Below are 57671 nucleotides of genomic sequence, written 5' to 3' on the forward strand. Positions count from 1 at the left end.
TGTGAGTTCCTGGTGGGCCAGGACGGCACGATCTCGTTCCTGGAGGTCAACACCCGGCTCCAGGTGGAGCACCCGGTCACCGAGGAGGTCTCGGGTATCGATCTGGTGCGGGAGATGTTCCGGATCGCCGACGGTGAGGCGCTGGGCTATGACGACCCGGTGCTGCGCGGTCATTCGGTGGAGTTCCGGATCAACGGTGAGGATCCGGGGCGGGGTTTCCTGCCCGCGCCGGGCACGGTGACGCGTTTCGACGCGCCGACGGGTCCGGGGGTGCGGCTGGACGCGGGCGTGGAGTCCGGCAGTGTGATCGGTCCGGCGTGGGATTCGCTGCTGGCCAAGCTGATCGTGACCGGTGCGACGCGTGAGCAGGCGTTGCAGCGTGCGGCGCGGGCGCTGGGCGAGTTCACGGTGGAGGGGATGGCGACCGCGATCCCCTTCCACCGGGCGGTCGTCGCCGATCCGGCGTTCGCGCCGACGGACGGGAGTGCGTTCACGGTGCACACGCGGTGGATCGAGACGGAGTTCGACAACACGATCCCGCCGTTCGTGGGCGCGGTCGTGGACGAGGACGACGCCCCGGGCCGGGAGACCGTGGTGGTGGAGGTCGGCGGGAAGCGCCTGGAGGTGTCGCTGCCGGCGTCGCTGGGGATGACGCTGGCGCGGACGGCGGCTGCGGGGGGTGCCAAGCCCAAGCGGCGGACGGCGGCGAAGGCGGGTGCGGCGGTCTCGGGGGACGCGCTGCCCTCGCCGATGCAGGGCACGATCGTGAAGGTCGCGGTCGAGGAGGGCCAGCAGGTCACCGCGGGTGACCTGATCGTGGTCCTGGAGGCCATGAAGATGGAACAGCCTCTGAACGCCCACCGGTCGGGCACCGTCATCGGTCTCAAGGCCGAAGTCGGCACCTCCGTCTCCTCCGGCGCCGTCATCTGCGAAATCAAGGACTGACACCGCAGCACGCACGAAGGCGGTACGGCAGCGGCCGTACGTACGAAACGCCGGTGGGGCCGGTCACGACGACCGGCCCCACCGGCGTTCGCGCGCCGATCAACGCGCGCGGCTCCGTACCGTCAACGCGTCACCGTCAACACAGCCCCGTCAACACGGCACCGCGTCGGCGCGGCAGCTTCCAACGTGTCACCCGTCGACGCGTCACCGTCAGCGCAGGGACACCGGTTTCGGGCTGCGCAGCGCCAGGACCAGGGCGACGGACAGGGCGGTGAAGACCGCGGCGGCGGTGAAGGCGGCGGTGGCGCCGTGGATGAACGGCTCGCTGTGCGCGTGGCGCGAGACGGTGCCGAACACCGTGACCAGGATGGACAGTCCGAGGCTGCCGCCGACCTGCTGCATCGTCTGGAGCAGCCCGGACGCGGAGCCCGCCTCCTTCGGCTCGACGCCGGAGAGGATGAAGGTGTTGAGCGGCATCATCGTGAAGCCGACGCCGACACCGATCAGGATCAGCGGGCCGAGGATGCCGCCCGCGTACCCGTCGGACGCGTTGAGCGTGGAGAGCCAGATCGTACCGCCGACGTTGAACAGACCACCGGTGGCGGCGACGCGCTTGGCGCCGAAGCGGGCGAGAGCGCGCGGGGCGAGGCGGGCGGCGACGAACAGCGGTCCGGCCAGCGGCAGGAAGGCGAAGCCGGTCCGCAGCGGGCTGTAGTGCAGATACGTCTGGAGGTACTGGGTCGAGAAGTAGAACACGCCGAACATCCCGGCGGGGACGAGCAGCATGATCCCGTACGCCAGCGCGCGGTTGCGGTCGAGGAAGAGCCGCAGCACGACCAGCGGGCGCTCGACGCGGGTCTCGTTGATCAGGAACGACACGAGCAGGGCGGCGGCGATGACGAAGCTGGTCAGGGCGCGGGAGTCGGTCCAGTGGCTCTCGCCGACGCGGATGAAGGCGTAGACCAGGGAGGCCATGCCGAGCGTGCCGGTCAGGGCGCCCGCGATGTCGAACCGGCCGCCGGGGTGCCGCTCGGTCTCCTTGATGTAGCGCGGGGCGAGCAGCACGATGGCCAGGCCCACGGGGACGTTGACGAAGAAGACCCAGCGCCAGGAGCCCCAGTCGGTGAGCATGCCGCCGACGGTGAGGCCGATCGCGGAACCGGCGCCGGAGATCGCGGAGAAGACGCTCAGCGCGCGGTTGCGTTCCGAGCCCTCGGAGAACGAGGTGGCGATCAGCGCCAGGGTGCTGGGCGCGGCCAGCGCGGCGGCGGCGCCTTGCAGGCCGCGGGCGATGAGCAGAGTGGTGGAGTCGTTGGCGACGCCGCCGGCGACGGAGGCGAGGGTGAAGGCGCCGACGCCCCACATCAGCGCCCTGCGGCGGCCGATCAGGTCGCCTATCCGGCTGCCGAGCAGCAGCAGGCCGCCGAAGGCGAGCGTGTAGACGTTCAGCACCCAGGACATGCCGGTGGGCGAGAAGCCGAGATGGGTGCCGATGCCCGGCAGCGCGACATTCACCACGGTGGCGTCGAGCAGCAGCATGAGCTGCGTGCCGACGATGGCCACGAGGGCGATGAACGGGCGCCCACGGGCGGGGGACGGAGTGCGGGATGCGGTGGAGAGCGCGCGCACTGCGGGTGTGGACATGCTGAGTAAGCCTCCAGCGGAGAGCAATAAACGGAGGGTTCCTCCGTTAACTATACGGAGACAGCCTCCGGTTCTACAATCGCTTTTGGGCGGGCTTTGACCAACGATGGGTTCCGGCGAGCCGCGGGCACGGGTGGCGTGGGCGTGGTCAGCCATGGACGTGGGCCCGCCGCGGGTACGGGCGAGCCGTGAGGACCGGCACTTCAGGAGGCATGACGCCATGCGGGCAGACGCGCAGCGCAATTACGACCGGCTGCTGGAAGAGGCCGCCCATGCCTTCTTCGTGCACGGCACCGACGTCGCCCTGGAGGACATCGCGCGGCAGGCCGGGGTGGGCATCGGCACGCTGTACCGCCACTTCCCCGACCGCTACACCCTGATGAACACCGTCTTCGAGCGGGAGCTGGTGAAGCTCAACGCGCGCGCGCAAGAACTGCTGGAGGAGCCGGACCCGGTCGACGCGCTCACCAAGTGGCTCTACGCGGTCGCCGTGCACTCCACCGCGTACCGCGGCCTCGCCAAGGCCATCATGTCCGCGCCGGACGCGAAGATGCCCGCGTGCAAGGCGCTGCTGCGCTCGTCGGGCGAGGCGCTGCTGCGGCGCGCGCAGGACGCGGGCGAGATCAGGTCGGACGCCACCATGTCCGACCTGCTCAAGCTGATCAACGCGATCGTGCTGACCGCGGAGAACAACCGGGAGGACAAGGGGCTGTTCGCCCGCCTGATGACGCTGACGCTGGACGGCCTGCGGACCCGGCAGGACACCGGCCGCGGGGCCGTGGAGGACACCGGCCGCGGAGCCGTGAGGGAGACGGCCGCGGAGCCGGTCTAGGAAGCTCGGGCAGCAGAGATCTCCAGTGGCGGAGGTCTCCAGTCGCGCCGATCTCCAGTGGCGGAGACTCCGGTAGCGGGGAGCTCCGGTGAGTGGAGAGCTCTCTGGTGAGCGGGGAGCTCCGGTGAGTGGAGAGCTCTCTGGTGAGCGGGGAGCTCCGGTGGGCGGGGAGCCCTAGCGACGGCGGACGTCCGCCAGCCGCGGGGTGGGCTCGGTGCCACCACCGCCGGCCAGCGGCTGGCCGCCACCGGGCAGCGGCTGGGCGCTGCGCAGGGGCTGGGGCCGCCGGGGTCCTGGCAGGGGCTGGTCGTGGCGCGGACGTCCGGCGGCGATGGCGTCCGCGCCGGTCAGCGGCGCCACGGTGATCTGCACGCCGCGGTCGGCGAGCGCCTGGAGTTCTGTACCGGCCCGCTCGTCGCCGCCGGGCGGCTCGTCGGTGACCAGGTGGGTGATGAGGTCGGTGGGCACGGTCTGGAACATCGTGTCGGTGCCGAGCTTGGTGTGGTCGGCGAGGACGACGACCTCGGCGGCGGACTGCACCAGCGCCCGGTCCACGCTCGCGGAGAGCATGTTGGACGTGGACAGGCCGCGTTCGGCGGTCAGGCCCGCGCCGGACAGGAAGGCGCGGGAGACCCGCAGCCCTTGGAGGGACTGCTCGGCGCCGCTGCCCACCAGGCCGTAGTTCGACCCGCGCAGCGTGCCGCCGGTCATCACCACCTCGACCCGGTTGGCGTGCGCCAACGCCTGTGCGACCAGCAGGGAGTTGGTGACCACGGTCAGTCCCGGCACCCGCGCGAGCCGACGGGCCAGCTCCTGCGTGGTGGTCCCCGCGCCGACGACGATGGCCTCGCCCTCGTCCACGAGATCGGCGGCGAGTTCGGCGATGGCCGACTTCTCCGCGGTCGCTAGATGGGATTTCTGCGGGAAACCGGACTCCCTGGTGAAGCCACCGGGCAGGACCGCACCGCCGTGCCGGCGGTCCAGCAGTCCTTCGGCCTCCAACGCCCGCACGTCGCGGCGCACGGTCACTTCTGAGGTCTGGACGACACGGGCGAGTTCACGGAGCGAGACCGCCCCGTTCGCCCGCACCATTTCGAGGATCAATTGGCGACGTTCTGCAGCGAACACGAAACCGACAGTAACGCCAACGTCCGTCGGCTTTCAGCACTTTGCACCAGATGCCGGAAGTCATGCACAAAAGAGACCGGCAAGTGCTATACGCCGACCATGCGTTCGCAAACGGCGCCTTTCCGGATGACGCGAGGGGCCGTCAGCCCAGATCCGCCTCGGCCGCCTTGCGGGTGTGCAACTGCCGTGCCACCTCGGCCACCGAGCCGGACAGCGACGGGTACACGGTGAAGGCGTTGGCGATCTGCTCGACCGTCAGATTGTTGTCGACGGCGATCGAGATGGGGTGGATCAGCTCGCTGGCCTTGGGCGCGACCACCACTCCCCCGACCACGATGCCCGTGCCGGGACGGCAGAACAGCTTCACGAAGCCGTCCCTGATGCCCTGCATCTTGGCCCGCGGATTGCGCAGCAGCGGCAGCTTGACGACATTGGCCACGATCCGCTTGTTGTCCACGTCGGCCTGCGTGTAGCCGACGGTGGCGATCTCCGGGTCGGTGAAGACGTTCGAGGAGACCGTCTTGAGGTTGAGCGGGGCCACCGCGTCGCCGAGGAAGTGGTACATCGCGATCCGGCCCTGCATGGCCGCGACCGACGCGAGCGCGAAGATCCCGGTCACGTCACCGGCCGCGTACACGCCGGGCGCGCTCGTCCGCGACACCTTGTCGGTCCAGATGTGACCGGAGTCGGTCAGCTTCACGCCCGACTCCTCCAGGCCCATGCCCGAGGTGTTCGGGATCGCGCCGACCGCCATCAGGCAGTGCGTGCCCGTGATCACCCGGCCGTCGGCCAGCGCGACCTCGACCCGGTCGCCGATCCGCTTGACGGACTGGGCGCGGGAGCGGGCCATCACGTTCATGCCGCGGCGCCGGAAGACGTCCTCCAGTACGGCGGCGGCGTCCGGGTCCTCGCCGGGCAGCACCCGGTCGCGGGACGACACGAGCGTCACCGTGGAGCCGAGCGCCTGGTACGCGCCCGCGAACTCCGCGCCGGTCACACCGGAGCCGACCACGATCAGTTCCTCGGGCAGCTCGTCCAGGTCGTAGACCTGCGTCCAGTTGAGGATCCGCTCGCCGTCGGGCAGCGCGTCCTCCAGTTCGCGCGGGCGCGCGCCGGTCGCCACGAGCACCGCGTCGGCGGTCAGCCGCTCGGTCGTGCCGTCCGCGGCCTCGACCACCACGCAGCGGCTGCCGTCGGCGGCGGTCTGACAGCCGTCGAGCCGTCCCCGCCCGCGCATCACCCGGGCGCCGGCCCGTGTCACGGACGCGGTGATGTCGTGCGACTGCGCGAGCGCCAGGCGCTTCACGCGTCGGTTGACCTTGCCCAGGTCCACCCCGACGACGCGCGCCGCGCGCTCCAGCGGCGGGGTGTCGTCGGCGACGATGATGCCGAGCTCCTCGTACGACGAATCGAACGTCGTCATCACCTCGGCGGTGGCGATGAGGGTCTTGGACGGTACGCAGTCGGTCAGCACCGACGCCCCGCCCAGGCCGTCGCAGTCCACGACGGTCACCTCCGCGCCGAGCTGCGCCGCCACCAGGGCAGCTTCGTAGCCGCCGGGTCCGCCTCCGATGATCACGATCCTTGTCACGTACCCCATTGTCCCGCACGCGCCAAGTGTTCTCCGCCAGGGGGCACGCTTGTCCGATCCGGGCGCCGCCGCCCGCCGTCCGGACACCCCGAAACGGCGTGCGGCCGTCCGCCGCGCGTGCTCCCGTACTCTCGTGGTCATGTCGCTCTACGCCGCCTACGCCAGCAACCTCGACGCGCGGCTGATGACCCGCCGCGCCCCGCACTCCCCCCTGCGCGGCACCGGCTGGCTCGACGGCTGGCGGCTCACCTTCGGCGGCGAACAGATGGGGTGGGAGGGCGCGCTCGCCACGCTCGTGGAGGACCAGGACAGCCAGGTCTTCGTCGGGCTGTACGACATCGCGCCCGTCGACGAGGAGTCGCTCGACCGCTGGGAGGGTGTGCCGCTCGGTCTCTACCGGCGGGCCACCGTCCGCGTCCACACGCTCGACGGGGAGGTCGCGTCCTGGCTCTACGTGCTCAACGACTACGAGGGCGGGCTGCCCTCCGCGCGCTACCTCGGTGAGCTGGCCGACGCCGCCGAGTCCGCCGGTGCCCCTCATGACTACGTCATGTCCCTCCGCAAGAGGCCCTGCTAGCGCCTGCGGCGCCTTGGCCTTTTCCGCCTGTGCCTTTTTGCCCGCCCGCCCACCCGTGCGGGTGTTTTCTTCGTCTGCGGGTGCCGCTTGTGCCTGGTCGGTGCCGGTCCGGGGTACCTCCTCGAAATGCGGCTGCCTGGTGCCTGTGTATCCGGCACCGTTCCTGTCACCGCATTTCTGCGGGGGCACCCCGGCCCGTCCCCTCCCGGTACGTCGGCGTCCGCCCGCCGGTGGGGGTGCCGGGGTGGGTGTCCAAGACCGTGAGGGCGCCCCGAGCGTCCTCCGCCCAGGGGGCTGGGGGGTGGCACCCTCACACGGTCCGAGGGTGGACGGGTGTCCAAGACCGTGAGGGCGCCCCGAGCGTCCTCCGCCCAAGGGGCTTGGGGGTGGCACCCTCACACGATCCGAGGGTGGACGGGTGTCCAAGACCGTGAGGGCGCCCCGAGCGTCCTCCGCCCAAGGGGCTGGGGGCCCCTCGGACGGCCCGCGGGCAGACGGGTGCCAAAGACAGATGGCCTCCGCCGATCCCCACGGTGGAGGAACAGCCGGGCCCCCTCACCGGTCATTGACACCTCCCCCAGCCACAGCGAACAGGCAAACGCCGACGTACCCGAGCCCACCCCAGCGGGTCGACAGCGGCACAGGGCCCGCACCCCACCAGCCCCTCCCCGGCAACCCCACCGGACCGTCGGACGCCGACGTATCCGAGCCCACCCACCCCCTCCCACCCACCCCGGCGGGTCGACAGCGGCACAGGAGCCGCACCCCACCCCCCTCCCGGCCACCCCCCTGGCCAGGCGGACGCCGACGTACCCGAGCCCACCCCCCTCTCCCCACCCACCCCCACCGGACCGTCGGACGCCGACGTACCGGAAGGGGACGGGCCGGGGTGCCCCCGCAGAAATGCGGTGACAAGAAGGGTGCCGGATGCACGGGACCAGGTAGCCGCATTTCGAGGAGGTACCCCGGACCGGCACCGACCCACGCACAAGCGGCACCCGCAGACGAAGAAAACACCCGCACGGGTGGGCGGGCGGGCAAAAACCGGCTCCTGTCGGAGGAGCCGCACTTCGTAAGCTCAGGGCACCGTCTACGCGCGTAGGCCGAGACAGGTTACCCTCATGCGCGTGAACGCTTCTGTGAATGCCGACCCCTACGCCGCGGCCGACGCCGCCGCCGCCCGCCTGCGCGAGCTGACCGGCGCCGAGACCCACGACGTCGCCCTGGTGATGGGCTCGGGCTGGGTGCCCGCGGCCGACGAGCTGGGCGTGGCGGACTGTGAGCTGTCGATCACCGACCTGCCGGGCTTCCCGGCCCCGGCGGTGGAGGGCCACTCGGGCAAACTCCGCTCCGTGCGGATCGGCGGAGTGCGCGCCCTGGTCTTCCTGGGCCGTACGCACCTGTACGAGGGCCGGGGCGTCTCCAGCGTCGTGCACGGAGTGCGCACGGCGGTGGCGGCCGGCTGCAAGACGGTGGTGCTCACCAACGGCTGCGGCGGCCTGCGCCCCGGTTACCTGCCGGGCCAGCCGGTACTGATCAGCGACCACATCAACATGACGGCGACCTCGCCGATAGTGGGCGCGAATTTCGTCGACCTCACCGACCTGTACTCGCCGCGGCTGCGGACGCTGTGCCGCGAGGTCGACCCGACCCTGGAGGAGGGCGTCTACGTCCAGCTTCCCGGGCCGCACTACGAGACCCCGGCGGAGATCGGGATGGTGCGGGCGATCGGCGGCGACCTGGTCGGGATGTCGACCACGCTTGAGGCCATCGCGGCCCGCGAGGCCGGCGCCGAGGTGCTGGGCATCTCGCTGGTCACGAACCTGGCCGCGGGCATGACCGGCGCGCCGCTCAACCACGAGGAAGTGCTGGAGGCGGGCCGCGAGTCCGCGACCCGGATGGGTTCGCTGCTCGGGCGCGTCCTCGGACGTCTGTAGGCACGTGGAGCCCGCGGGCGCGTAAAGCCGGGTGGACGGGCGGGGTAGTACGTAAAACTGACCCTGCCGGTGAAAACCGGCCCTGCCGCCCCGCGCGGCGGCATCGGCTGGAGGGGCGGGCCCTGGCGGCCCGGACCCACGTGGAACGGAGAGCGGCATGGCGGGCGGAAACGGCGGGCGTGAGCTGGTGGAGCGCGCGCGCCAGTGGCTGGCGGAGGACCCGGACCCGGACACCCGCGAGGAGCTGGCGGGCGTCCTGGAGGCCGCGCAGGCGGGCCCGGACGACCCGCGCGGCGCGCAGGCGCTCGCGGATCTGGCGGACCGTTTCAGCGGCACGCTCCAGTTCGGCACCGCGGGCCTGCGCGGCGAGCTGGGCGCCGGGCCGATGCGGATGAACCGCGCAGTGGTGATCAGGGCCGCCGCGGGCCTGGCCGCGTATCTCGGGGAGCGCACCGAGGACGGCCTGGTCGTGGTCGGCTACGACGCCCGGCACAAGTCGTACGACTTCGCGCGCGACACCGTGGCCGTGATGGTGGGTGCCGGGCTGCGCGCCGCGCTGCTGCCCTCGCCGCTGCCGACGCCCGTACTGGCTTACACCATCAGGCACTTGGGCGCCGCGGCCGGGGTGATGGTGACCGCCAGCCACAATCCGCCGCAGGACAACGGCTACAAGGTCTATCTGGGCGACGGCTCGCAGATCGTGCCCCCGGCCGACGCGGAGATCGCCGAACGGATCGCCGCGGTGGGCGCGTTGGCCGATGTGCCGCTGGCGGCGGGCGGTTGGCGGGTGCTCGGCCCCGACGTGGTGGAGGCGTATCTGACCCGCGCGGCGGGCGTGGTCGCCGAGGGCGGCGCGCGCGATGTGTCGGTGGTCTACACGCCGATGCACGGAGTGGGCCTGCGGACGCTGATGGCGGCCTTCTCCCGCGCCGGTTTCCCCGCGCCGACGCCCGTGTCCGAACAGGCCGAGCCCGACCCGGACTTCCCCACCGTGGCCTTCCCGAACCCGGAGGAGCCGGGGGCGATGGACCTGGCCTTCAAGTGCGCCCAGTCCGTCGGCCCCGACGTCGTCATCGCCAACGACCCGGACGCCGACCGCTGCGCCGTCGCCGTACCCGACCGCGACTCCCCCGCGGGCTGGCGGACGCTGCGCGGCGACGAGTTGGGCGCGCTGCTCGCGGTGCACCTGGTGCGTACGGGCGCGGCGGTGGCCGGGCGCGACACGTTCGCGGCGAGCATCGTCTCGTCGTCGCTGCTGTCGAGGATCGCGGCGGGCGCGGGCCTGGCGTACCGGGACACGCTGACCGGCTTCAAGTGGATCGCCCGCGTCGAGGGCCTGCGGTACGGGTACGAGGAGGCGCTGGGCTACTGCGTCGACCCGGAGGGCGTACGCGACAAGGACGGCATCACGGCGGCGCTGCTGATCGCCGAACTGGCCGCGACCCTCAAGCAGCACTCGCGCACGCTCACCGACCTGCTGGACGACATCGCGCTCGACCACGGTCTGCACGCCACCGACCAGCTCTCGGCGCGGGTCGCCGACCTCTCGCTGATCGCGGACGCCATGGCCCGGCTGCGCGATCGGCCGCCGGCCGCGCTCGCGGGCCTGGCGGTGACGTCGGCGGACGATCTGGCCGAGGGCAGCGAGCAGTTGCCGCCGACGGACGGGCTGCGCTACCACCTGGCGGGCGCCGGGACCGTCGAGTCGGCGCGGGTGGTCGTCCGGCCGAGCGGTACCGAGCCGAAGCTGAAGTGCTACCTGGAGGTCGTGGTGCCGGTCGCCTCGGCCGCCGATCTGGGCGCGGCGCGGCGTACGGCCGACGAGGTGATGGCCGCGCTGAAGGCGGATGTGGCGTCGGCGGCGGGTATTTGACGGTGCGTCACATCGCTTGCGGGTCGGGCCCGTTCAGTCGCGGGTCAGATAGCTGAAGCCGGTGTCCGGGCCCACGCAGGTCTGGAGGGTGAGGTCGCCCCAGTAGAGGCCGTTGTCGGGGCCGCCCCTGCCGGGGTTGATGTAGGTGGCGTAGACGTGGAAGGCCAGCGTGCCCTTCGGGGTGTCCAGGGTGACGCGGGTGCCGACCGGCAGCGGGGCGAGCTTGTCGTAGCCGCAGTAGTCGTGGCCGACGATGACGGAGGTCCGCATCTCGTAGCCGTCGGAGAGCGCCGGATCGGGTCCCGCGAACAGCACGGCCGCCCCGCACGCGTCGATGGTGGACTGGTCGCCGCGCACGACGGGCCGTGACCAGTCGCCGATCCGCAACACCGTGGTGCCGGGCGGGTATTGACGCTCGGCGGCGGCCTTCTTCGGCGCGGCGGGTGCGCCACGGGACGGGTTCGGCCCCGGCCGGGCCGCCGCCGTGGCGGGCGGCGGCGCGCTCGTAAGTGAGGGGGCGGCGGATGCCCCGGCTCCCTTCGTGCCCTTGGCGGCCTTGGCCTTCCCGGTCGGCGGCGGGAAGGCCGGTGGGGTGCTCGCGGCCGGATCGGCGTACGGATGCGGCCGGTTGGCGTCCCCGGCCGGTGACGCGGCGGACGGGTCGGGCGCGGTGGGCGCGGTGGACCCGGCGGGCGCGGACGGCCGCTGTACGGGGACGCGCGTACGGTCCGCGGCGGCCGGTGGGGGGTGCGCCGCCGGGTGGGCGCACGAGGTCAGGGCCGCGGCCAGCGCGGTGGCCACGGACACGGCCAGCAGCGCGGGTGCGTACGGGCGGCGCCGGGGGCTGCGCGGAGGTCGCACGGGCCGCCGCCGCTCAGCCGAACCGGCCGTTGACGTAGTCCGACGTGCGTGGGTCCTGTGGGCGGTTGAACATGTCGTCGGTCGGGCCGTGCTCCACGATGACGCCGGGCGTGCCCTGTTCGGCGAGGAAGAAGGCGCAGGAGTCCGAGACACGGGCAGCCTGCTGCATGTTGTGGGTGACGATGACGATGGTCACGTCGTCGGACAGCTCCCCGATGGTCTGCTCGATGCGCCGCGTGGAGGTCGGGTCGAGCGCGGAGCACGGCTCGTCCATCAGCAGCACGCGCGGCCGTACCGCCAATGACCGTGCGATGCACAGGCGTTGCTGCTGCCCGCCGGAGAGCGCGCCGCCGGGCTGCCGCAGCCGGTCGCGTACTTCCTTCCACAGACCGGCCTTGGTCAGGCACTCCTCGACCAGGTCGTCGCGCTCGCCGCGCCCGGCCTTGACGCCGTTCATCTTCAGTCCGGCCAGCACGTTGTCGTAGATCGACATCGCGGGGAACGGGTTCGGCTTCTGGAACACCATGCCGATCTCGCGGCGGGCGTGGGTGATCCGGCGGCCCCGGTCGTAGATGTCCTCGCCGTCGAGCAGGACCTGCCCGGCGAGCGAGGCGGTGCCGATCAGTTCGTGCATGCGGTTGAGGATGCGCAGGAAGGTGGACTTGCCGCAGCCGGAGGGGCCGATCAGCGCGGTGACGCGCTGCGCGGGCATGGTGAGCGACACCCGGTCGAGCACCTTGTGGTCGCCGAACCAGGCCGACACCTCACGGGCGTCGAGGGTCGCGGAACGGGAGGCGGAGCGGGGGCCGCCGCCGGTCGGCGGGTCGCCGGGGACGGGCGGCAGTACGACGGTCTCGTCAGTCGCTGACATCGTGTTCCTCATATGCGTCGGGTATGCGTCGGGGCGGTTCGTGGCGGGCTCGGTCCGAAAGCGGCTCAAGCGGTCAGGTCCCAGGTGGTCCCGTACCAGGCGGTCCGGTCCCGAGAGGTCCGGCCCCCAGCACGCCGGTCCCAAGTACGCCGTTCTCACAGCAGGTTGGGCAGCAGGCGGGTGGCCTCACCGGACAGGGCGACCACGACGGCGGCGAGCACCGGGACCGCGCAGATCCACGTCTGCCAGCGCCCCCAGCGCCGGTAGGTCCAGGTGACGGCGACGGCGACGAGCAGCAGCCCCTGCGTCCACAGCAGGATCGGCAGCCAGGCGGCCGGGTCACCGGCCAGCGGCTGCTCGGCCGCCGAGATGCCGCCGCCCGCCGCCGGGCCCGGCTGGACGTCGCTGACCAGTTCCGCGTCCACCCGCAGCACACCGTGCGGGGTGTAGAGGCCGCCGGTCGCGGTCATCAGGATCAGCCGGCCCTGTCCGGTGCCGGGCAGCGCCGGCGCCGGGTCGCCCGCGTGCCGCACCCCGGTCACCTGGTAGCGCTGCTGGCCCTGGCCCGTCGTGACGGTGATCGGGTCCCCGGCCTTCAGCTCGTCGATGTGGTTGAACGGGCTGCCGTACCCCCACTGACGGCCCATCACGATGCTGGTGCCCGGCTGGCCCGGCAGCGGGGTGTCCCTGCGGTGCCCCGGACCCGACCTGAGCACACCGGACGTCGTGCCCTGGAAGACGACCTCCTTGAGGCCGATCGCCTTGATGTGCAGCACCGCGACCGGCGAACCCAGCGGCACGGGCTCACCCTTGTCGTCCAGGCGGCCCACCGGGGCCGTGCCCTTGGCGAGTTGGGCGCGCAGATCGGCGTAGCCGGTCTGCTGGGCGCGGGCGTGCTCGACGTGGCCGAGCAGCGTGAGATTGACGACGAATCCGAGCAGCAGCGCGGCCAGCAGGGTCAGCGCCGCGCCCGGAATGACCAACCAGGCGGACGGCCGCTGTTCGGCCGCCCGCCCTTTCTGCGGCTCGGCCGGTTCCGGCGGCGGCCCGGCGGCCTCGCGGGACGGTGACAGTACGGCCACGGGTGGCGCTCCTTCGCGTGCGTGCGTTTCGCTGACGTGCTCGGACGGGGGGGGCGGCGCCGCAATCTCGTACGGGGCCCCGACAGCTGTCGTACGGACCGGTCGTAGCGGTCGGTCGTAACGGCCGGTCATACGGCGGTAGTACGGCCGGTCGCCGGGCGGCGGACGGTCGGAACCGCCCGCCGCCCGGCGTACCGCGTACCGCGTACCGCGTACGGTCAGTCGCGCGGCGTGGGACCGAAGGTGAGCAACTTGCCGTCCCTGCGCACCCGGTACGCGGCATAGCCGCCACCGGTCACCATCAGGAACGCCAGCACGCTCAGCGGGACGACGCCGGTGGCTCCGGTGGCCGCCAGCGGGCCGTTGTTGCCGCCGGAGCCGCCCGACGTCCCCGACGAACCGCCGCTGGACAGACCGCCGTTGGACGTGCCGCCGTCGGTCGACGTGCCTCCGCCGTCCGCGCCGCCGGTGTCGGTGGGCGTGTCCGTGGGGGTGTCGGTCGGGGTGTCCGTGGGCTCGTCGGTCGGCGTGCCGGTCGGATCGTCGGTCGGCGAGGTGCCCGCGCCCGCCTTGAACGCGAACGTCTGCTTGATGCCGCTGGTCGCGCCGGTCAGCACCAGGGAGTGGCTGCCGTCGGCGAGGTCGGCGGGCAGCGTCACCGCGTAGTTGGTGATCTTGCCGCTGTTGTCGGCGGTCGCGTCGTCGGCGGCCGGGGACCCGTCCAGCGCGAAGGTGATCTTCTCGCCGTTCCCGCCCGTGGGGCCCGGCAGGAACCCCTCTGCGGTGACCTTGATCTTCTGGCCCTTGGTGAGGGCCGGCGTGTCGTGCAGTTCGGTCCCGGAGTCGTCGAGCACGGTCAGGTCGGGCTCGGCCACCACGGGATACGACACCCCGTTCTGGCTGGCGGCGAACGTGAGCGGGTCGCTGGGCGTGAACTCCGCCGAGAGCGTGATGACGCCGGGGTTGCCGATCCCTGGAATGCTCGCCGTCGCCACGCCGTTGACCAGCGGAATCATGTTCCCGCCGGTGACGGGCACGGCGCCCTGCTTGAAGGTCACCGTGCCTTCGGCGGTGTCCGGCGTGACGGTGGCCTTGAGGGTGATCTTCTTGTCCGCCACGGCCCGGCCCGCCGGGTCGACGGTGAGAACGACGGAGGTCGACGTCGGCGGGGTGACAGTCTTCACCGCCCAGTCGGAGCCGGTGATCTCGATGAACGTGGTGAAGGTCGGCAGGTCCGCGGCGGACTGGTCGGCGGACTTGCAGACCACGTCGATCGGATACGTGCCGTCGGCGAGGTCCACGCTTGAGGCGTCGAACGCGGAGCTGATCGACCGGAGGATCGTGCCGTTGCCCCCCGAGGCAGGGAGCTGCGCGGTGATGGGAGCGGTCGAGAACGGGGCGCCGTTGGTCAAGTGGGTCGCCAGGAGCGACTCCGCGCCGTCGAGGACGATGTACACGCCCACGGCGTCCTGGTAGTTCGTGGGGCATGCCTGGTCGACCGAGACCGACGTGAAGGCCGGGGAGTCGTCGACGGTGCCGGCGGCGGGCGACAGCGTCACGTTCCCGGCCAGATCCGCGTTCGCGGTCCCCGCGGTGGTGAGGACCAGGGCCCCGGTGCCCAGGACCAGTGCGAGCACGCTCAGCAGCGCCGCGTGCATTCTTCGTTTCATGTCTCCTCGTCCCCTCGGGGATATGCGTCGGTCGTACGAGTCGTGCGAGTCGTGCGAGTCGTGCGGTGGTCACGTGGGGGTGGTGCGGTGGCGGTGCCGGTACTGCGGTGGTCACGTGCGGGTGGTGCGGTGGCGGTGCCGGTACTGCGGTGGTCACGTGCGGGTGGTGCGGTGGCGGTGCCGGTACTGCGGTGATGCGGTGCTGAGGTGGTGCGGCGGTGCCGTTTCCGCCGTGTCACGGGGGCGGCCGGGCATCTGGACGATGCCCGGCCGGTGGTACGTCTGTGCTGGTCAGCGCTGTTTCGCGGTCACTTCGTGGTGAAGGTGAAGGAGACCTGGACGAAGCTGCACAGACCGGTGAGGGTCAGGGTGTGGGAGCCGCGGGCGATCAGCTTCGGCACCGTCAGGTCGTAGCCGGTGACCGAGCCCCGCGCGTCGGTCGCCACCGGGGCGAAGAGCGCGAGGGCGTTGGACACGAACGGCAGCACCTGCTCCTGGCTCTGCGGCAGGAAGCCCTGCGCGGAGACCTTGATGTGCTGTCCGGGGGTCAACTGCGGGCTGTCCCCGAGGGCGTTGCCGTCCGCGTCGGTCACCGTGACGGACGGCGCGTTGACGAACGAGTAGCTGAGGACCGAGTAGTCCTGCGCGTAGGCGAGTTGGTCGGCGGGGATGAAGACCGCGATGTAACTGCGGACGTTCGGCGCGGTGTTGGCCGGCGGCTGGAAGGCGGCCACGCCGTTCACGACCGGTACCGGGGTGTCGTACACGGTGACGCCGTTGTCCGCCTCGAACTGGACGGCTCCGGGCACGCCGCCCGCGACCTTCGCGGTGAGCGTGAAGGGCTTGCCGACCTGGACGTGGTTGGCCGGGTCGGCGCTGAGCCTGACGCTGGTGGCGACCGGGGCGGCGTGGCCGGAGACCTGCCAGGTGTCACCGGTCACGTCGATGAAGCCGGTGAACGTCGGGTGCTCGGGGAAGTTCGCCCGGTCGGCGTTCGCGCAGGTCACGTGGATCGGGTAGGTGCCGTCCGCCACCGGGACACTGGCGACGTCGAAGGCGGTGGCGATCGACCGCACGATGGTGCCGTTGCCCGACGTCTCCGGGACCTGCGCCGTGACCGGGGCCTTGGTGTACGGGGCGCCGCTGGTCAGGTGGGAGGCGAGGAGCGACTCCCGGCCGTCCGGCACCACGAGCGACACCGTGAGGGCGTCCTGGTAGTTCGCCGGGCACGCCTTGCCGACCGACACCCGCGCGAACGGCGAGTCGTCGTCGATGCCGGTGCCGCGGGCGGTGAGGGTGACCGTGCCCGACGTCGCCGTCGGGGTACCGGTGGTGGCGCCGGCGGTGCCCGCCCCCGCGAGCAGCGCGCCCGTGCCCATGGCCAGTGCGAGCGCGCCGACCAGAACGCCGCGCAGTCTTCGTCTCGTCATAGTCTTCTCTCCCCCTGAAGGAGTCCGGTGTGTACGTGGCACCGCGTCGCGGTGCCGGGAGCGGCCGGGCGCCCCCGAGGGACACCCGGCCCGGCGGACGGTGGTCCGCCGCTGTGACGGGTCAGACGAGGTCGCGGCTGACCAGGGTGGTCGCGTTGCCGCAGTTGGCGTCGGTGCCGAAGCCGTACTTGTTGATCACCGTGGTGGTGGAGTCGTACTTGGCGGTGCACACCTTGGAGGCGCTGCCGACGAAGGTGTTCTTGATGAGCGTCTCGCCGGTCACCCGGCTGTCCGGGATGACGTTGTAGACCTCACGCGTGACCGGGAACGCGGTGTTGAGGTTCCCGCTCGCGTTCAGCGGCGCGGTGGAGTTGACGGTCTTGAGCACCGCGCCGTTGCGACGGTCGGTCACGCCCGGCAGGGAGCGGCCCTGCGCGATGTGCTGGGCGATCGAGAACGGCATGAGGTCGTTCGGGCCCTGGAGGGCGCTGCCGTTGTGCTCCTGGACGGCGGCGCCGTTCGCGGCGGTGTCCTTGACGCAGGACGGCAGGGTGGTGGCGTTGAAGCCCAGCGTCGAGGCCCAGAACTTGCGGGTGCCGGAACCGGCCTGCGGCACCAGCGGGTGGACGGTGACGCCGCCGATGGTCGGGTACGTGCCGGCCGGCAGCGGGTTGCCCGCCGTGTCCAGGCAGTTGTAGACCCGGGTCAGGTCGGAGGTGGCCTTCTGGGCGTTCGTCAGGGACGAACCGCCGGCCAGGTACGTGAAGTTGGCGGGCAGGTTGGTGGTGGTCGCCGTCGCCGCCGTCACCGCGTCCACGGCGAACGGGATGAAGGTGAACTGGCCCGTGGCGTTGGGGGTGGAGGAGGACCGGGCGAAGTCGATGCAGTGGCTGCCGGCCGCGATGTCGGCGCGCAGCGCGTTGACACCGGCGCCCGAGCCGTCGGGGCGGGTGACCGACGCACAGGTGGTGTCCCGCGTCGAGATCGTGGAGGAACCGGTGGCGTCGTAGGACGCGATCAGGTTGCCGTCCGAGGAACCGGTCGGGTTCGGGTCGGCGATCTTGTTGCCCAGGCCGTTGAGCACGTCCTGCGTGGTGTCGGAGCCGACCGCGACGAGCGTGCGGTGGACACCGGCCGCCGGGTCGGCCTGAGCCGTACCGGCCACGATGGTGACACCGAGGGTCGCTGTACCGACCACGATCGCCGCCCGCTTGGCGAATTTCACGTTCACTGTATTTCCTCCGAGTTGATGCGGATGGAATTTCGAGACGTGTGACACGCAAGGAGAATTGATAATTCCCCCCAAAAGACCTGACCTGTCGGTCCGGCCATGAATGATCCTGCCGATCTCTTCAAGAAGTGGCAACCAAAATTACCGCCCCGCAAAAGTGAACAACGGGTATTCCAAATTCTCTTTTATTTTCCTTCCAAGGGGCGCCCAAGTACCCGTCACACCGGTTTCCTGCCGCGGACGACGCCCGCGCGCATCAGCAGGGGTCCGGCCAGGGAGCCCGCGATGCCCGCGATGAGGACGATCAGCAGCACCCAGCGGATGGCGCCGAGAATCGCCTGGGGGGTGGTGCCGCCGGTCTGCGCGACGTTGCTGACGGGGGGCGAGGCGGCGGGTCCGCCGGTGGAGCCCTTGGTGGTACCGGCGGCGGGGGCCGACTGCGACGGGGACGCCGGCGGTGCGCCGCCCGGACCCGATCCCCCGCCGGTCGCCCCGTGGTCGGCGCCGCCGCCCGTACCACCGCCGGCCGTTCCCGTACCGCCGGAGCCGGAGCCGGAACCGCCGCTTGAGGACGTGTCACCCGGTCCCGTGGCCGGGGGCATACCGGCGAGCAGCGCGGACGCGGCCGTGAGGGCCTGTTCGCGCAGGGTGGCGGTCAGGGGTGCGTAGCCGAGCGGCAACAGGCCGAAGCCGATGCCCTGTTGCTGGCCGGAGCCCGCCGCGTACCGGATCAGCGCGGCGTAGGTCTTGCGGTCGGCGGCGTCCAGCGAGGTGGAGGCGGCGGCGTAGGTGACGGTGGTGAGCGGGTAGGCGCCCGGCGTCTTCAGGGAGGGGTCCGCGTCCAGGACGCCCGGGGCCTTGCCCGCCTTCATCCCGTTCACCGCCCTGGTCATCGAGTCGACCGTCGGGGCGACGAACTGGCCGTCGGCGTTGAGGAGTTCGGCGGTGCCGAGCCGGTAGCGGGCGGCGCTGGCCGCGTCCGTCAGGCCCATGATGAAGTTCGAGCCCGCGGGCTGCGTCTCGGCCTTCGTCAGCGCCGGGGGCGTGGACGTGGGGTTGAAGCCGGTGATGCCGCCGTTGTTGGCCTTGCGGACCGTCCTGGCGTCGTCGCTCAGACCGCTGCCGTACGGGTTCACGCCGACGGCCGTCAGCCGGATGTCGGGGAAGCGGCTGTCGGGCGCCCACACCGTCGGGTCCGGCTTGTCGAAGCCGGACGGCGGGGTGCTGACCGGTGCCAGCTCCAGGAAATACGGATTGATGACCGTACCCCACGGATCGGGTTTTCCGGAAAGGAAGCTGCGCGCGTCGGGGTCGGAGAGCAGCCATTTCCACAGCTGTCCTGCCGAATCGCTCGCGCCCTGCGGAACCCCGATACCGAATCCGCAGGAACTGCCCACGGGGTAGGGCACACCGGAGTTGAGCCGCGCGAATTCGGGGTCGCGCTCGATACCGAACGGGTTCTTCGCGGGAAGTCTGCCGCGCGGGAAGTCGTTGCCCGGCAGGTCGCACTGGTAGGACTCGGTGAGCATCTTCGCCACGAGCCGCGCGTTCAGCCGTATCCGGGGCACCTGTTGGGACGATCCGGCCACCTGGACGCTGTAGCCGATGACGAGTCCGGAGACCGCCACGGGTGCGTGGACGACCGGTGCCACGTCCGGCTGGGGCAGCACCGGGTTCTCGATGAAGGCGAGTCCGGCCGAGCCTGTGCCGGGGCTGGTGACCTGCGTACGGGAGAAGTCCTCGAGCTGCGGAACGTATCCGTAGGTGACCTTCTGCGAGGTGCACAGGGTCGGCGCCCAGGAGCTCATCGCCTCGAAGATCATCTCGGAGCCGATCGTGGGCTGTTCGTCCTGGCCGATCGGGCAGGGCGAGTCGGTCGGGGCGAAGTCGAGGCGGAACACGATGCGTTGGGCCCAGTTCCCCGCGGACAGCGGGGAGCTGATCAGTCCGTTGGGCGGCGGCGCTTCGGAGCCGTCGGGTTCGTGGGTGCCGCGGGGCACGACCACGAGCCAGCACGGCTCGGGCGCCTGACCGGTCCTCGCCACCGTGCCGCACCCCAGGATCGGCGAGGTGTCCGCGTCCTCCGCCTGGAAGATCGTCTGGCCGCTGCCGTCGACGCCGGTCGTGGCGAGGTCCTGCTCGTTGGTCGCGTACTGCGTGAAGAACTGGTTGACGTCGGTCGAGCTGGCGCCCTTCACCGTGGTGAAGGGCACGGTGTGCTGTGTCGGCTCCAGCGGGTCCAGATTGCCCACGCTCCGCCCGACGTTGAGCACGCCCGTGTTCGGCGGCGGGTTCCCGTACTCGCACTGTTCCGGGGTGGGGCCGGTCGCCGCGTCACCCCAGCACTGCATGAGCTGGAGGTAGTTGCCCGCGTTGTTGGGCGAGCTCTTCACCCCGCCCGCCCATGAGACCTTCAGTCCCTGCGTCCGCAGATCCCTCGTCTGCTCGACCGTCACCTTCAGGTGGGAGAAGTCGTCGTAGGGACCCTTGGTGCCGGGCTTGGTGACGGCGGAGCCGGTGTCCGTGCCGGTGTCCGCGTGGGCCTGTCCGCCGCCCGCCGACGGCGGCAGCAGGGTCAGGCCGACGGCGGCGAGCATCGAGGTGAGGAGCGCGCCGAGGCGGACCGACAGGACGCGGCCTCGGGCGGTTCCGGGGTGGTTACGCGCGGCCATCACGCCTCCCGTTCCTGGTCAGCCGCCTGGCGAGGGTGGGCGGGGCGAGGACGACCAGCAGCAGCGCCAGGGCGGAGAGCCCCATGAGCCAGGTCCGCATGCCCCAGAAGGTCTCGTTGCCGACGCCGACGCTGGAGGCGACGATGTCCTGGTTGCCGCCGGTGCCGCCGGAGTCGCCCGCGGGCAGTCCGGTGTCGGGGTCGACGCTCTGGCCGGTGCCGCCCGTGGCGGTCGTACCGCCGGTGGCGGCGCCGCCCGTACCGGCCGTGGTGCCGCCGGACGTGGTGCCCGTACCGCCGCTCGCGCCCGCCGTGGTGCCGGACGAGCCGCCGCCCGTGCCGCCGGAACCGCCCTTGCTCCCACCGGAGTTGCCGCCGTTGGAACCGCCGCCGGAGGCGGCGTTGGCCTGCGGCTTGACCGAGGTGGGCTGCTTGGACGCGCCGCCCGTGCCGTCGGAGCACTGCTGCGTGCCCTGCCGGTCGCACGCCTTGGGGAACGGCGCGTTCTTGGCCAGGGTGTTGGTGCCGTCGCTGGAGAAGGTCGGATTGTGGCAGCCCGCGAGATTGATGGTCTGGGCCTGCACACCGGGGACGCGTTTGAGCTGGTCGAATCCGGCCTGCACGAGGTTCTTCGGCAGCGGCGAGAAGCCCAACGGCTGGGCCTGCGACTGGCCTTGGCACAGGAAGTAGTAGCCGAACGCGCCGAGCGTTCTGCCCTTGTCCTCGGTCAGCGGCGAGTCCAGCGAGGTCGGCAGGATCATGTAGCTGTAGCTGGACAGCGGATACGTCCGCGCGTCCTGGTACGCGTAGACCTTGTCGAGGATCTGCGTCAGATACTGCGAGGAGTTCTCGTCCTGGTTGATCTGCGCCTGGGTCAGCGCCACGGCGACGTTGGAGGCGGTGGGCTCGGTGTAGTAGCCCTTGGCGTTGAGCACCTTGGCGACCGGGAAGCCGGTGGTCACCGCGTAGGAGTACTCGACGTAGGTGATGGCGCCCTCGGCGTAGTTCTGCCGGGTGTAGCCGGACACGCCCAGCGAGCCGGACTGGGCGATGAAGCCGGAGCCGGGGATCACCGGGTAGTACGACGTCAGGCCGCACGGGGTCGGCTTGTTGGCGCGCTTGCAGTAGTCGTTCCACACCGCGCCCTGCTGCTTGGACATCCACAGCGTGAACTGGGCGGTGGTGCCCGAGCCGTCGGAGCGCACCACCGGGATGATCTTGCGGGCCGGGAGGGTGAGGCCGGGGTTGTCGGCGGCGATCTGCCGGTCGGACCAGTTGGTGATCTGTCCGGTGAAGATCTTGGCGACCGTGCTTCCGCTCAGCCGCAGATTGGTGACCCGCTTGCCGCCGATCTTCAGGTTGTACATGAAGGCCGTGCCGCCCGCGACGATCGGCATGTACGCGTAGCCGCGCTTGGGCGGAGGTTCGCGCACCCCGAACTCGGTCATGCCGTAAGGGATTTCGGACACGGCGAAGTCGACGGTGCCGTTGGTGAACTGCTGGCGGCCGTCGGACGAGCCGCTGCCCGTGTAGTCGACGGTCATCCCGTACTTCTTGACGCTCGCCCGCCACTGGTCGACGGCGTTCTGGCTCCAGGTCGAGCCGGCGCCGCTGATCCTCGCGTACGAGTCGGCCTTGGCCGGCGGTGCCTGACCGAGGAACAGCAGCGAGATCAGCAGTGCGGCCATCGTCGCCGCTGCCGCCCTCGCCGCCTTTGCCGCCCTGAGGCCCGTCCAGCCGATCCTCTTCACGATCCGTCAACTCCCTGTGCAGGTTGGATTGTTGTCGTGCGGAAGGCCGGGGCGGCCGACGCCGACGAGTAGCCGTCGCGCGCCGCGGCGCGCTCGGTGAAGCGGCGCGTGTCCCGGCGGGAGGCGACGACCCGGCGGTGGGTGCCGCGCCTGCTCAACTGGCCCGCGTCGCGCCCGCCGAGGACCCGGGCGAGCGCGAAGAGCACCAGGACGAGCACCAGCAGCACCGACGCCGCACCGAACCCGCGCGCGATCATGGTGGGTTGGGGGGACTTCACGAACTCGAAGGTCGCGAGCGGCAGCGACACCATCGGGTTCTGCGAGGGGTCGTAGTTGGTGCTCGCGCCGAAGCCCGCCGTCAGCAGGACGGGAGAGGTCTCGCCGATGCCGCGGGCGGTGCCGAGGATGACGGCGGTGGTCAGCCCCGACCGGGCGGTGGGCAGCACCACATGCCATACGGTCCGCCAGCGCGGCGACCCCAGCGCGTACGACGCCTCGCGCAGGGTGCCGGGCACCAGCCGGATCACCACGTCGGAGGCGCGGATGATGATCGGCAGCATCATCACGGAGATGGCCAGCGACGCCGCGAAGCCCGACTTGGGGACGTTCAGCGCGAGGATCACGGTGGCGTAGATGAACAGACCGGCCACGATCGACGGCAGCGCGGTCATCGCCTCGACGACCGTACGGACGAAACGCGCGTAGCGTCCGGGCACTTCGTTGAGGAACACCGCGCACAGCAGCCCCGCCGGGACGGTGAGGACCAGGGCGATGCCGATCTCGATCAGCGTGCCGACCACCGCGTGCTTGATGCCGCCCGCGCTCAGCGGGTCGAGCGGCCCGGTGACCGACATGTCCTGGGTGAAGAAGTTCAGGTGCGGTATCGCCCTGCGGCCGGACCACAGCGTGTAGACGACGACGAACAGCAGCGCGACCAGCAGCAGCACCGCGATGCTGTGGACCACGGCGGAGGCGATCTTGTCGCGCACCACCGGGCCGTCCTCGTCGAAGGAGACCAGCAGCGCGTACAGCGCGATGAACAGCGCGTACCAGAAGACGACGAAGCCGAGGGCCCCGCTGAAGGGGGCGATCCTGGCGAAGAACAGCCAGGTGAGGGAGAGGGAGGCGGCTGCCGAGCCGAGCAGTCCGAGCAGGTCGGTCTGGCGGACGGTGGAGGTGGAACGCCGGCGTTCCGCTGCCGCGGGGGCCGGGCCGGGGATGACGGTGCCGGGGGCCTTCGTGATCTGAGGCGCCGGGGTCGGGGTCGCCGGGGCCGTGGCGGGCACCGTGGGATCGACGGCTTCCGGCTCTACGCTGTCCGGCCCGGCCGTACCGGTCCCGGCTCCGGTGGTGGCGGTCCCGGTGGTGGCGGTCCCGGTAGTGGCGGTCCCGGCGGATTCCGGCGCGGTGGTGTCGGAGTCCGGTGCGTCCGTGGTCATACGAGGGGGTCTCCTGGTTCCGCCGATCGCTCGGCCTACGGCGTGCGTGCGGCTGACGGATTCGGGCTGACGGCTGCGGGCTGACGGTGGGGCGGCGGCTCGGCTACTGGGCGGCTCGGCTGCTCGGCGGCTACTCGGCGGTGGCGCCGGACCGGCTGCGGGCGACGATCGACGAAGCGGCGAAGTTGACCACCAGGGTCATGAGGAAGAGGGCCAGACCCGCGGCCATCAGCGCGGACATGCCCAGCGGGCTGGCCTCGCCGTACCGCAGCGCGATCAGCGACGAGACGGAGCTGGTGCCGCTCTGGAGGATGTGCGGCTGGATGACGAAGATCGGCGAGATGACCAGGTAGACGCCGATGGTCTCGCCGAGCGCGCGGCCCAGGCCGAGCATGGTGCCGCCGATCATGCCGCCCTTGCCGTACGGCAGGACGACCGAGCGGATCATGCCCCAGCGGGTCGCGCCCAGCGCGTACGCGCCCTCCCGCTCCCCCACCGGGGCCTGCGAGAACACCTCGCGGATGATCGAGCAGATGATCGGGGTGACCATCATGGCCACGACGATTCCGGCGACGAAGGTGGAAGCGGTGTAGACGGTCGCGGTGGCGAGCGGGTCGTGCGGGTCGGCGCCGTCCACGTGGAAGAGCGGGATCCAGCCGAAGTACGTCGACAGCCAGCGGGCCAGGCCGATCACCTTGCCCTGGAGGAAGAACAGCCCCCACAGGCCGTAGACCACCGACGGCACGGCGGCCATCAGGTCCACGGTGCTGACCAGCGTGCGGCGCAGCCTGGCGGGGGCGTACTCCGAGATGTACAGCGCCGTGCCGATCGCCATCGGCACCGCGATGACGATGGCGACCGCCGCGATCAGCACCGTGCCGATGATGACCGCCGCGATGCCGAAGTGCCCGGCGTCCGGGTCCCACTCGGCGGTGGTCAGGAACGCCGGAACGCCCACCTCGCGCAGCGCCTGCCACGCCCGGTACAGCAGGAATCCGCCGACCAGCAGCATCACGACGAGCACCAGGCTGCCGCCGCCGCGCGCCACTCCCCTGAACACCCGGTCGGGCAGCCCCGAGTCGGCGTGCAGCCGCCGGGCGCTGTCGGCTCCGGGCCCGTCACCCTTGTCCGGCTCGCCGGTTCTCGCCAGTGTTCGCATCGTCACGCATTGACGCTCATGGTCCGCGATGGCCGCATTCGCAAGCCGATGTGAACGACAGCACCCGTAGGGGCAACTTCGGTTTCCGTACGGAATCACGTGGGCCGTACAGCCGTACGGGTCGGGGGGCGGGCGGGCGCGGGGGCCGGCCTGGCGGGGAAACACGGCGGCCACGTCCCGCCGCGCGTCGGCGCGGCACGGAACGTGGCCGTTGAGGTTCTTCGATCAGCTCGCGTCGTCCCAGGGCACGGATTCGGCGGCGCCGAGCCCGAGCAGTGTCAGACGGAACCGGTCGTACGCCGCCTGGCACGTCGAGTGCCGCTCGTACGCCCGCGCCGACACGGCCTGCACACGACCCTCACCGTCCCGTAACCGCCAGATCCAGCCATTGGACTCGGCGGCGTGCTGTACTCCGCCCGCCAGTCCCTCCGCGCTCTCGCACAGCCCCTCGAAGGACGCCCTGCACGCGGCGTCGTCCGGATACGCGTTCGCCCCGAGAGCGATCACCCGACCGTTGTTCGCCGTCAGTCGCCACGAGTGCCACCCGTTCTCGTCGATGTCGATCTGACACCGTGTCCCCACCACACTGGCCCCACCGATCTCTCCTGCCATCTGCCGCAACCCCACCCCTGATGACCTCTTTGTCGCCCCACGTCGAGGAAGGCCGCACGCGCGGTAGATCGTGCGGCACGGGCAATGTATGTGGCCTCAGATAATTGAGGGTTGTCTCACAGGTTGCCCACGGCATCCTTCACCGCGAAGTTGCCCCTTGTTCACGGACGGTCGCTAGGGGTGACGTTCGCAGGGCGCGCCGGGCGGCGCGGGGGCCTCGGAGGGCCTCCGCAGGGCTCAGGGAGCCTCGGGGGGACTCAGGGGGAGGGTCAGCCGCCGATGGCGAGGAGGACGACGAGGACGACGAAGCCGGCGACGGCCGGGGCGATGACCTCGTAGGCCCAGCGGACCTCGGGCTTCGGGGGCTCGGAGCCGTCGTCGGCGCCGTGCCGCTCCTTGAGCTCGCGCAGCTCGTGGATGGCCTGGTCGGAGGGCGAACGGAAGGCGCCGTCGTCGTCGACCGGGAGGCCGGGGCGCGGCTTGCGGCGCGCGGGCGCGCCGAAGGGGTCGTCGCCCGCCGCCTTGGCGCGCATCTGCTGCTTGGTCGCGCGCTTGCGCGCGCGCAGCGAGACCGGGATCGCCCAGATCTGGTACTTCTTGCCGCCCGCGAACAGCTCGTTCGAGAACGACGCGCGCAGCGACTCGACGCCGGCCCACGCCACCGAGATCGTCCTGAACGGGTTGCGGACCTTGAGCCGCTGCTCGCCCGCGTAGACGGCGGGCCGCAAGGTGAACGCCACGATCAGCGGGATCGCCAGCAGCAGCGAGGCCAGCGCCAGCCACGGCGCGTGTCCCTTGCCGTGCACCATGGCGTCGCCGCCCAGCCACAGCGCGAGCACCAGCAGCAGCACACCGGCGCACAATCCGGCCACCGAGCGGTAGACCCTGTCGGGGTACTGCGGTGTCCCGCCTGCCGGGTCGGGCGTGGCGGCCTGCGCGGCCGGGCGGTTGTGGTGGCTCGTCATAATCCCCGATTCTGCCCCACCGAGCCGCCGCCCTCGTCCCCAGCCCTATTGCGTTCCCGCATCTTTCCCCCAAACCCGCACCCTCCCCAGGCCCGCACCCCCCTGTGCCCGCCCCCCCTGACGGCGCACTTCCCGCCATACGGCGGCGTACGCGCGCCCCGCCAGGCGCGCGGGGAACCGCGCGCGCAACCCACCACCGGCCGGTGGCCGGGAAACAACCAGGCTGCCCTGCCACGACCGGTGGTGACCTGAGCGGAGCGCCCACGCGGCGGCAGCCGCAGATCAAACACGGTCCCGCGCCCCTGAAAAGATCGGCCCGCCGCCCAGGGTGGAAGGACCGTTCAGGGTCGAGCCCCGGGAGATCGGGGGCCGTCGATGGTGGGGGAACCCTCACCCGGAGGGGGGTGGCGGGTTGCTACGCGCGTAGATATGCTGAGGTGGTGACCATGTCTTCGCCGCCGCCTACGCCGGTAGTCCCCGCCTATGATCCCGATGCCGCGCGCCGTACGGCGACGATGTCGGATGTGACCTCTTCGGACAGCGCGCTGCGCCGCTTCCTGCACGGACTGCCGGGGGTGGACGCGGTGGGCCTGGAAGGGCGGGCGGCGTCGCTCGGCACGCGGTCGATCAAGACGACGGCGAAGGCGTACGCCATCGACCTGGCGATCTCGATGATCGACCTGACGACGCTGGAGGGCGCGGACACGCACGGCAAGGTCCGGGCGCTGTGCGCGAAGGGCGTGCGTCCTGACCCGACCGACCGCACGACCCCGAAGGTCGCGGCGATCTGCGTGTACCCGGACATGGTGGCGACGGCCAAAGAGGCCCTGGGCGACTCCGGCGTGCATGTCGCCTCGGTGGCGACGGCCTTCCCGGCCGGCCGGGTCGCGCGCGGCGTGAAGCTGGCCGACACCGCCGACGCGGTCGCGGCCGGCGCGGACGAGATCGACATGGTGATCGACCGCGGCGCGTTCCTGTCCGGCCGCTACATGGACGTCTTCGAGGAGATCCGCGCCGTCAAGGAGGCGTGCGCCCGCCCCGACGGTGAGAGCGCCGCCCACCTGAAGGTGATCTTCGAGAACGGCGAGCTGGCGACGTACGACAACATCCGCCGCTGCTCCTGGCTGGCGATGCTGGCGGGCGCGGACTTCATCAAGACCTCGACCGGCAAGGTCGCGGTCAACGCGACCCCCGCGAACACCCTGCTCATGCTGGAAGCGGTCCGCGACTTCCGCGCGGCCGTCGGCGTACAGGTCGGAGTGAAGCCCGCGGGCGGCATCAGGACCTCCAAGGACGCCGTGAAGTACCTGGTGATGGTCAACGAGACGCTCGGCGACGACTGGCTGTCCCCCGACTGGTTCCGCTTCGGCGCCTCCAGCCTGCTCAACGATCTGCTGATGCAGCGTCAAAAGCTCAGCACCGGCCGGTACTCCGGTCCCGATTACGTGACGGTGGACTGAAAACCATGACCGACCAGAGCACCGGCCAGAGCACTGGCCAGCCCGGCGTGCGACCCGGCCAGAATCCCGGCCGGCGACCCGGCCAGAAATTCGCGTACGCGCCCGCGCCCGAGTCGCGGTCCGTCGTCGACATCGCGCCTTCCTACGGCCTGTTCATCGACGGCGAGTTCACCGCCGCCGCCGACGGCACCGTCTTCAAGTCCGTCTCGCCGTCCAGCGAGGAAGTCCTCGCCGAGGTCGCGCGCGCGGGCGAGGCGGACGTGGACCGCGCGGTGAAGGCGGCCCGCAAGGCGTTCGAGAAGTGGTCCGCGCTGCCGGGCGCCGAGCGCGGCAAGTACCTCTTCAGGATCGCCCGCATCATCCAGGAGCGCTCCCGCGAACTGGCGGTGCTGGAGTCGCTGGACAACGGCAAGCCGATCCGCGAGACCCGCGACGTGGACCTCCCGCTGGTCGCCGCGCACTTCTTCTACTACGCGGGCTGGGCCGACAAACTGGCGTACGCGGGCTACGGCCCCGACCCGCGCCCGCTCGGCGTGGCCGGCCAGGTCATCCCGTGGAACTTCCCGCTGCTGATGCTGGCCTGGAAGATCGCCCCGGCGCTGGCCGCGGGCAACACGGTGGTGCTCAAGCCCGCCGAGACCACCCCGCTGTCCGCACTGTTCTTCGCCGACGTCTGCCGCCAGGCGGGCCTCCCGCGCGGTGTCGTCAACATCCTGACGGGGTACGGGGACGCGGGCGCGGCCCTGGTCGCGCACGAGGGCGTGGACAAGGTCGCCTTCACCGGCTCCACCGGGGTCGGCAAGGCCATCGCCCGTACGGTGGCGGGCACGAACAAGAAGGTCACGCTGGAACTGGGCGGCAAGGCGGCGAACATCGTCTTCGACGACGCCCCGATCGACCAGGCCGTCGAGGGCATCGTCAACGGCATCTTCTTCAACCAGGGCCATGTCTGCTGCGCGGGCTCCCGGCTGCTGGTCCAGGAGTCGGTGCAGGACGAGGTGCTCGACGCGCTCAAGCGGCGGATGGCGACGCTGCGGGTCGGCGACCCGCTGGACAAGAACACCGACATCGGCGCGATCAACTCGGCCGAGCAGTTGGCCCGGATCACCGCGCTGGCGCAGGCCGGTGAGGAGGAGGGCGCCGAGCGCTGGGCACCGGCGTGCGAACTGCCCGACGCCGGTTACTGGTTCGCGCCGACGCTGTTCACCGGCGTCACCCAGGCGCACCGCATCGCCCGCGAGGAGATCTTCGGCCCGGTCCTGTCGGTGCTGACCTTCCGCACCCCGGCCGAGGCGGTCGAGAAGGCCAACAACACCCCGTACGGCCTGTCCGCGGGCATCTGGACCGAGAAGGGCTCGCGCATCCTGTCGATGGCGAACAAGCTCCGGGCCGGTGTGGTGTGGGCGAACACGTTCAACAAGTTCGATCCGGCCTCCCCCTTCGGCGGCTACAAGGAGTCCGGTTACGGCCGCGAGGGCGGTCGGCACGGCCTGGAGGGGTACCTCGATGTCTGACGTCCGCGACGCTCGGCTGAGCGTGTTCAAGACCTACAAGCTGTACGTCGGGGGCAAGTTCCCCCGCAGTGAGAGCGGTCGGGTGTACGAGGTGACGGACTCCAAGGGCGGCGCCTGGCTGGCCAACGCGCCGCAGGCGTCCCGCAAGGACGCGCGGGACGCGGTGGTCGCCGCCCGCAAGGCCGTGTCCGGCTGGTCGGGCGCGACCGCGTACAACCGTGGTCAGGTGCTGTACCGCGTCGCGGAGATGCTGGAGGGGCGGCGCGAGCAGTTCGTCCGCGAGGTCGCGGAGGCCGAGGGGCTCTCCAAGACGAAGGCCGGGGCCGCCGTCGACGCCGCCGTCGACCGCTGGGTCTGGTACGCGGGCTGGACCGACAAGATCGCCCAGGTGGTAGGGGGCGCCAACCAGGTGGCCGGTCCTTACTTCAACCTCTCGACGCCCGAGCCGACCGGTGTGGTCGCCGTCCTGGCTCCCCAGGACTCGTCCTTCCTCGGCCTCGTCTCGGTCCTCGCCCCGGTGATCGCCACCGGCAACACCGCCGTGGTCGTCGCCTCCGAGCGCTCGCCGCTGCCCGCGCTCTCCCTCGGCGAAGTCCTCGCCACCTCCGACGTGCCGGGCGGCGTCGTCAACATCCTCTCCGGCCGCACCTCCGAGATCGCCGCACCCCTCGCCGCCCACCAGGACGTCAACGGCCTCGACCTCACCGGCGCCGACGCGGACCTCGCCGCCGAGTTGGAGCGGGGCGCGGCCGACAACTTGAAGCGGGTGCGCCGTCCGGCGCCGGAGGACTGGGGTACGGACCCCGGCCTCTCCCGCCTCACCGCGTGGCTCGAGACCAAAACCGTCTGGCACCCCATCGGCGCCTGACGGTTCCCCCTGCCGGGGAGGCCGCGCCCCGTCTGGGGCGCTGGGGGCACCCCCGGCCGAAGGTCGGGGGAGGAACTGCGCGACAAGCCACGACGTGCGTGCACGTCACCACCCGCCCCGGCGGGGCAGATCGGTTGTCTCCGGACCAGCGGCCGGTGGGGGCGGGCCGCGCAGTTCCCCGCGCCCCTAAAAACACGCCCTGCGCAAGGCGGACGCACAGGGGCCGCGCCTCTGAGAGCAAGGCCCTGAGCAAGCGCAGCGCCTCAGTGCGGAAGAAGCCCCGTCACAGGTCCCACCAGGGGAAGCGTGCCGAGGGAGCCCCCGTTGGTGATCGGAGCGGTCACGGCCGAGGTGGAGACGGGGTGAAAATCGGCGACCTGGGAGCCGACGGCGTTGTCGAGCGGGTCGACACCGGTGTTGCTCAGCGGATCGATCATGAGGTCGCGGACGGGGGCGACGCCCGCGCCGAGGGCGCCGGTGACGTACTGGGTGGGGAGCGCGGAGGTGACGTCGGACGTCGGGAGGGCGTCGGTGGCGCTCTGGGCCGCCGCGAGGGGATCGGCGGCGGCGACACCGGCCGGTACGACGACGGCGGCCGCGGCGGCGGTGAGGGTCAGGGCGAGGGCGGTACGGAGCGAGGGCATGGACCGGTTCCTGTCGACGGGAGTCTTCCTGGCGCAGCGTAACGTAATGACCGCGCAGGGTAGTTGTCCTACGGCGGGTCGTCCCCCGGCCGGGGATACGGGACAATTGTTCTCCGTGAGTTCATCCCCGGTGTCGCTTCGCTCCCGTGTGATCCTGCTGACCGGCCCCTCGGGGTCCGGCAAATCGTCCCTCGCCACCCGCGCCCGGCTGCCGGTGCTGGCCCTCGACGACTTCTACAAGGCGTGCGACGACCCGTCGCTGCCCGCTCTGCCCAGCGGCGCCGGCACCGACTGGGACGCCCCGGGTTCGTGGAACGCGGACGCGGCGCTCGCGGCCGTGGCCGCGCTGTGCGCGGACGGCGCCGCCGACACCCCGGTCTACGACATCGCGACGAGTTCGGTCACCGGCCGTACCCGCCTCGACCTCGGCGGAGCGCCCGTCTTCGTCGCCGAAGGCATCTTCGCCGCCGAGATCGCCGGGCGCTGCCGGGAGCTGGGGCTGCTCGCGGACGCGCTGTGCCTGCGCGGACGCCCGACGACGACCGCGCGCCGACGTTTCGTACGGGATCTGCGCGAGGGGCGGAAGTCGGTGCCGTTCCTGGTCCGCAGGGGCTGGAACCTCATGCGCGCGGAACGCGCGATCGTGGCCCGTCAGACCGCTCTCGGCTGCCACCCCTGCGGCCGTGACGAGGCGCTGGAACGTATCGCCGCGGCCGTCACCCCCGCGACCCCGCTGCCCCGCGTCCCGGCCGAGGCGTAACGCCGTAGAGCCGTAGAGCCGTAGAGCGGTACGGCGGCGGACGTACGACAGGGCCGGACGGCATTCCCCTGGCCGTCCGACCCTGCTCCCCCGTACCCCCCGGTACCCCCCCGTTTCCCCCTTGCTCCCCCGTACTTCCCCCGTGTCCCCCCGACCGGCCCCCGTACCGGCGTGTGGAAATCCTTGGCCTTGAGCTGGGCCTCGGACGGCCCTCAGGCGACCAGTTCGCCGAAGGCGTCCTCCTCGTCGCGGCCGAAGCTCAGGGCCTCGTCGTCGCGCATACGGCGCAGGGAGCGCCAGATGCTGCTCTTCACGGTGCCGACGCTGATCCCGAGGATGTCGGCGATCTCGGGGTCGGTGCGGCCCTCGTAGTAGCGGAGCACGAGCATGGTGCGCTGCTGCTCGGGCAGCCGGGCGAGCGCCTGCCACAGGACGGCGCGCAGTTCGGTGCCGCCCATCTCGTCGGTGTCGCCGACCGTCTCGGGCAGCTCCTCCGTCGGGTACTCGCTGAGCTTGCGCCGCCGCCAGGCGCTGATGTGCAGATTGGTCATGGTGCGCCGCAGGTAGCCGCCGACGGCCGCCTTGTCGCTGATCCGGTCCCAGGCCCGGTAGGTGGAGAACAGGGCGCTCTGGAGCAGGTCCTCGGCCGCGAAGCGGTCCCCGGTGAGGTGGTACGCGGTCGCGTAGAGCGACGCGCGGCGCTCCTGGACGTAGGCGGTGAAGGCCGCTTCGGCCTCGGCCTGCGCCGGGGTGCGGGCGGCGGCGCCGTCGAAGGTGCCGGACGGCTGGTCTGCGGTGGTCGCGGACTGTACGGGCTTCGCCTGGTGCTCGGCGCCGCTGTCGACCGCCGCTATGAACGGCGGGCGGTGCCGGGCGCTCGTCGGGTACGAGGTGCCGCGTACGGCGCCGCGGACGTACCCCCGTCCGTTCGCGGCGCCGGACTTCTCCGTGGTGCGGACGGCGCAGGTCCCCGTGGAGTGCGCCGAGTGCGTGTGCGTCGCATGAACCGCGGTGTCGGTGGTGATGTGCAGTGTGTTCATGTCCCGCCCCCGTCGTTGGAACCTGATGCGTGGTCTTCGGCGTCGCATCCGGTACGGCGTGCGCTCTTCCGATGTGACAACAGACTGCCGGGCCAGTTTCATGACGCTGTCCGCCGAGTGTCACAGGCCCGTCACAGAGGCCGCGCGCCGCGTGACCGGCCGGTCGGCCCAGGTGCGGCACCGCCGGTCAGCAGGTCACGAGCAGGTCACGCGGACAGGGTCATGTCAGGGCAGAAGGTCCCCGCACTTCATGCGGACGCCGTGGTTAGGCAACAATGACCGGCGTGCCTTTCCTGTTGCTTATCGAGGATGACGACGCCATCCGTACGGGCCTCGAACTCGGCCTGTCCCGTCAGGGTCACCGCGTGGTGGCCGCTGCGACGGGCGAGGACGGCCTGAAGCTGCTCAAGGAGCAGCGCCCCGACCTGATCGTGCTGGACGTGATGCTGCCGGGGATCGACGGGTTCGAGGTGTGCCGGCGCATCCGCCGTACCGACCAGCTCCCGATCATCCTGCTCACCGCGCGCAGCGACGACATCGACGTGGTGGTGGGGCTGGAGTCCGGGGCCGACGACTACGTGATCAAGCCGGTGCAGCCGCGGGTGCTCGACGCCCGCATCCGGGCGGTGCTGCGCCGCGGCGAGCGGGACAGCACCGACTCCGCGGCCTTCGGCGCGATCGTCATCGACCGCAGTGCCATGACGGTGACGAAGGACGGCGAGGACCTTCAGCTCACGCCGACCGAGCTGCGTCTGCTGCTCGAACTGAGCCGCAGGCCGGGACAGGCGCTGTCCCGGCAGCAGTTGCTGCGTCTGGTGTGGGAGCACGACTACCTCGGTGACTCGCGTCTCGTCGACGCGTGCGTGCAGCGGCTGCGCGCCAAGATCGAGGACGTGCCGTCGTCACCGACCCTGATCCGTACGGTCAGAGGCGTGGGATACCGCCTGGACACGCCCCAGTGACATCGCGGTTCGGCGACGGGAACGGCGGTCACGGCGGGAAGGATCGGCACGACCGGCAGGATCGGCACGACGGCCTCTCGGAGAGCGGCCCGACCGACAACGGCCCTTCGGACGACGGCGGTTCCGACGGCGGCGGCACCGGCACCGGCGGCGGCACCGGCCAGGAACGCGACCGGGGCTGGAACTGGTCGCCCGGCATGGTGCGTTGGACGAGTCTGCGGCTGCGCCTGGTCGCGGTCTTCGCGGCCGTCGCGCTCACGGCCGCCGTCTCCGTCTCCGGCATCGCGTACTGGCTCAACCGCGACGCGGTGCTGACCCGCGCGCAGAACAGCGCGCTGAACGACTTCCGCGACTCCTTGCAGCGCAACGCGGCCTCGCTGCCGGTCTCGCCGACCTGCGAGTCGCTGAACACGGCGGCGGGCCGGATCGGCGGACCCGACACGTACCAGGTGGTGCTGATCGACACGACGCGGGACAACGCGCCGTGCGCCGCGCCCTCCAACCGGGACGTGTTCACGCTGGACGACGTGCCCGCGCAGTTGCAGCGGGCGGTCAACACCCCGGACGCCAAGGACCACAACCGCTACCACCTGCGGTGGATGCGGATCTCGTTGCAGGGCCGCCCGTATCTGGTGGCGGGCGCGCGGATCAACGACGACGGCGCGACCGGCTACATGCTCAAGTCGCTGGACGCGGAGCGCAAGGACCTCAACTCCCTCGCGTGGTCGCTGGGGATCGCGACCCTGCTCGCTCTGGTGGGCGCCGCGCTGCTCGCCCAGGCGGCGGGCTCGACCGTCCTGCGTCCGGTGCGGCGGCTCGGTGAGGCGGCGCAGCGGCTCGGCGAAGGCCATCTGGACACCCGGCTGAAGGTGTCGGGCACCGACGAACTCGCCGAGATGTCACGGACGTTCAACAGCGCGGCCGAGGCGTTGGAGAGCCGCGTCGAGGAGTTGAGCGCGCGGGAGGCGGCCAGCCGCCGCTTCGTGGCCGACATGTCGCACGAGTTGCGCACCCCGCTGACGGCCATCACGGCGGTCACCGATGTGCTGGAGGACGAGGCGGAGGCGCTGGACCCGATGATCGCCCCGGCGGTACGGCTGGTGGTCAGCGAGACGCGGCGGCTGAACGAGTTGGTGGAGACGTTGATGGAGGTCACCCGCTTCGACGCGGGCACCGCGAAGCTGCGGGTCGACGAGGTCGACGTCGCGGACATGGTGATGGCCTGCATGGACGCCAGGGCGTGGGTCGACTCGGTCGAACTGGACGCGCCGCGCGGCCTGCTGGCCACCCTGGACCCGCGACGGCTGGATGTGATCATGGCGAATCTGATCGGGAACGCGCTCAAGCACGGCGGTTCCCCGGTCCGGGTCAGCCTGCGCAGGGAGGGGGGCGCCGACGGCGACGTCGTCATCGCGGTCTCCGACCACGGCCCCGGCATCCCCGAGGACGTACTCCCGCATGTCTTCGACCGCTTCTACAAGGCCGACGCCTCGCGCGCCCGCTCCGAGGGCAGCGGTCTCGGCCTGTCGATCGCGATGGAGAACGCGCACATCCACGGCGGCGACATCACGGCGGCCAACTCCCCGGACGGCGGCGCGGTCTTCACGCTGCGGCTGCCGGTCAGGCCGCGCACCGACGAGGACGAGGACGGCGCGGACGGCGACGGGGGCGCGAACGGCTCGGGCGCCACGGGCACCTCGCAGGGGCCCGGCGGTGACGCGCGATGAGACACCGCCCGACGAGATACGGCCTGATGAACCACCGCTCGATGAGACGCCGTCCGATGAGCCTCGGCCGGATGAGACATGCGCCACACAAGGTGCTGGCCGTCGTCCTGCTCGCCGCGCTGCCGCTGATCGGCGGCTGCGGCATCCGGTCGACCACGGTCCCGGTGGACGCGGGGCCCGCGCCGTCGCGGGTGTCGTGCGCGGTGCCGCGCGACGGCAAGGCGCCGGAGACGGACACCGTCGTACGCCAGGTGTATCTGGTGTGCAGCATGCAGACCACGCCGGTCAAGCGGAACGTGACGCTGCGGCCGGGCAGGATCGACCGGCTGACGCAGGTCAGGGAGTTGGTCGCGCAGTTGCAGCGCAGCCCGCTGTCGGCCGAGGCGCAGGCCGGTTTCTCCACCGAGGTGGCGGGCAGCCTGGAGATCCTGGGGCCGTTCAAGGGCGATCCCGCGAACGCGCTGCGGCTGAACCAGGCGGTGGACGAACTGCCGTCGTTCGCGCTCGCGCAGATCGTCTGCACGCTCGCCGACGACCCGTCGGTCACCGGCGACGGCGGTGTGGTGCTCGGCGGCGACGACCCCGACAGCAAGCTGCGCCGCTACGCGTGCACGCCCGACCTGCGGACCCGCCCGGACGCCGCGGACAGCGCGGGAACCGCGGTGGGGTGAAGCCGCGTCTTGCAGGGCGTGCGGCATGAAGGCTCCAGTTTCAGGGTGCGCGCGGCCGGGCTGCTGCTCACCGCCGCGTACCTCGCTTTCGTCGCCTGGCTGCTGCTGCGTCCGCATTACGTGACGTGGGTGCCCGCGCCGAATCTGCGGCCGTTCGGCACGATCCGCGCCGACCTGGCGATGAGCGCGGGCCAGGCGGCCCGGCGGATCGCCGAGGGCCTGGGTCTGCTCGCGCCGCTGGGCGTACTGCTGCCGATGGCGGGCGGCCGGGTCCACACCTCGGGCTTCGCGTCCTTCGCGCGGACGGTCTTCGCCTCGCTGATGGTGTCGCTGACCCTGGAATTCCTTCAGACGATGGTGCCGGGCCAGCTCTTCGACGTGGACGCGCTGCTGCTCAACACGGCGGGCGTGGCGCTGGCGCACCTCCTGGTGGTGCCGCCCGCGCGGCGCGCGCTGCGCAGGCGCGAGACACGCAAGCGGGCCGCGCCCCCTGCCGAGGATCGCTCGGCGGGGGCGCGGCCCGTGGGGGTCTGACCGGTCGGCCGACGTACCGAGGCCGTACGCGCCGAGGCGGTACGTACTGCGGCCGGTGCCTGCCTGCTTGCTCCGTGCCGACGGGCCGACCTGTCTGCGTATCTCCGTGCCGACGTATCCGCGTATCTCCGCGCCGACGTGTCCGCGGCTTACTTGCCGGTGAGGCCGCCGACCGGGAGGCCGCCGAGGAGGCCGTTCGCCGGGCTGACCTGGTTGCCGGAGGGCAGCAGCTTGCCCGGGTTGCCGGGGAGCGCGGAGGTGCCGTTGGTCAGCGCCTGCTGCGCGCCGTTGGCGCTGTCGGCGGCGCCGGGCAGGAGCTTGGCGGCGGTGCCGACCGGAGTCCCGTCGAGCACGGTGGGCGAACCGGCCTTGCCGAGCAGCGAACCGGCCTGGTCGGTGATCGGCAGGGCCGGGAGGGAGGCCGCGGAGGCGGTGCCCGCCGCGGCGGCGGCGAAGGCGAGGCCGAGCGCGGTGGTGGCGAGGGTCTTCTGGGTACGGGTCTGCATGACTTCGGAACGTAGTCAGATGTTGACCGGCCGTGCAAACGGCGTGGCGCGGCCGTAACCCCTCGGGCCGGCCGCGCCGTAAAGGTGTTCCGTCAGCCCTCGTCGGGCACGGAATCGCTGGCCAGGGTCGGTGCGGCGGCCGACTGCCGGAACAGCCACTCGGCCTTCAGCTCCGCGTACCCCGGCTTGATCACCTCATTGATCATGGCCAGACGTTCATCGAAAGGGATGAACGCTGATTTCATCGCATTGACGGTAAACCACTGCATGTCATCGAGGGTGTAGTCGAACGCCTCCACGAGGTGCTCGAACTCCTGACTCATGCTGGTGCCGGACATCAGCCGGTTGTCGGTGTTGACCGTGACCCGGAAGTGCAGCCGCCGCAGCAGACCGATCGGGTGCTCGGCGTACGAGCTGGCCGCGCCGGTCTGGAGGTTGGAGGTGGGGCACATCTCCAGCGGCACGCGCTTGTCGCGCACGTACGACGCCAGGCGGCCGAGCTTGACCTGGCCGCCGCGCCCGTCGGAGGAGATGTCGTCGATGATCCGCACGCCGTGCCCGAGCCGGTCGGCGCCGCACCACTGGAGCGCCTGCCAGATCGACGGCAGACCGAACGCCTCGCCCGCGTGGATCGTGAAGTGGTTGTTCTCGCGCTTCAGGTACTCGAAGGCGTCCAGGTGCCGGGTGGGCGGGTAACCGGCCTCGGCGCCCGCGATGTCGAAGCCGACGACGCCCAGGTCCCGGTAGCGGTTGGCCAGTTCGGCGATCTCCTGGGAGCGGGCGGCGTGCCGCATCGCGGTCAGCAGCGCGCCGACACGGATCCGGTTGCCGTCCTCGCGCGCCCGGCGCTCGCCTTCCCTGAAGCCCTCGTTGACCGCCTCGACGACCTCTTCGAGGGTCAGGCCGCGCTCCAGGTGCTGCTCGGGCGCGTACCGGATCTCGGCGTAGACCACGCCGTCGGCCGCCAGGTCCTGCGCGCACTCGGCGGCGACCCGTACCAGCGCGTCCCGCGTCTGCATCACGGCGCAGGTGTGCGCGAACGTCTCCAGATACCGCTCCAGCGAACCGGAGTCGGCGGCCTCGCGGAACCACGCGCCGAGCTTGTCCGGATCGGTCTCGGGCAGCGCGTCGTAACCGGTCGCGCGTGCGATGTCCACGATCGTGCCGGGGCGCAGGCCGCCGTCGAGGTGGTCGTGGAGCAGCGCCTTGGGGGCGCGGCGGATCTGTTCCGGGGTGGGAGTGCTCGGTTTGGCGTTCGGCATGCTCAAACGATAGCCCCTACGCGCGTAGATATCGCGCTGCGCACAACAATTTTCCGCCCGGCCATACAGTGCACACCCCTGCGTCTGCCATCGTTGCGCCATGGCTTCCCAAGCATTACCGGCGCGTGGCGCACGACTGGGCCGCCCGGTGCCGTCCGGGCTGGTGCCCGCGCCGAGGCAGCGCGAACACGATACCGGCGCCACGGTGCGCGCCGTCGTGCTCGCCCTGCCCGGCGGTGACGCGCTGAGCACCCGGCGCCGCTCCCCGGTGGCGGCGGCCGTCATGTGGCCGCTGGCCCGCCATCTCGTCCGCGAGGGGGCCGCCGACGGGGTGGCCGCGCACGTCGTGCACTACCGCTTCCGCGGCTGGAACGGCGGGCACGCCCATCCGGCCGAGGACGCCGAGTGGGCGGTGGGCGAGGCCGTACGGCGCTACGGTGACGTGCCCGTCTGCCTCGTCGGCATGGACATGGGCGCCCGCGCCGCCCTCCACGCCGCCGGTCACCCCGCCGTGACCTCCGTCGTCGCGCTCTCTCCCTGGCTGCCGCGCGGTGCCGAGCCCGAGCCGGTCAAGCAGCTCATCGGGCGGCGCGTGCTGCTCGTCCACGGCACCGAGGACGAGTCCACCGCGCCCGACATCTCCTACGGCTTCGCCGAACGCCTCAAGAAGGTCAACCGCGACACCTGCCGCTTCGAGGTGCACTCCGACGGTCACGGCCTGCACCAGCACCGCAGCGAAGTCTTCGCCCTCACCTCCGATTTCGTCCTCGGCTCCCTCCTCGACCGGCCCCACGCCCGGCCCATCGCCGACGCCCTCGCGGCTCCGCCGCCCCTCGGCCTCCGCATGCCCCTGGCCTCCGGCTTCGGCAAGTCGCTCCGCGTCTGACCCGCCGCCCCCCGGGAGGGCGCCCCGCACTGGGCCGCCCCGTCTTTCGCCCGGAGGCGAGCCACGTGTTTTCAGGGGTGTTGGGGGCGCCTCCCAGCGGTAGCTGGGGGAGAAACCGCGCGACCGGCCGAGACGCGGCCCCACGTCACCACCGGCCCCAGCGGGGCAGATCGGCTGTTGTCGGACCACCGGCCGATGGGGGTGGCTCGCGCAGTTCCTCCCCCAACCTTCGGCCGGAAGGTGCCCCCGGCGCCGCTGAAAACCAGGCCCTGCGCAGAGGCACCACGCGTAATCGGAACCTAGACGATGCGGTCGAGGATGATCGGGCGGGGGGAGAAGGAGGGACCCTCCGGGGCAACGGAGAAGGAGCCGTCGAGGGCTTCCTCCGCGTACGGAAACTTTTCCGGCGTGTCGGTGTGGAGGGTGAGCAGCGGCTGCCCGGCCACGACGGAGTCCCCCGGCCTGGCGTGGAGCTCGACCCCGGCCCCCGCCTGGACGGAGTCCTCCTTGCGGGCGCGGCCGGCGCCGAGCCGCCAGGCGGCGACGCCGACGGCGTAGGCGTCGAGGGAGGTGAGGACGCCGGAGGACGGCGCGAGGACGACCTGGGTCTCCCGTGCCACCGGAAGCGCGGCGTCGGGGTCACCGCCCTGGGCGCGGATCATGCGGCGCCAGACGTCCATGGCGGAGCCGTCGGCGAGCGCCTTGGCGGGGTCGGCGTCGGGAAGCCCGGCGGCGGCCAGCATCTCGCGGGCGAGCGCCAGGGTCAGCTCGACGACGTCGGCGGGGCCGCCACCGGCCAGCACCTCGACGGATTCGCGGACTTCGAGCGCGTTGCCCGCGGTGAGCCCGAGGGGTACGGACATGTCGGTGAGCAGGGCGACCGTGCGGACGCCGTGGTCGGTGCCGAGCCCGACCATCGTGGACGCCAACTCCCGTGCGTCCTCAAGGGACTTCATAAAGGCGCCGGAGCCGACCTTGACGTCGAGCACGAGCGACCCGGTGCCCTCGGCGATCTTCTTGGACATGATCGAGGAGGCGATCAGCGGGATGGCCTCGACCGTCCCGGTCACGTCGCGCAGCGCGTACAGCTTCTTGTCGGCGGGCGCGAGCCCGTCCCCGGCGGCGCAGATGACGGCGCCGACGTCGTCCAGGACGGCCAGCATCTCCTCGTTGGAGATCGAGGCGCGCCAGCCGGGGATGGATTCGAGCTTGTCGAGGGTGCCCCCGGTGTGGCCGAGGCCGCGCCCGGAGAGCTGCGGGACGGCGGCGCCGCACGCGGCGACCAGTGGGGCCAGCGGCAGCGTGATCTTGTCGCCGACGCCGCCGGTGGAGTGCTTGTCGGCGGTGGGGCGGGTGAGCGCCGAGAAGTCCATCCGCTCACCGGAGTTGATCATCGCGGCGGTCCAGCGGGCGATCTCGGCGCGGTCCATGCCGTTGAGCAGGATGGCCATGGCGAGCGCCGACATCTGCTCGTCGGCGACGGCACCGCGCGTGTAGGCGTCGATGACCCAGTCGATCTGGTCGTCGCTCAGCCTCTGGCGGTCCCGCTTGGTACGGATGACGGAAATGACGTCCACGAATAGTCCTAGCGGTCTAGCGGTTCAACCGCGTCAGCGGTTCAGGTCTTCCGGGCCGAACGCGTCCGGCAGGATCTCGCTCATCGGCCGGACGCCGCCCGCGGTGTCGACCAGCAGGCCGGGCCCGCCGTTCTCCCACAGCAGTTGGCGGCACCGCCCGCACGGCATCAACAGGTTGCCGCGCAGGTCGGAGCAGGTGAAGGCGGTCAGTCTGCCGCCGCCCGAGGCGTGCAGCGCCGAGACCAGCCCGCACTCGGCGCACAGCGCGACCCCGTACGCGGCGTTCTCGACGTTGCAGCCGACGACCGTACGGACCGTGCCGTCGTCGGCGACGGCCAGCGCCGCGGCGCCGACCGGGAAACCGGAGTAGGGCGCGTACGCCTTCTCCATGATCTCCCGGGCGGCGGACCGCAGGCGGTCCCAGTCGACGGCGGCCGGGTCGGTGACGGGAGGCGTCATCCGCCCTCCCCCTTCCGGTACGGGACCCCGTCCGCCTTCGGCATGCGCAGCCGCTGTGCGGACAGGCCCATCACGAGCAGCGTGGCGACGTACGGCGTGGCCTGGACGACCTCGTCGGGGACGGAGTCGGTCAGCGCGTACCAGACGGCGAGCAGGACGGCGAAGCCCAGCGCGACGGCGGCGGGCACGTAGGACTTGCGGAAGAACTTCCAGGCGGCCATGGCCAGCAGCAGCAGCGCGAGCAGGAGCAGCAGGGCGTGCACGGAGGAGCTGCCGTTGCGGAGCTGGAGGCTGTCGGCGTATCCGAACAGGCCCGCGCCCATGGCGAGTCCGCCGGGGCGCCAGTTGCCGAAGATCATGGCGGCGAGACCGATGTAGCCGCGTCCGCCGGTCTGGCCCGCGAGGTAGAAGTGCGTGCCGATGGCGAGGAAGACACCGCCGAGTCCGGCGAGGCCGCCGGAGATGATGACGGCCATGTACTTGTAGAAGTACACGTTGACGCCGAGGGATTCGGCGGCGATCGGGTTCTCGCCGCAGGACCGCAGCCGCAGGCCGAAGGCGGTGCGCCACAGCACGAAGAAGGTGGCGACGAAGAGCACCAGCGTGAGGATGGTCAGCGACGAGATGTGCGTGACCAGGCCGCCGAGGATGCCCGCTATGTCGGAGATCAGGAACCAGTGGTGGTTCTCGACGGTGGCAAGCCAGTGCGAGAGTCCGGGCACGGTGAAGGACTTGATGGAGTCCATCGGCGGGGACTGCTTGGGGCTGCCGCCCTTGGAGGCCGCCTCGCCGACGGTGAACCAGCGCTTGGCGAGGTACGCGGTGACGCCGGTGGCGAGGATGTTCATGGCGACACCGGCGATGATGTGGTCGACGCCGAAGGTGACGGTGACGATCGCGTGCACGAGGCCGCCCGCCGCGCCGCCGAGCACCCCGGCCAGGACGGCGAGCCACGGGTTGGTCTGCCAGCCCACCGCCGCGCCGAAGAAGGCGCCGAGGATCATCATGCCCTCGAGGCCGATGTTGACCACACCGGCCCGCTCGGACCACAGACCGGCGAGTCCTGCCAGGCCGATCGGTACGGCGCCGGCGAGCGCTCCGGCGATCTGGCCGTCGGAGGTGATGTCGTTCGCGCCGGTGATGATCCGGACCAGGGAGACGACGATCAGCGCGGCGGCGATCATCAGCAGGATCACCGGGAAGGTGATCTTGAGCCGGGGCGCCTTGCCGCCGTTGGTCACGCGCGGCGCGGCCGGCGGCGGGGTCTGGGTAGCGGTGGCAGTCACGCCGTCACCTCCTGCTTGTCGTCGGGGCCGGAGTCGGGGCCATTGCCGGTGCCGTTACCTGAACCGTTGCCCGTGCCGGGGCCTGTTCCGTTGCCCGGACCGGACGCCGCGGCGAGTTCCGCGCCCACCTGGCGCTGCTGGCGGGTGATGCCGTAGCGGCGGACCAGTTCGTAGGCGATGACGACGGCGAGGACGATGACGCCCTGGATGACGCCGACGATCTCCTTGTCGTACCCCTCGAACTCCAGGCCGTTGGAGGCCCGCTCCAGGAAGGCCCAGAGCAGGGCGCCGATGCCGATGCCGATCGGGTTGTTGCGGCCGAGCAGGGCGACCGCGATACCGGTGAAGCCGATACCGGTCGGGAAGTCCGTGCCGTACTCGTACGACTGGTTGAGCAGGGTCGGCATGCCGACGAGTCCGGCCATCGCGCCGGAGATCAGCATGCTGGTGACGACCATCTTCTTGACGCTGACGCCGCTGGCCTCGGCGGCGGACTCCGAGCGGCCGACCGCGCGCAGGTCGAAGCCGAAGCGGGTGCGCGAGAGCACGAACCAGTAGATGACACCGGCCAGCACCGCGAAGACGATGAAGCCGAAGACCGGGTCGGTGGAGGTGGTGAAGTTGAACAGGTGGCTGGAGGACGGCAGCGGCTTGGTGGAGATCATGTTCGCCGCTTTGTCGGTGACGCCGAGCCGTCCGTCGCGCAGGAAGTAGCCGATCACGATGCCCGCGAGGGAGTTCAGCATGATCGTGGAGATGACCTCGCTGACCCCCCGGGTCACCTTGAGGACACCCGCGATGGCCGCCCACAGCGCGCCGACGACCATGGCGGTGAGGATGATGACCGGTATCTGGATGATGCCGGGGATCGACATCGCGCCGCCCGCGGCGGCGGCGAAGAAGGCCGCGAGCCGGTACTGGCCGTCCACACCGATGTTGAACAGATTCATCCGGAAGCCGACCGCCACCGCGAGACCCGCGAGGTAGTACGTGGTCGCCTTGTTGAGGATGTAGACCTGGCTGTCGGTCTTGCTGCCGTAGTTCACCATCACGTCGAACGCGTGGAACGGCTCCTTGCCGGTGGCCAGCAGCACCAGGGCGGTGACCACCAGCGCGCCGACGACGGCGAGCACGGGGGCGGCGACGCCCAGGACCAGCCGGTCCTTGTCGAACTTCTTCATCGGTCCTCTCCCCCGAGCTTCTTGGGCCCGTCCTCTGAACCGGCCGAGGTGTCGGTCCCGGCCTCGTGTTCGAGATGGCCGCTGGCGGCACCGGTCATCGCGGATCCCAGCTCTTCCGGGGTGATGGTGGCGGGGTCGGCGTCGGCGACGAGCCGTCCCCGGTACATGACGCGCAGGGTGTCGGACAGGCCGATCAGCTCGTCGAGGTCGGCGGAGATCAGCAGCACCGCCAGACCCTCGCGGCGGGCCTCGCGGATCTGGTCCCAGATCTGCGCCTGCGCGCCGACGTCCACGCCCCGGGTGGGGTGCGCGGCGATCAGCAGCTTGGGCAGGTGGCTCATCTCGCGGCCGACGATCAGCTTCTGCTGGTTGCCGCCGGACAGCGAGGCCGCGGTGACCTCGATGCCCGGGGTACGGACGTCGTACTCCTTGACGATCCGCTCGGTGTCGCGGCGGGCGGCGCCCGAGTCGATCAGGAAGCCGCGGCTGTTGGGGCGCTCGGTGACATGGCCGAGGATGCGGTTCTCCCACAGCGGCGCTTCCAGCAGCAGGCCGTGCCGGTGCCGGTCCTCGGGGATGTAGCCGATGCCGTCCTCGCGCCGCTTGCGGGTCGGCACGTGCGCGATGTCGCGGCCGTCGAGCACGAGGCCGCCGGAGTCCAGCTCCCGCATGCCCATGATGGCCTCGACTAGTTCGGCCTGGCCGTTGCCCTCGACGCCCGCGATGCCGAGGATCTCGCCCTTGTGGATGGTGAAGGAGATGTCGTCGAGCACCTTGCGCTCGATGCCGTCGAGGTCGACGGTGCCCAGCCGCAGCCCGTCCACGGTGAGCATCGGCTCGGTGGTGACGGTGGACTCGCGGGTCTCGGGCGAGGGCAGTTCGCTGCCGACCATCAGCTCGGCGAGCTGCTTGGCCGTGGTGTTCCGCGGGTCCGCCTCGCCGACGGTGGTGCCCCGCCGGATGACGGTGATGACGTCGGCGACCGACAGCACCTCGCCGAGCTTGTGCGAGATGAAGATGACGGTCAGGCCCTCGGCCTTCAGCCCGCGCAGGTTCTCGAAGAGCGCGTCGACCTCCTGCGGCACCAGGACGGCGGTCGGCTCGTCCAGGATCAGCGTGCGCGCGCCGCGGTAGAGGACCTTGAGGATCTCCACCCGCTGCCGGTCCGCGACGCCCAGGTCCTCGACCAGGACGTCGGGGCGTACGCCGAGGCCGTAGGCGTCGGACAGCTCCTTGATCCGGGCGCGGGCCTTGCCGCCGATGCCGTGCAGGCCCTCGCTGCCGAGGACGGTGTTCTCCAGCACGGTGAGGTTGTCGGCGAGCATGAAGTGCTGGTGCACCATGCCGATCCCGCGGGCGATGGCGTCGCCGGGGTCGCCGAGCGTCACCACCTCGCCGTCGATGGCGATGGTGCCCTCGTCGGGCTTCTGCATGCCGTAGAGGATCTTCATCAGGGTGGACTTGCCGGCGCCGTTCTCGCCCACGAGGGCGTGCACGGTGCCGCTGCGCACAGTGATGTCGATGTCGTGGTTGGCGACGACGCCGGGGAACCGCTTGGTGATGCCGCGCAGTTCGACGGCGGGCGGCGCGGCGGACCGGCCGGGGGCCGGGGCGGCGGGTGGACTCGTGGACGCGTTGATGACGCACTCTCCTGGGGGGAAAGGCTCGGAGCGGCAGGGCGGGTGGGGTGAAGGTATCGCGTGAACGTATCGCGGAAATGGCACTCTACGCGCGTAGTTGTGTTCATTCCACAGGCTGGGGACCATGGGAATCCGACAGGACGGTTCCTGGGATTTCCGGGTGTTCCCGCATGGTTCCGCACAGTGATCGAGGCTCGGCGGGGGGTGCCGCAGCATCCCCCCGCCGAGCCTCGCGAACCGGTTGTCGTACCGCCGGTCCAGCGGGGACCCGTGGCCGGGTCCCCGGCTTACGTCACGGCTTCGAGCTCACCTTGATCGCGCCCGAGACGATCTTCTGCTTGGCCGTGTCGAGCTGCGACTGGATGTCGGCGATGAAACCGCCGGACGTCGCCAGCGACACACCGTCGTTGGCCAGGTCATACGTGTTGGTGCCGGTCTTGGCCTTGCCCTCGTGCACCGACTTGATCAGGTCGTACGTGGCCACGTCCACGTTCTTGACCGCCGAGGTCAGGATGTGGTCCTTGTACTTGGCCAGGGCCGGGTCCTCGTACTGGTCGGAGTCCACGCCGATCGCCCAGGCACCGGCCTTGCCCGCCACCGCCTGGATCGCGCCGTCACCGGACAGACCGGCGGCGGTGTAGATCACGTCCACGCCGCTGTCGAGCATGCCCTGCGCCTTGCCCTGCGCCGACGTCGGGTCGTTGAAGCCCTTGGTGTCGGTCTCGTACAGGTACTGGCGGGTGAGCTGGACCGACGGCTTGGTGTCCTTGACGCCCTGGGCGAAGCCCGCGTCGAAGGTGCCGATCAGGGTGTTGTGCACACCGCCGATGAAGCCGACCTTGTTGGTCTTGGTCTTCAGGGCCGCGGCCACACCGGCGAGGTACGAGCTCTGCTCGGTGGCGAAGACCATGGAGTCGACGTTGGGCAGGTCCACGACCGAGTCGACGATGCCGAAGGTCACCTTGGGGTACTTCTTGGCGATCTTCGTGACCGACTCGCCGTAGGTGAAGCCGACCGCCACGACGGGGTTGTAGCCGCCGCCCGCGAGAAGGTCGAGGCGCTGCTCGCGGTCGGACTCCGTCTCGCCGTTGCTGGCGGTCTGGTCCTTCGACCCGATCTTGAACTCCTTGACGGCCTTGTCCATGCCGCGGGCCGCGGAGTCGTTGAAGGAGTGGTCGCCACGGCCGCCGACATCGAAGGCGAGACCGACGCCCTTGTCCTTGCCGCTGTCCGAGGAGCTGCTGCTGCCGCACGCGGTGGCAGTGAGCCCCAGAGTCGCGGACACCATACCCGCGACGATGATCTTGGATACCCGGCGCAAGAGGGTCCCCTTCAGTCTGAAGCGCCCCGTCCGGCGCTGGCTAAGCGGGAGCTTAACGCGCGTAGATGTCAGGTAAAGACCGAATGACGGCCCGTTATCGGATCGACGCATTTCAGCCAGGTGACGGACCGGTAGCGGGGGGTTCACCCGGTGTCAGGACAGCAGGACAGCCGCCGTGAAAAGCTCCACGCCGACCGCGATCGCCCCCTCGTCCACGTCGAAATCGCCCTGGTGCAGATCGCGCTTGGCGGTGTCGCCGACCGGCCGCACGCCGAGCCGGGCCAGCGCGCCCGGCACGCGCTCCAGATACCAGGAGAAGTCCTCGCCGCCCAGGCTCTGCTCGGTGTCCTCGATCGCGTGCAGGCCGTAGCGCGCGGTCATCGCGTCCCGCAGCAGCTCCACCGAGGCCGCCTCGTTGACCACCGGCGGCACACCGCGCTGGTAGGTGATCTCGCACTTGGCCCGGTACATCGCCGTGATCTGGTCGATCACCTCGTGCACCAGGTCGGGTGCGTCGTGCCAGGCCGTCAGGTCCAGGCAGCGGACGGTGCCCTCCAGTTCCGCGAACTGCGGGATGACGTTGGCCGCGTGCCCGGCCTGGATACGGCCCCACACGATGCTCAGCCCGGACCTGGGGTCCACGCGCCTGGCCAGTACGGCGGGCAGTTCGGCGGCGAGCTTCGCGGTGGCCATCACCAGGTCGGTGGTCAGATGCGGGCGGGCGCTGTGTCCGCCGGGACCCTCCAGCGTCAGGGTCAGCCGGTCGGCGGCCGAGGTGATCGGCCCCTGGCGCAGCCCGATCCTGCCGACCTCCACCTTCGGGTCGCAGTGCACGGCGAGGATACGGTCCACGCCGTCGAGCACCTTCGCCTTGATCGCGTCCAGCGCGCCGCCGGGCATGATCTCCTCGGCCGCCTGGAAGATCAGCCGCACCGGGCGCGGCAGTGTGCCCCGCTTGTCCAGCTCCGCGAGGACCAGGCCGGTGCCGAGCAGGATCGTGGTGTGCACGTCGTGGCCGCACGCGTGCGCCCGGCCCTCGACTGTCGAGCGGTACTCCACGGTCTTGGTGTCGGGCACCGGCAGCGCGTCCAGGTCGGCGCGCAGGGCGAGGCGGGGGCGCTGGGAGCGGGCCGCGCCGCTGCCGCCGCCGCTGTCGTCCGTGTCGCCGATGTCGCACACCAGTCCGGTCCCGCCGGGCAGCACCCGCGGACTCAGCCCCGCCCGCTCCAGCCGCGCCCTGATCTGCCCGGTCGTCCGGAACTCCTGCCGCCCCAATTCGGGGTTCCTGTGCAGGTCACGGCGGAAGGCGATCAGCTCGGCGCGCAGTCCGTCGTCCACGACGGTCTCGGCGAGACCGGACAGCACAGCCGCGGTCAGCCCGTCGGACGGCGGTGTAGGTGAATCGTTCACCTCAGTCAGCGTAGGGCCCATCACCGGCTCCTCTTACGTGATCGGGAAAGTTTTTGTCCTGCGGGAGGAGAAGAAGTCGCCCGATCGGCGCATACCCAGTCACCCTCGGGGGTAAGAAAACTTTTTAGGTCTCTTACACCCATACTGGCTCAACGAGCCGTCCCACGCGAGGCAACGCGACCGTCCCCTGACGACCCCCGCCTCACGGGTGAGACCCCTTACCTTACGACCGTCGTGTTACGGCAACGTGTGCCCGCCCGCCCCACGCGGCCACGGTCCGGTGACGGTCGTCGGCCTCCGGCCGCCACGGCGTGGCGCTCTGCGGGGGATCAGGTGTCGGAGGTGCGGGGGCCCAGGAGGCGGGTGTAGAGGTCGAGGAGAGGGGCGGACTCGGTCTGCCAGGACCATTGGCGGAGGATGTCGGTGCGGTCGTATGCCTTGCGGTAGCGGCGCGGGTTGGTGAGGACGGCGCCGACCGCGCGGACGAAATCGGCGGTGTCGCGGGCGCGGAAGACCTCGCCGTTGCCGAGTTCGAGGGTGGCGGCGGCCATGGCGCGGACGTCGCTGACGACCACGGGCAGCCGGGCGTGGGCGTATTCGAAGTAGCGGGTGGCCAGCACCGTTTGGTGGTGCGGGAGTTGGTGGACGGGCAGGACGCCGATGTCGGCGGAGGCGAGGAAGCGCGGGATCTCGGCGACGGGGACGTACGGGAGAACGTGCAGCCGTCCGTGGACGCCGAGTTGGGCCGCGCGTTCGCGCAGCTCGCGCAGGTGCGGGTGGCCGGGGTCGGGCACGACGAAGGCGGCGTGCAGGTCGTACAGCTTGGGCAGCGCCTCCACGACGGTGGCCGGGCCGCGGTCCGGGGTGACCGGTCCTGTGTGCACCAACAGCGGGATGTCGGGCGCCAGATGGCAGCGCGCCCTGATGCCCGCGGGGTGCGCGGCGACGGAGGCCGCGGCCAGCGGCGGCGCGTTGCGGACCACGGCGGGTGTGGCCGACAGCCGGTGCCGTGCGCGCAACTCCCTTGCCAGGCCCTCGCCGACGGTGACGACTCCGTCGGCCTCGGGCGCGAAGGTCCGTTCGTACGCCTCGCCCGCCACGGTCGCGCGGCGGGAGGCGGCCGGGGTGCGCGGCGGCGCGTCCCACACGACCTCGATACGGTGCCCCGCCCCTTCGGCCCGCAGCGCCGCGCGGGTGGCGACGCCGAGCGCCCGGTGGCCGAGCGCGTGGATCAGGTGCGGGCGGACGGCGTCGAGCACCGGGCCGTACGCGACCTCCTCGTCCAGCAGGCCGGGGTCGAGGCGGCGCCAGGCGCGGCGGCCGAGCAGCAGCCGCAGCGTCTCGGTCACGAAGTTGTCCAGCCGGGCCGTCGGGCTTTCGCGGCGGCGGACCGCCGCCAGGTACTGCGCCGCGCGCAGCCGTGTCCATCCGGCCCGCAGTCCGTGCCGCAGCCACGCCAGCGCGTGGCCCGTGCGGGCCGCCGCGAGCAGCGGCAACGCCCGGTGCACGACGTCCAGTTCGGCGGTGCGGGTGACGAGCACCGCGCGCTCGGCCGTCACCAGAGTCGTCCGGTGGTCGTACGCCGCCGCGCTCCGGTACGCCAGCGGCCAGCGCAGCCCGGGTCTCGGCCGCCGCACCCGGTGCGCGCCGAGTACGCCGCGCACGGCGACCTTCCGTACCTCCACGCCCTTCGGCGTCACCGTCGCCGGTGCCCTGCCGATCAGCGTGACCCGATAGCCCGCCGCCCGCGCCGCGTCCGCCACCCTCAGGGCACGCGAGTCGCCGTCCAATCCACCGGGGTCGCCTCCGGCGAGGATCGCTACGTGGGCCGGGGCCCTTAAACCCTCCGTCATTCCCGAAGCCAACCTCACGAGGGTGATCATTTGGTTACGTCAGCCTTGACGTGAGGTGTCTTGCGGCTCGCTTCTGCGCGTGAGGGTGCCCCTCAGGGGCGCGGGGAAACTGCGCGCTCAGCCCCCACCGGGCCGGTGGTCCGACAACAACCGAATTGCCCCGCTGGGGCCGGTGGTGACGTGCGGCCGCGTGTCGGCCGGTCGCGCGGTTCCTCCCCCAGCTACCGCTGGGAGGCGCCCCCAACGCCCCTGAAGGATCGGCTCGCCCCACAGCGTCAGCGCGGCTCGCGGCGTCGCGGAGTTGTGGCTGCCCAGAGGAGGAGGGCGGACAGGCTCAGGGCGGCGCCGAGGGCGCAGACGGCGGGCCAGCCGGCGGCGGCGTAGAGGGTGGTGGCGGCGAAGGCGCCGGAGGCGCTGCCGAGGGAGTAGAAGACCATGTAGCCGCCGATGAGGCGGCTGCCGGCTTCGGGGCGCAGGGCGTGGATGAGGGTCTGGTTGGTGACGTGGACGGCCTGGACGGCGAGGTCGAGGACGATGACGCCGATGGCGAGGGCCCAGAGGGAGTGGCGGGTGAAGGCGAGGGGCAGCCAGGAGGCGGTGAGGAGGGTCAGGGCGATGCCGGTGGTGCGCTGGGACAGACCGCGGTCGTTGAGGCGGCCGGCGGCGGTGGCGGCCAGGGCGCCGGCGGCCCCGGCGAGGCCGAAGGCGCCGATCGCGGTGTGGGACAAGGAGAGCGGGGGCTCGCTGAGCGGCAGCGCGACACTGCTCCACAGGACGCTGAAGGCGGCGAAGACCAGGAGCGCGAGCAGGGCTCGTATCCGGAGCAGGCGTTCTCGCGCGAACAGCGTGACGGTGGAGCGCAGCAGCCGCCCGTATCCCCCGGACGTTCGCGGAGCGGTGGGACGGGACGGCAGCAGGCGGTGCAGGGCCAGGGCGAGCGCGCAGGTGAGGGCGGCGGAGGTGAGGTAGACCGAGCGCCAGCCCGCGAGGTCGGCCAGGACGCCGGAGGCGGTACGGGCGAGCAGGATGCCGGTGACCACGCCGCTGGTCACCAGGCCGACGACGCGCCCGCGTTCGCCGGGCGGAGCCAGCGACGCGGCGAAGGCGACGAGCGTCTGGGTGACCACCGCGAGCAGCCCCACGGCGGCGAGCCCGACGAGCAGCAGCGCCGCGTCGCCCGCCGTGCCGACCGCAGTCAACGCCCCTGCCAGGAGCAGGAGTTGTGCCACGGCGAGGCGTCTGCCGTCGAGCAGGTCGCCGAGCGGTACGAGGAAGAAGAGGCCGAGGCCGTAACCGACCTGGGTCAGGGTCACGATCGCGCCGACCGTCGCCGTACCGATCGAGAAGTCGCGACCCAGGGTGACCAGGAGGGGTTGCGCGAAGTAGACGTTGGCCACGGAGGTGCCGCAGGCGACCGCGAAGAGCAGGGTGATGCCCCGGGTCAGCGTGAATCCGGGTTTCGCCGCGCCGGGCCCCGCGCTCCGCGCCGTATCGACAGGAGCGGCCTCCCCCACGACCTCGCACGCTCTTCCCACGCCAAGCCCTCCCTCACTGGTTTCATCTTGCTACCAGGTGGACCATAGGCCGATCCGGTAGCATGATGCAACCAGGGCGGAACACGTCACAGAGGGAGGGCGACATGGTGGAGCGGACCCGCTTCGACGACAGCGACTGCCCCGTCGCGCGCTCGGTCGACACGATCGGCGACTGGTGGTCCCTGCTGATCGTGCGGGACGCCTTCGACGGCAGCCGCCGCTTCGGGGAGTTCCAGCGCGGTCTCGGCGTGGCGAAGAACATCCTCACCGCGCGCCTGCGCTCGCTGGTCGCCGCCGGGGTGCTCGACACCGTCCCCGCCTCGGACGGCAGCGCCTACCGCGAGTACGTACTGACGCCGAAGGGCAAGGACCTCTTCCCGGTCGTCGTCGCGCTGCGGCAGTGGGGCGAGCGCAATCTCTTCGCCCCCGACGAGCCGCACTCGGAGCTGACCGACCTCCGCCAGGGACGTCCCCTGCGCACGCTGGAGGTCCACGCCGCGGACGGGCGGCGGCTCGACGCCGACGACACCACCGTCACCAAAGTCACCTGAAGCAGCGGGACTTGGGCCGGACCCGGGGACCTGGGACTCAGGCGGGACTCGGGACCCAGGCCGGGCTCGGGGACCTGGGACTCAGGCGGGACTCGGGGACTCGGCCGCGTTCAGGCCGTGCAGATCACGGGCCGAGTGGTTGATGCCGGTCAGGAAGGTGTGGGCGCGCGGCGAGGCGGCGGCCGTCAGCCACTCCTGGTCGATGTCGATGACGACGATACGGACTCCCGTACCGCCGAGCGCGAGCGGCAGCGTGTGCACGACCGTGGAGGGGAAGGACAGGACGGTCCGGCCGATCGGGCCGCGGCGGGCGACGAGTTCGAGCGGGAGGTCGGGCCGGACGATCTCCAGGCCGGTCTCGGCGGCGAGCCGGTGGAGCTTGTCGACGGCCTCGCGGCGGTGGGCGAAGTACCGCTTGGCGCCGTGCCGTTCGGCGAGCGAGCGCACGACGGCGAGGTACCGCTCGGGGTCGACGACGCCGGTCTCGACGAGGGAGGTGCCGATCAGGTCGGTGCCCGCCAGGGTGCGCGGCGGCCCGAAGCGGCTGCGGGTCCAGGCGAAGCGGTTGGTGCGCAGCGCCATCCCCGGAGGCGGCGTCGCGGGCATCGCGCTGAAGAGTTCGACATGGCGCCGCTTGCCGGGCGTCAGGCGGCGGCGGGCCGCGGAGGAGAAGATCCCGAAGGCCGCGTCGACCGGCGAACGGCGCCGCCCCGAGCGGTGCCAGCGCACCAACCGGCCGCCTCTGGCGAGGATTTCGGTGAACTCCATGGTCGCGGTGCCGTCGTCCACGACGGTCAGCTCACGGGCGCGGCACAGCGGGAGCAGCACCTGGACGAGCCGCGAGAACGGGTCGCCGATCACGAGGTGCTCGACCCGGAAGAGCAGCGGCGCGAGCGAGACCGCCGTACGCAGGAGGCCGCCGCGGCTGCCGCGGGCCTCGAACCAGCGGACCACCGCGCCCTCGTCGCGGGCGAGTTCGGCCATGCGGCGCAGTTGGCCGCGGCTGGTGGGGTCGACCGGGGACAGGACGACGACGGTGAGCGGTCGCGCGACCGGTGCCGGTTCGGCGGGTACGGCCGGTTCACCGGTGGTGCGGGCGGCGGGGACGGTGGGCGGATGGATGTGCGCCCACTCCAGGACGTTGAGGAGCTGGACGGGTGACTCGACGAGCGCGACGGCGCCGATACCCGGTGCGGGCACCCGCCCGGCCGCGACTGCGGGCTTACCGGTCATGGCCGTTCCCCTTTTCCTCTGCGGTTGTGCGCGGGACCGGGAGACCCGAAGGTCCCGCGGTCCCGCCGGTCCTGGTCAGTGATCCCCGCCGCCCTTCCGGGGTCAGACGGCGGCGGGTGCCTCGACGCCCGCGGCCTCGGACTCGGCGACGACGCCCGCGACGCGGCGCAGCTTCTTCATCGGGCCGAGCTCGCCCTCGTAGACCTTCTTGACGCCGTCACCGAGGGAGGTCTCGATGATCCGGATGTCGCGCACCAGGCGCTCCAGGCCGGTCGACTCGACCGAGGCGGCCTGGTCGGAGCCCCACATGGCGCGGTCGAGGGTGATGTGCCGCTCGACGAAGACGGCGCCGAGCGCGACCGCGGCGAGCGTGGTCTGGAGGCCGACCTCGTGGCCGGAGTAGCCGACGGGCACGTTCGGGTACTCGGACTGGAGGGTGTTGATCATGCGCAGGTTCAGCTCTTCGTGCTTGGCCGGGTACGTCGACGTGGCGTGGCACAGCACGATGTTGTCGCTGCCGAGCACCTCGACCGCGTGCCGGATCTGCTTCGGCGTGGACATGCCGGTGGACAGGATCACGGTGCGGCCGGTGCCGCGCAGGGCGCGCAGCAGGTCGTCGTCGGTCAGGCAGGCGGAGGCCACCTTGTGGGCGGGCACGTCGAACTTCTCCAGGAAGGCGACGGACTCGACGTCCCACGGGGAGGCGAACCAGTCGATGCCGCGCTTGCGGCAGTACTCGTCGATCGACCGGTAGCCGGCCTCGTCGAACTCGACGCGGTGCCGGTAGTCGATGTACGTCATACGGCCCCAGGGGGTGTCGCGCTCGATCTCCCACTGGTCGCGCGGGGTGCAGATCTCCGGGGTGCGCTTCTGGAACTTGACCGCGTCGCAGCCCGCGGCGACGGCCGCGTCGATCAGTGCGAACGCGTTCTCCAGGTCGCCGTTGTGGTTGATGCCGATCTCGCCGGTGACGTAGACGGGCTGTCCGTTGCCGATGTGGCGGGAGCCGACGCGGCGGAGGTTTGCGGGGATGGATGTGGTCACGAGGGTGTTCCTTACGGGTTGGGACTGTCGGGGGGATGGAGGTGTGCTGCCGGCGGGGCCGGGGCCGGCGGTCGCCGGCGGCTGCTTGTCAGCGGGCGAGAGTGGGGCCCAGCAGCCAGGCGGCGATCTCTCTGATCGCGCCGTGACCGCCCTGGGCGGTGGTGATGGCGCGGGCCGAGGCGCGCACCACGTCGTGGGCACCGGCGACGGCGACGGGCCAGCCGACCAGGCCGAAGCACGGCAGGTCGTTGACGTCGTTGCCCGCGTAGAGCACCCGCTCGGGCGCGATGCCGTTCTCCTCGCACCACTGCTTGAGGGCGAGGTCCTTGCGGTCGATGCCGTGCAGCACGGGGACCTTGAGCTTGCGGGCCCGTGCGGCGACGACCGGGTTGGTCTCGGTGGACAGGATGAGGACGGGCATTCCGGCGCGGCGCAGGGCCGCGACGCCGAGGCCGTCACCGCGATGCACGGTGACCGACTCGTGCCCGTCGGCGTCGATCAGCACCCGGTCGTCGGTCTGGGTGCCGTCGAAGTCGAGGACGACCGCGTCGACGTCGCCCCAGCCGGGGGTCGTCGTGCGCGGGTCGAGCAGCGGGGCGAGGGCGCGGGCCCGTTCGAGGTCGGCGGGTTCGTCGATCTCCAGTACGCGGGCCGGGTCGGTGCGCACCAGCGCGGTCCTGCCGAAGAAGCGGTGGTTCGCGGCGCGGAAGCCGTCGGCGCGCATCGCGTACGCGGTGCCGGTCTCCAGCAGATCCTGCGGCCGGTCCTGGCGGCGCGGCCGGGTGGACTTGTCGTGGTTGACGCCGACGGCGCCCCCGGCGGCGGGCGCGGTGACGGCGGAGGCGGGCGCGGTCTCGGCGGGTGCGGTCTCGGCGGGTGCGGTGACGGCGGCGGTCCGGCCGGTGACGGCGTCCGCGGCCTCGCGCCATATGAAGCCGTGGAAGGGGGCGACGGTGTGGGCGGTGTCCGCGCCGCCGTCCAGCACCGCGGCGGCGACGCCGTCGACCTCCTCCGCGGTGATGAACGGGCTGGTGCACTGGACGAGCAGGACGACGTCGGTGGCCGCGCCACTCATCGCCTCGTGGGCGTCCATCGCGTGCAGCACCGCGGCCTCGCTGGTCGCGGTGTCGCCCGCGATCGCCGCCGGGCGCAGGACGACTTCGGCCCCCGCGGCCCGCGCGACCTCGGCGATGGAGGGGTCGTCGGTGGAGACGACGACCGCGGTCACCCGCCCGGCCTCGACGCAGGCCGCCACCGCCCGCGCCACCAGCGGCACCCCGCCCACCGGCGCCAGGTTCTTCCCGGGCACCCCCTTGGACCCCCCGCGCGCGGGGATGACGGCCAGGACGCTTCCGGCCGGGGTGGTGGATCGGTCGCTCATCGGGTGACTCCTGTCGTCTTTCGGGCGGTGCGGGCCCCTGCGGTTCCTCCGCCGAAGGGCACGGTTTGAGGGGCGCGGGGAACCGCGCGCTCGGCCGTCGACGGACCGCACGTCACCACCGGCCCCGGAGGGGCAATTCGGTTGTCTCCCGACCACCGGCCGGTGGGGGCGGACCGCGCAGTTCCCCGCGCCCCTGCGGGGCTCGACCCCGCAGGCGCCCACGCGTCGGCAGCCGCACCTCGGATGCGGTCCCGCGCCCCTGAAGGGGCACGTCCTGCGCGTATGCGGGCCGTCACAGCTGGCCCCAGCGGCGGATGGTGGGGGCGACGCGCTGGACGCCCTGGCGGTAGGCGGTGCGGGCGGAGTTGCGGACGAAGTCGCGGACCGCGCGGCGGACGGGGCCGGGGTCGCGCGGGGCGAGACCGCCGGCGGGTTCGCCCTTGGGGTCGAGGCCGTGGCGGGCGAGGACGCCGGGGAGGTAACCGGGGGCGGTGCGCAGCGTGTAGTAGGGCGCGATCCGCGGCAGTTCGGGTTCGGCGAGCAGCGCCTGGACGCGGGCGCGCAGGGCGGCGAAGGGCGCGAGGGCGGCGACACCGTGGGCCGCGGTCCAGTCGGGGTGGGCGTGCGGCACGTGGCCGTCGTCCAGTTCGTCCCAGGAGGCGAAGCAGCCGGAGCCGAGGAAGTGGTGGTTGCCGAGCGATTCGCGGATGCCGAGGTCGGTGAGGATCGCGGTCGGGATGCCCCGGTGCAGCGATTCGAGCGCGGCGGTCGAACTGACCGTGACGAGCAGGTCCGTACGGTCCAGGACCTCGGCCATGTTGCCGTAGACCAACTGGAGGTTGTCCGGCGGATCGAGGGCGGCGACCAGCTTCTGGTACGGGTGTTCCTCGATGTGCGTGGTGTGCTCGCCGGGCTTGCTGCGCAGCTTGACCAGCACCTCGCGCTCGGTGTGCCGCCGCGCGTGGTCGACGGTGCGGCGCAGCAGGTGCGTCCGGTCGGCCCGGCCCTCGGGCGCGGACGGCTGCACGGCGAAGGTGACGGTGAACGGCCGCTGGTCGTCGGGCCGGTACGGCTCACCGCCGAGAAACGGCAGCGCGGTCTCGACGATGCTCGTGGTGCGGTAGCCGACGCCTTCGTACACGTCCCTGAACCGCCGTGCGTCGTCGGCGCTGTTGGCGAGTACGACGTCGGCCCCGGCGCGCAGCAGCAGACCGTCGGCGAGCTTCTCGTATACGACGCCGACGTATCCGGTGACGACCAGCGGTCGCTGCGGACGGCCTTCCCAGGCGCGCGCGAAGCCGTGCAGGAGCGCCTGGACGGTGCCGCCGACGCAGGAGATGACGACCACGTCGCAGCTCTCCTCGTCGATGTCGGCCAGCATCTCGGCGGCGGTCGCCTCCTCCATGGAGTCGGCCGGAATACCGAGTTCCGCCAGTTGGCGGGGGGTGGGGGTGGCCCGGCCGCGCAGCAGCCGCGCGTCGAGTCGGGCCTCGGGGTCGATCCGGCGCGCGGTCAGCGCACCCCACTTCCACCGGGTGTCCGAGTCGGCGATCACAGTGACCCGCAATGGGCCGGGCTTACGTTTTGGCACGGCAAAACCTTAGGAAGCCGTTGAGTTCATCGCGCTAATTGGCGACCAACAGCAGGTAAACATAGAGCCGCCACTTAGCCATCTGCTGTGGATAGGCCAGGAGTTCTCTGACCGGCCGCAGAGCCCGTGCGGGGCCTGCTTCACCGCTCCGACATCTGCCGTTTACCCAGATGTACGCTCGACGCAAAGCAAAAGGACAGGCAAACGCCCTAAGGTACGGCGGGTGGTCAAGCTCACCGTTATCGTGCCCTTTTTCAATGTGCAGCAATTCGTACCCGACGCGCTGCGCAGTCTCCGTGCCAATGCACGCTCGGATTTCGAGTTCCTGCTGATGGACGACGGGTCGACCGACCGGACTCCGGAGCTTCTGGAGCAGGGGGTCGGCTCGCTGCCCGGCGCACGGATCATCCGGCGTGACCACACCGGGGTGGCGAGCCTGCGCAACGCGGGCATCGACGCGGCCAAGGGGACGTATCTGACGTTCCTCGACGGCGACGACTGGATGG

Annotated in this window: 48 protein-coding genes (1 of these 48 running past the window's edge); 16 read left to right on the plus strand and 32 right to left on the minus strand. The window is 71.6% G+C overall.

Annotated elements, in window-relative coordinates; translation table 11 throughout:
* On the plus strand, window positions 1-945 hold a 945-nt coding region (locus ACFZBB_RS17895; RefSeq protein WP_391123253.1), incomplete at its 5' end, for a biotin/lipoyl-containing protein.
* Between the two features lie 210 nt (window positions 946-1155).
* Here ACFZBB_RS17895 and ACFZBB_RS17900 read toward each other — a convergent pair.
* Window positions 1156-2589, minus strand: coding sequence for a DHA2 family efflux MFS transporter permease subunit (locus ACFZBB_RS17900; RefSeq protein ID WP_391123256.1), 1434 nt, complete (start codon window positions 2587-2589; stop codon window positions 1156-1158).
* A 220-nt stretch (window positions 2590-2809) separates the two neighbouring features.
* Between ACFZBB_RS17900 and ACFZBB_RS17905 the strand changes: the two genes are divergently transcribed.
* A complete protein-coding gene (locus ACFZBB_RS17905; protein ID WP_391123260.1) occupies window positions 2810-3421 on the plus strand; it encodes a TetR family transcriptional regulator in 612 nt (203 codons plus the stop codon).
* 174 nt (window positions 3422-3595) lie between these two features.
* Here ACFZBB_RS17905 and ACFZBB_RS17910 read toward each other — a convergent pair whose 3' ends face one another.
* Window positions 3596-4513 carry a DeoR family transcriptional regulator gene (locus ACFZBB_RS17910; RefSeq protein WP_391123938.1) on the minus strand — a complete coding sequence of 306 codons (918 nt, stop codon included), beginning with the start codon at window positions 4511-4513 and terminating at the stop codon, window positions 3596-3598.
* Window positions 4514-4691: 178 nt separating this feature from the next.
* Window positions 4692-6149: an NAD(P)H-quinone dehydrogenase gene (locus ACFZBB_RS17915; RefSeq protein ID WP_188280915.1), complete on the minus strand. Its 1458-nt coding sequence runs from the start codon at window positions 6147-6149 to the stop codon at window positions 4692-4694.
* Between the two features lie 130 nt (window positions 6150-6279).
* Between ACFZBB_RS17915 and ACFZBB_RS17920 the strand changes: the two genes are divergently transcribed.
* The 3 genes from ACFZBB_RS17920 (at window position 6280) to ACFZBB_RS17930 (ending at window position 10527) form a co-directional block, all read left to right on the plus strand.
* On the plus strand, window positions 6280-6717 hold the full coding sequence (locus ACFZBB_RS17920) for a gamma-glutamylcyclotransferase (protein ID WP_391123263.1): 438 nt from the start codon (window positions 6280-6282) through the stop codon (window positions 6715-6717).
* A 1121-nt stretch (window positions 6718-7838) separates the two neighbouring features.
* Complete coding sequence (locus ACFZBB_RS17925; protein ID WP_391123266.1) at window positions 7839-8654, plus strand: purine-nucleoside phosphorylase; 816 nt, start codon at window positions 7839-7841, stop codon at window positions 8652-8654.
* 157 nt (window positions 8655-8811) lie between these two features.
* Entirely contained in the window at window positions 8812-10527 is a 1716-nt protein-coding gene (locus ACFZBB_RS17930; protein WP_391123269.1) for a phospho-sugar mutase, read from the plus strand.
* Between the two features lie 33 nt (window positions 10528-10560).
* Here the strand turns inward: ACFZBB_RS17930 and ACFZBB_RS17935 are convergent, their stop codons facing one another.
* The 12 genes from ACFZBB_RS17935 to ACFZBB_RS17990 all read right to left on the minus strand — a co-directional run bounded on the left by ACFZBB_RS17935 (window position 10561) and on the right by ACFZBB_RS17990 (window position 26269).
* Complete coding sequence (locus tag ACFZBB_RS17935; protein WP_391123272.1) at window positions 10561-11388, minus strand: hypothetical protein; 828 nt, start codon at window positions 11386-11388, stop codon at window positions 10561-10563.
* 13 nt (window positions 11389-11401) lie between these two features.
* Window positions 11402-12259, minus strand: a complete 858-nt coding sequence (locus ACFZBB_RS17940; RefSeq protein ID WP_391123275.1) for an ATP-binding cassette domain-containing protein — start codon at window positions 12257-12259, stop codon at window positions 11402-11404.
* Window positions 12260-12414: 155 nt separating this feature from the next.
* The gene (locus ACFZBB_RS17945; RefSeq protein WP_391123278.1) at window positions 12415-13341 is read right to left on the minus strand and encodes a sortase domain-bontaining protein; all 927 of its coding nucleotides are present in this window, start codon (window positions 13339-13341) and stop codon (window positions 12415-12417) included.
* 218 nt (window positions 13342-13559) lie between these two features.
* On the minus strand, window positions 13560-15011 hold the full coding sequence (locus ACFZBB_RS17950) for a hypothetical protein (RefSeq protein WP_391123281.1): 1452 nt from the start codon (window positions 15009-15011) through the stop codon (window positions 13560-13562).
* 308 nt (window positions 15012-15319) lie between these two features.
* Window positions 15320-16441: a hypothetical protein gene (locus tag ACFZBB_RS17955; RefSeq protein ID WP_391123284.1), complete on the minus strand. Its 1122-nt coding sequence runs from the start codon at window positions 16439-16441 to the stop codon at window positions 15320-15322.
* 121 nt (window positions 16442-16562) lie between these two features.
* Window positions 16563-17672: a hypothetical protein gene (locus ACFZBB_RS17960; protein ID WP_391123287.1), complete on the minus strand. Its 1110-nt coding sequence runs from the start codon at window positions 17670-17672 to the stop codon at window positions 16563-16565.
* A gap of 218 nt (window positions 17673-17890) precedes the next feature.
* A complete protein-coding gene (locus ACFZBB_RS17965) occupies window positions 17891-20344 on the minus strand; it encodes a hypothetical protein (RefSeq protein WP_391123290.1) in 2454 nt (817 codons plus the stop codon).
* Window positions 20331-22094 carry a substrate-binding domain-containing protein gene (locus ACFZBB_RS17970; protein ID WP_391123293.1) on the minus strand — a complete coding sequence of 588 codons (1764 nt, stop codon included), beginning with the start codon at window positions 22092-22094 and terminating at the stop codon, window positions 20331-20333. The genes ACFZBB_RS17965 and ACFZBB_RS17970 overlap by 14 nt, the downstream gene beginning before the upstream one ends.
* On the minus strand, window positions 22091-23533 hold the full coding sequence (pstA, locus tag ACFZBB_RS17975; protein ID WP_391123296.1) for a phosphate ABC transporter permease PstA: 1443 nt from the start codon (window positions 23531-23533) through the stop codon (window positions 22091-22093). Before pstA ends, ACFZBB_RS17970 begins: the two co-directional genes overlap by 4 nt.
* 130 nt (window positions 23534-23663) lie before the next feature.
* Entirely contained in the window at window positions 23664-24692 is a 1029-nt protein-coding gene (gene pstC, locus ACFZBB_RS17980; RefSeq protein WP_391123940.1) for a phosphate ABC transporter permease subunit PstC, read from the minus strand.
* Window positions 24693-24917: 225 nt separating this feature from the next.
* A complete protein-coding gene (locus ACFZBB_RS17985) occupies window positions 24918-25304 on the minus strand; it encodes a hypothetical protein (RefSeq protein ID WP_391123298.1) in 387 nt (128 codons plus the stop codon).
* A gap of 269 nt (window positions 25305-25573) precedes the next feature.
* On the minus strand, window positions 25574-26269 hold the full coding sequence (locus tag ACFZBB_RS17990) for a PH domain-containing protein (protein ID WP_391123301.1): 696 nt from the start codon (window positions 26267-26269) through the stop codon (window positions 25574-25576).
* A gap of 515 nt (window positions 26270-26784) precedes the next feature.
* Here ACFZBB_RS17990 and deoC point away from each other — a divergent pair.
* Genes deoC through ACFZBB_RS18005 form a run of 3 tightly spaced genes read left to right on the plus strand, consistent with a single transcriptional unit; the run spans window position 26785 to window position 30111 of the window.
* The gene (gene deoC / locus ACFZBB_RS17995) at window positions 26785-27729 is read left to right on the plus strand and encodes a deoxyribose-phosphate aldolase (RefSeq protein WP_391123304.1); all 945 of its coding nucleotides are present in this window, start codon (window positions 26785-26787) and stop codon (window positions 27727-27729) included.
* A 5-nt stretch (window positions 27730-27734) separates the two neighbouring features.
* Entirely contained in the window at window positions 27735-29243 is a 1509-nt protein-coding gene (locus ACFZBB_RS18000) for an aldehyde dehydrogenase family protein (RefSeq protein WP_391123307.1), read from the plus strand.
* The gene (locus tag ACFZBB_RS18005; RefSeq protein WP_391123310.1) at window positions 29236-30111 is read left to right on the plus strand and encodes an aldehyde dehydrogenase family protein; all 876 of its coding nucleotides are present in this window, start codon (window positions 29236-29238) and stop codon (window positions 30109-30111) included. Before ACFZBB_RS18000 ends, ACFZBB_RS18005 begins: the two co-directional genes overlap by 8 nt.
* 263 nt (window positions 30112-30374) lie before the next feature.
* Here the strand turns inward: ACFZBB_RS18005 and ACFZBB_RS18010 are convergent, their stop codons facing one another.
* Window positions 30375-30755, minus strand: a complete 381-nt coding sequence (locus tag ACFZBB_RS18010) for a hypothetical protein (RefSeq protein ID WP_391123313.1) — start codon at window positions 30753-30755, stop codon at window positions 30375-30377.
* A 115-nt stretch (window positions 30756-30870) separates the two neighbouring features.
* On the opposite strand from ACFZBB_RS18010, the gene ACFZBB_RS18015 reads away from it, so the two are divergent.
* Window positions 30871-31515 (plus strand): ATP-binding protein, encoded by a 645-nt coding sequence (locus ACFZBB_RS18015; protein WP_391123316.1) that lies wholly within the window; start codon window positions 30871-30873, stop codon window positions 31513-31515.
* Between the two features lie 212 nt (window positions 31516-31727).
* On the opposite strand, the gene ACFZBB_RS18020 is transcribed toward ACFZBB_RS18015, so the two are convergent.
* Window positions 31728-32555 carry a SigE family RNA polymerase sigma factor gene (locus ACFZBB_RS18020; RefSeq protein ID WP_391123319.1) on the minus strand — a complete coding sequence of 276 codons (828 nt, stop codon included), beginning with the start codon at window positions 32553-32555 and terminating at the stop codon, window positions 31728-31730.
* A 284-nt stretch (window positions 32556-32839) separates the two neighbouring features.
* Between ACFZBB_RS18020 and ACFZBB_RS18025 the strand changes: the two genes are divergently transcribed.
* The 4 genes from ACFZBB_RS18025 (at window position 32840) to ACFZBB_RS18040 (ending at window position 36449) form a co-directional block, all read left to right on the plus strand.
* On the plus strand, window positions 32840-33517 hold the full coding sequence (locus tag ACFZBB_RS18025) for a response regulator (RefSeq protein WP_188279231.1): 678 nt from the start codon (window positions 32840-32842) through the stop codon (window positions 33515-33517).
* 197 nt (window positions 33518-33714) lie between these two features.
* On the plus strand, window positions 33715-35244 hold the full coding sequence (locus tag ACFZBB_RS18030) for an ATP-binding protein (protein ID WP_391123942.1): 1530 nt from the start codon (window positions 33715-33717) through the stop codon (window positions 35242-35244).
* 71 nt (window positions 35245-35315) lie between these two features.
* Entirely contained in the window at window positions 35316-35915 is a 600-nt protein-coding gene (locus ACFZBB_RS18035; protein WP_391123322.1) for a hypothetical protein, read from the plus strand.
* A gap of 45 nt (window positions 35916-35960) precedes the next feature.
* Window positions 35961-36449: a VanZ family protein gene (locus tag ACFZBB_RS18040; protein ID WP_391123325.1), complete on the plus strand. Its 489-nt coding sequence runs from the start codon at window positions 35961-35963 to the stop codon at window positions 36447-36449.
* A gap of 149 nt (window positions 36450-36598) precedes the next feature.
* On the opposite strand, the gene ACFZBB_RS18045 is transcribed toward ACFZBB_RS18040, so the two are convergent.
* On the minus strand, window positions 36599-36955 hold the full coding sequence (locus tag ACFZBB_RS18045) for an ATP-binding protein (protein ID WP_391123328.1): 357 nt from the start codon (window positions 36953-36955) through the stop codon (window positions 36599-36601).
* 92 nt (window positions 36956-37047) lie between these two features.
* Complete coding sequence (locus tag ACFZBB_RS18050) at window positions 37048-38217, minus strand: adenosine deaminase (protein ID WP_391123331.1); 1170 nt, start codon at window positions 38215-38217, stop codon at window positions 37048-37050.
* Between the two features lie 100 nt (window positions 38218-38317).
* On the opposite strand from ACFZBB_RS18050, the gene ACFZBB_RS18055 reads away from it, so the two are divergent.
* Window positions 38318-39103 (plus strand): alpha/beta hydrolase, encoded by a 786-nt coding sequence (locus ACFZBB_RS18055; RefSeq protein ID WP_391050530.1) that lies wholly within the window; start codon window positions 38318-38320, stop codon window positions 39101-39103.
* Window positions 39104-39402: 299 nt separating this feature from the next.
* Here ACFZBB_RS18055 and ACFZBB_RS18060 read toward each other — a convergent pair whose 3' ends face one another.
* From ACFZBB_RS18060 to ACFZBB_RS18100, 9 genes are all read right to left on the minus strand, one after another.
* Window positions 39403-40680 carry a thymidine phosphorylase gene (locus ACFZBB_RS18060; RefSeq protein WP_391123334.1) on the minus strand — a complete coding sequence of 426 codons (1278 nt, stop codon included), beginning with the start codon at window positions 40678-40680 and terminating at the stop codon, window positions 39403-39405.
* Between the two features lie 33 nt (window positions 40681-40713).
* On the minus strand, window positions 40714-41139 hold the full coding sequence (locus tag ACFZBB_RS18065; protein WP_391123337.1) for a cytidine deaminase: 426 nt from the start codon (window positions 41137-41139) through the stop codon (window positions 40714-40716).
* On the minus strand, window positions 41136-42425 hold the full coding sequence (locus ACFZBB_RS18070) for an ABC transporter permease (RefSeq protein WP_391123340.1): 1290 nt from the start codon (window positions 42423-42425) through the stop codon (window positions 41136-41138). The genes ACFZBB_RS18065 and ACFZBB_RS18070 overlap by 4 nt, the downstream gene beginning before the upstream one ends.
* Window positions 42422-43606, minus strand: a complete 1185-nt coding sequence (locus tag ACFZBB_RS18075; protein ID WP_391123343.1) for an ABC transporter permease — start codon at window positions 43604-43606, stop codon at window positions 42422-42424. The genes ACFZBB_RS18070 and ACFZBB_RS18075 overlap by 4 nt, the downstream gene beginning before the upstream one ends.
* Complete coding sequence (locus ACFZBB_RS18080) at window positions 43603-45372, minus strand: ATP-binding cassette domain-containing protein (protein WP_391123346.1); 1770 nt, start codon at window positions 45370-45372, stop codon at window positions 43603-43605. Before ACFZBB_RS18080 ends, ACFZBB_RS18075 begins: the two co-directional genes overlap by 4 nt.
* 166 nt (window positions 45373-45538) lie before the next feature.
* The gene (locus ACFZBB_RS18085; protein WP_391123349.1) at window positions 45539-46567 is read right to left on the minus strand and encodes a BMP family ABC transporter substrate-binding protein; all 1029 of its coding nucleotides are present in this window, start codon (window positions 46565-46567) and stop codon (window positions 45539-45541) included.
* Window positions 46568-46720: 153 nt separating this feature from the next.
* Complete coding sequence (locus ACFZBB_RS18090; protein WP_391123352.1) at window positions 46721-47998, minus strand: amidohydrolase; 1278 nt, start codon at window positions 47996-47998, stop codon at window positions 46721-46723.
* Window positions 47999-48306: 308 nt separating this feature from the next.
* On the minus strand, window positions 48307-49767 hold the full coding sequence (locus tag ACFZBB_RS18095) for a glycosyltransferase (RefSeq protein WP_391123355.1): 1461 nt from the start codon (window positions 49765-49767) through the stop codon (window positions 48307-48309).
* A 338-nt stretch (window positions 49768-50105) separates the two neighbouring features.
* Window positions 50106-51275, minus strand: a complete 1170-nt coding sequence (locus tag ACFZBB_RS18100) for an MFS transporter (protein WP_391123944.1) — start codon at window positions 51273-51275, stop codon at window positions 50106-50108.
* 194 nt (window positions 51276-51469) lie between these two features.
* Here ACFZBB_RS18100 and ACFZBB_RS18105 point away from each other — a divergent pair, with 194 nt between their 5' ends.
* Window positions 51470-51916, plus strand: a complete 447-nt coding sequence (locus ACFZBB_RS18105; protein ID WP_391123359.1) for a winged helix-turn-helix transcriptional regulator — start codon at window positions 51470-51472, stop codon at window positions 51914-51916.
* Window positions 51917-51997: 81 nt separating this feature from the next.
* Here ACFZBB_RS18105 and ACFZBB_RS18110 read toward each other — a convergent pair whose 3' ends face one another.
* The 4 genes from ACFZBB_RS18110 to ACFZBB_RS18125 form a co-directional block, all read right to left on the minus strand.
* Window positions 51998-53149 (minus strand): hypothetical protein, encoded by a 1152-nt coding sequence (locus tag ACFZBB_RS18110; protein WP_391123362.1) that lies wholly within the window; start codon window positions 53147-53149, stop codon window positions 51998-52000.
* A 102-nt stretch (window positions 53150-53251) separates the two neighbouring features.
* Entirely contained in the window at window positions 53252-54193 is a 942-nt protein-coding gene (locus ACFZBB_RS18115) for an N-acetylneuraminate synthase family protein (RefSeq protein WP_355336885.1), read from the minus strand.
* A gap of 88 nt (window positions 54194-54281) precedes the next feature.
* Window positions 54282-55574, minus strand: a complete 1293-nt coding sequence (locus ACFZBB_RS18120) for a cytidylyltransferase domain-containing protein (protein ID WP_391123365.1) — start codon at window positions 55572-55574, stop codon at window positions 54282-54284.
* Window positions 55575-55866: 292 nt separating this feature from the next.
* On the minus strand, window positions 55867-57165 hold the full coding sequence (locus ACFZBB_RS18125; RefSeq protein ID WP_391123368.1) for a DUF6716 putative glycosyltransferase: 1299 nt from the start codon (window positions 57163-57165) through the stop codon (window positions 55867-55869).
* A gap of 223 nt (window positions 57166-57388) precedes the next feature.
* On the opposite strand from ACFZBB_RS18125, the gene ACFZBB_RS18130 reads away from it, so the two are divergent.
* On the plus strand, window positions 57389-57671 hold the start of the coding sequence (locus ACFZBB_RS18130; protein WP_391123371.1) for a glycosyltransferase. The gene runs 836 nt beyond the window's last position; only the first 283 of its 1119 coding nucleotides appear in the window; the start codon lies at window positions 57389-57391; its stop codon lies off the right edge, out of view.

It is taken from the genome of Streptomyces sp. NPDC008139 (assembly GCF_042957025.1).
Taxonomy (GTDB): Bacteria; Actinomycetota; Actinomycetes; order Streptomycetales; family Streptomycetaceae; genus Actinacidiphila.

What these genes read in the sequence shown, in the direction of transcription:
- ACFZBB_RS17900 (WP_391123256.1), bottom strand. Translation starts at nt 2,589, where the DNA reads ATGTCCACACCCGCAGTGCGCGCGCTCTCCACCGCATCCCGCACTCCG.
- ACFZBB_RS17905 (WP_391123260.1), top strand. Translation starts at nt 2,810, where the DNA reads ATGCGGGCAGACGCGCAGCGCAATTACGACCGGCTGCTGGAAGAGGCC.
- ACFZBB_RS17910 (WP_391123938.1), bottom strand. Translation starts at nt 4,513, where the DNA reads ATGGTGCGGGCGAACGGGGCGGTCTCGCTCCGTGAACTCGCCCGTGTC.
- ACFZBB_RS17915 (WP_188280915.1), bottom strand. Translation starts at nt 6,149, where the DNA reads ATGGGGTACGTGACAAGGATCGTGATCATCGGAGGCGGACCCGGCGGC.
- ACFZBB_RS17920 (WP_391123263.1), top strand. Translation starts at nt 6,280, where the DNA reads ATGTCGCTCTACGCCGCCTACGCCAGCAACCTCGACGCGCGGCTGATG.
- ACFZBB_RS17925 (WP_391123266.1), top strand. Translation starts at nt 7,839, where the DNA reads ATGCGCGTGAACGCTTCTGTGAATGCCGACCCCTACGCCGCGGCCGAC.
- ACFZBB_RS17930 (WP_391123269.1), top strand. Translation starts at nt 8,812, where the DNA reads ATGGCGGGCGGAAACGGCGGGCGTGAGCTGGTGGAGCGCGCGCGCCAG.
- ACFZBB_RS17940 (WP_391123275.1), bottom strand. Translation starts at nt 12,259, where the DNA reads ATGTCAGCGACTGACGAGACCGTCGTACTGCCGCCCGTCCCCGGCGAC.
- ACFZBB_RS17950 (WP_391123281.1), bottom strand. Translation starts at nt 15,011, where the DNA reads ATGAAACGAAGAATGCACGCGGCGCTGCTGAGCGTGCTCGCACTGGTC.
- ACFZBB_RS17955 (WP_391123284.1), bottom strand. Translation starts at nt 16,441, where the DNA reads ATGACGAGACGAAGACTGCGCGGCGTTCTGGTCGGCGCGCTCGCACTG.
- ACFZBB_RS17965 (WP_391123290.1), bottom strand. Translation starts at nt 20,344, where the DNA reads ATGGCCGCGCGTAACCACCCCGGAACCGCCCGAGGCCGCGTCCTGTCG.
- pstA (WP_391123296.1), bottom strand. Translation starts at nt 23,533, where the DNA reads ATGACCACGGACGCACCGGACTCCGACACCACCGCGCCGGAATCCGCC.
- pstC (WP_391123940.1), bottom strand. Translation starts at nt 24,692, where the DNA reads ATGCGAACACTGGCGAGAACCGGCGAGCCGGACAAGGGTGACGGGCCC.
- ACFZBB_RS17985 (WP_391123298.1), bottom strand. Translation starts at nt 25,304, where the DNA reads ATGGCAGGAGAGATCGGTGGGGCCAGTGTGGTGGGGACACGGTGTCAG.
- ACFZBB_RS17990 (WP_391123301.1), bottom strand. Translation starts at nt 26,269, where the DNA reads ATGACGAGCCACCACAACCGCCCGGCCGCGCAGGCCGCCACGCCCGAC.
- deoC (WP_391123304.1), top strand. Translation starts at nt 26,785, where the DNA reads ATGTCGGATGTGACCTCTTCGGACAGCGCGCTGCGCCGCTTCCTGCAC.
- ACFZBB_RS18000 (WP_391123307.1), top strand. Translation starts at nt 27,735, where the DNA reads ATGACCGACCAGAGCACCGGCCAGAGCACTGGCCAGCCCGGCGTGCGA.
- ACFZBB_RS18005 (WP_391123310.1), top strand. Translation starts at nt 29,236, where the DNA reads ATGTCTGACGTCCGCGACGCTCGGCTGAGCGTGTTCAAGACCTACAAG.
- ACFZBB_RS18010 (WP_391123313.1), bottom strand. Translation starts at nt 30,755, where the DNA reads ATGCCCTCGCTCCGTACCGCCCTCGCCCTGACCCTCACCGCCGCCGCG.
- ACFZBB_RS18020 (WP_391123319.1), bottom strand. Translation starts at nt 32,555, where the DNA reads ATGAACACACTGCACATCACCACCGACACCGCGGTTCATGCGACGCAC.
- ACFZBB_RS18030 (WP_391123942.1), top strand. Translation starts at nt 33,715, where the DNA reads ATGGTGCGTTGGACGAGTCTGCGGCTGCGCCTGGTCGCGGTCTTCGCG.
- ACFZBB_RS18035 (WP_391123322.1), top strand. Translation starts at nt 35,316, where the DNA reads ATGAGACATGCGCCACACAAGGTGCTGGCCGTCGTCCTGCTCGCCGCG.
- ACFZBB_RS18045 (WP_391123328.1), bottom strand. Translation starts at nt 36,955, where the DNA reads ATGCAGACCCGTACCCAGAAGACCCTCGCCACCACCGCGCTCGGCCTC.
- ACFZBB_RS18050 (WP_391123331.1), bottom strand. Translation starts at nt 38,217, where the DNA reads ATGCCGAACGCCAAACCGAGCACTCCCACCCCGGAACAGATCCGCCGC.
- ACFZBB_RS18055 (WP_391050530.1), top strand. Translation starts at nt 38,318, where the DNA reads ATGGCTTCCCAAGCATTACCGGCGCGTGGCGCACGACTGGGCCGCCCG.
- ACFZBB_RS18065 (WP_391123337.1), bottom strand. Translation starts at nt 41,139, where the DNA reads ATGACGCCTCCCGTCACCGACCCGGCCGCCGTCGACTGGGACCGCCTG.
- ACFZBB_RS18075 (WP_391123343.1), bottom strand. Translation starts at nt 43,606, where the DNA reads ATGAAGAAGTTCGACAAGGACCGGCTGGTCCTGGGCGTCGCCGCCCCC.
- ACFZBB_RS18080 (WP_391123346.1), bottom strand. Translation starts at nt 45,372, where the DNA reads ATGGTCCCCAGCCTGTGGAATGAACACAACTACGCGCGTAGAGTGCCA.
- ACFZBB_RS18090 (WP_391123352.1), bottom strand. Translation starts at nt 47,998, where the DNA reads ATGGGCCCTACGCTGACTGAGGTGAACGATTCACCTACACCGCCGTCC.
- ACFZBB_RS18105 (WP_391123359.1), top strand. Translation starts at nt 51,470, where the DNA reads ATGGTGGAGCGGACCCGCTTCGACGACAGCGACTGCCCCGTCGCGCGC.
- ACFZBB_RS18110 (WP_391123362.1), bottom strand. Translation starts at nt 53,149, where the DNA reads ATGACCGGTAAGCCCGCAGTCGCGGCCGGGCGGGTGCCCGCACCGGGT.
- ACFZBB_RS18120 (WP_391123365.1), bottom strand. Translation starts at nt 55,574, where the DNA reads ATGAGCGACCGATCCACCACCCCGGCCGGAAGCGTCCTGGCCGTCATC.